The sequence below is a fragment of the Bacillus sp. Root131 genome (assembly GCF_001429475.1).
Classification (GTDB): domain Bacteria; phylum Bacillota; class Bacilli; order Bacillales; family Bacillaceae_G; genus Bacillus_A; species Bacillus_A thuringiensis_S.
This window is the reverse complement of the sequence record NZ_LMJQ01000014.1, coordinates 1-48,410: the sequence shown is the minus strand read 5'-3', so window position 1 is coordinate 48,410 and position 48,410 is coordinate 1. Positions and strand designations below refer to the sequence as shown.

Genomic DNA, 48,410 nt, shown 5'->3' with positions numbered 1-48,410 from the left:
CATACCGAACACGGAAGTTAAGCTCTCTAGCGCCGATGGTAGTTGGGACCTTGTCCCTGTGAGAGTAGGACGTCGCCAAGCAACTAAAACACGAGTCATTTGACTCGTGTTTTTTTGTATTGTTAAAAAGAATGGGAAAGAAGTAATTGTAATACAAACACGTTGCCCAAGAGTTAATCATATTATATAAGAGATGGGTGTATATTTTTCTGGAAATTGTTAAGGATTAGAAGTATAAAATAGGTTCACTTAAATAGGGAGGGAAGGTTATGAAATTACAAAGTGAAGTTTGTATTGTTTGTGAGACAAAAAGAAAAGAAGGTATATATGTTTATAATAATTTAATATGTTATGAATGTGAAAAGGATATGGTGAACACAGAGACAGATGATCCAAAATATATACATTATTTAAAGCAACTTCGAAAATTAGAAGTATCATATTTTTAAATAGGCATATGCCTATTATTTTTTTTGTTCTGTATAATAGATGGAGAATGAATTATAAGGAAGAGATGTAGATGAATCAAAATCATATGCCTTTATATGAGGCGTTAATAGAGTTTAAAGAAAGAGGGTCGTTATCTTTTCATGTTCCAGGTCATAAGAATGGTTTAAACTTCCCTCAGAAGGCAATAAGAGAGTTTAAAGATATTCTATCTATTGATGTAACTGAGTTAGCAGGACTGGATGATTTGCATAGTCCGTTTGAATGTATAGATGAGGCACAACAATTATTGACTGAAGTGTATGATACAAAGAGAAGTTATTTTTTAATTAATGGTTCAACAGTCGGGAACTTAGCAATGATTTTGTCTTGTTGCAGGGAACATGATATTGTTCTTGTACAAAGAAATTGTCATAAATCAATTATTAATGGTTTAAAACTAGCGGGAGCAAATCCCATTTTTTTAGATCCATGGATTGATGAAGCTTATAACGTACCAGTGGGAGTTCGTAATGAAATTATTAAGAAAGCAATTGGAAAATATCCAAATGCGAAAGCACTCATTTTAACGCATCCTAATTATTATGGTATGGGGATGGATTTAGAGGCAAGCATCGCTTTTGCACATGCACATAAAATCCCTGTTTTGGTAGATGAGGCACATGGGGCACATCTTTGTTTGGGAGAACCATTCCCAAAATCAGCGTTAACATATGGTGCAGATATTGTAGTTCATTCTGCACATAAAACATTACCCGCAATGACAATGGGTTCCTATTTACATATAAATAGTCACTTAGTAGACGAAGAGAAGGTTACTACTTATTTAAGTATGCTACAATCTAGTAGTCCATCGTATCCAATTATGGCTTCCTTGGATATAGCACGCTTTACAATGGCGCGTATAAAAGAAGAAGGACATGGTGAAATTGTTGAGTTTTTACGGAGATTTAAGGAACAGTTACGTTCTATTCCACAAATCGCCATTTTAGAATATCCGTTGCAAGACGAGCTAAAGGTTACCGTACAAACTCGTTGTCAGTTATCAGGGTACGAATTACAGTCCGTATTTGAAAATGTCGGTATATATACAGAGATGGCTGATCCGTACAATGTCCTATTTATTTTACCCCTGCAAGTAAATGAGGAGTATATGAAGGTTATAGAGATGATCCGAGTAGCATTGCAACATTATGACGTGAAAGACAAGAGGGAATCTATTCGTTATACTTATAAAGGTGAATTCTCTCCTTTGCCGTATACGTATAAACAACTAGAAGGATATGGAACAAAGATAGTATCTATAGAAGAGGCTGTTGGAATGATAGCGGCGGAAATGGTAATTCCGTATCCACCTGGAATTCCATTGGTTATGTATGGAGAGAGAATTACTTCAGAGCATAAAGAGCAAATTATGTATTTAGAGAGAGCAGGAGCTCGTTTTCAAGGTAATACGAAATATATGAAAGTGTATGATATAGAAAGTAGGTTTTAGGATGAAGGGATTATTTGTAACAATTGAGGGTCCAGAAGGTTCAGGTAAAACAACGTTAATTAAAAGCTTATTACCATATTTTGAACAAAAAGCACAAAAGGTAATGGCGACAAGGGAACCAGGTGGTATTGCAATTTCTGAGGACATTAGGACGATTTTACATAAACAAGAATATACGATGATGGAAGCACGTACAGAAGCGCTTCTTTATGCTGCTGCGCGCAGACAGCATTTAGTAGAAAAAGTTATGCCAGCACTTAATGAGAACTATCTCGTGCTATGTGATCGTTTTATAGATAGTTCTTTAGCATATCAAGGCTATGCAAGAGGGTTGGGTATGGATAAGGTATTTGAAATAAATCGTTTCGCAACAGAGGACTGTATGCCTAGTTTAACAATTTATCTAGACATTGAGCCTGAGGTTGGTTTGGCTCGAATTGAAAAAGATGCAGGACGTGAAGTAAATCGACTAGATATGGAAGATATCTCTTTCCATAAACGTGTGCGCGAAGGGTATTTACAAGTTGTAGAACGTTTCTCGGATCGTATTGTATTGGTAAATGCTGATCAGCCGATGGAAAAACTTATAGAAGAAGTTGTTCAGATTATAGAAGATAAATTGTTATAATAGAAGGAAAGAATGAAATAAGTGAGGTATGCATTATGATGAAGACGTGGGAGCAGCTTTCTGCTATACAACCCATCGGTGTAAAAATGTTGATGAATAGCATTGCAAAAGAGCGTATATCCCACGCTTACTTGTTAGAGGGAGGGAAAGGTACGGGAAAGTTTGCGACAGCAATTCAAATGGCAAAGAGTTTCCTCTGTTCTCAGCGGAATGGAGTAGAGCCCTGCCATGTATGCACAAATTGTAAGCGAATTGATTCAGGTAACCACCCTAACTTACATATTGTAAAACCAGACGGATTATCTATTAAGAAGCAGCAAATTCATGATTTACAAGAAGAGTTTTCAAAAACAGGATTAGAGGCAAATAAAAAATTATATATTATTGAGCACGCAGATCGTATGACAGCAAATGCGGCAAATACACTTTTGAAATTTTTAGAAGAACCAAGTAGTGATACAACCGCTATTTTACTTACTGAACAAAGTCATCAAATTTTAAATACGATTTTATCTCGCTGCCAAGTTGTTACGTTTAGACCGTTACCTACGGAATCTTTAATTAGAAGATTACAGGAAGAAGGTATTACAGCATCTTTATCGACACTTGCTGCTCAACTCACAAATAGTTTTGATGAAGCTTTAGCTTTATGTAGTGATGAATGGTTTGCACAAGCACGAGCTTTAGTGATAAAATTATGTGAAGCGCTCGAAAAAGATAAAACCTCTATTTTTTTTGTACAAGAAAAATGGGGAAAACACTTTGGAGAGAAAGAACAATTACAACAAGGTTTAGATATGTTACTCCTTATTTATAAGGATTTACTATATGTTCAACTTGGAGAAGAAGATCGTCTTGTTTTTCATGAGCAGAAAGAGATGTTTGAATCGTTTTCCTATGCTCAGAAGCGCATTGTATCAGCTCTCTTTAATATATTAGAGGCAAAAAATAGAATCAACGCTAATGTAAATGCGCAGCTTGTGTTCGAACAGTTAGTGTTGCGGTTGCAGGAGGGATGACCGTTTTGTATGATGTAGTAGGTGTTCGCTTTAAGAAGGCCGGAAAGGTATATTACTTTGATCCAAATCAGTTCGATATCTCTGAAAATGAGTTTGTCATTGTAGAAACGGTAAGAGGTATTGAATACGGAAAAGTAGTTATTACCAAAAAGCAAGTTGATGAAAACGACGTTGTATTACCGCTAAAAAAGGTTATTCGTATTGCAAATGAAAATGATCGTACCATTGTTGAAGAGAACAAACATGCTGCAAAAGAAGCATATCAAGTCTGTCAACAAAAGGTAGTAGAGCATAATCTTGATATGAAACTTGTAGATGTAGAGTATACATTCGATCGTAATAAGATTATTTTCTATTTTACTGCGGATGGTCGGATCGATTTCCGCGAACTAGTGAAGGACTTAGCGGCAATTTTTAGAACAAGAATTGAACTAAGACAAATTGGTGTTCGTGATGAAGCGAAGATGCTAGGTGGTATTGGTCCATGTGGTCGTATGCTTTGTTGTTCTACTTTTTTAGGAGATTTTGAACCTGTATCCATCAAAATGGCAAAGGATCAAAATTTATCATTAAATCCTGCAAAAATCTCTGGTTTATGTGGTCGCTTAATGTGTTGCTTAAAATATGAGAATGATGAATATGAGGCAGCAAAGGAACAACTTCCTGATTTAGATCAACGTATACAAACCCCGCATGGTACTGGCCGTGTTATCGGATTAAATATTTTAGAAAGATTAATTCAAGTGGAACTAGTAGACAAGGAACGGATAGTAGAATATACGTTAGATGAGTTAGTGAATAAAGGGGTCGTTTCGAGTCAAACCACAGATTAATGAGGTGGGTGCTTGTGGAGAAAAAAGATATTTTTGAATCGGTTTCTAGTATGGAAGAGCAAATTGGACATTTATACAAACAGTTGGGAGAGTTAAAACAGCATCTTGCAGAGTTGTTGGAAGAAAACCAGCATATAAAAATGGAAAATAACAATTTGCGACGCCGTTTTGAAGAAGTGCAGAATAAAGAAAAACAAAAACCTCAAAAACGTAAAGAAGTGAAGCCGAAAACAGATATTGGTGAGGGCTATGACAATTTAGCGAGACTGTATCAAGAAGGTTTTCATATTTGCAATCTACATTATGGAAGTGTACGTAAAGAGGGAGATTGTTTGTTCTGTCTGTCATTCTTAAATAAAAAGTGAAATTACCTTTCCAATTATAATTGGAAAGGTAATTTTTTATACATGAAATAGGGTAGGTTAAGGGTAAGAAAAGGAGCAGTATATGAATTTATATGAAGATGAACGTTTAGATTACTTATTAGCGCAAGACATGAAGATTATACAAAGCCCATCAGTATTTAATTTTTCTTTAGATGCGGTTTTACTTGCGGATTTCGCATGGGTACCAATTCAAAAGGGGAATTTACTTGATTTGTGTACAGGTAACGCGGTTGTCCCCCTTTTATTAAGTACAAGAACAAAAGGAAAGATTACTGGTGTGGAAATTCAAGAACGCTTATATGATATGGGAGTAAGAAGTGTTCAATATAATGGGCTGAAAGAAAGAATTCACCTCATACATGGAGATTTGAAAGATATGCCAGAGAAACTCGGGCGTCACCAATATGATGTTGTTACATGTAATCCACCATATTTTCAAACACCTCAAACTTCAGAGAAAAATATGAATGAACATTTAGCGATAGCTCGTCATGAAATTATGTGTACATTAGAAGATGTTGTATCTGCAAGTAGTCAGTTAGTAAAACAAGGCGGGAAAGTAGCATTTGTACATCGTCCAGGACGATTACTCGACATCGTCACATTAATGCGTAAATATAAAATTGAACCAAAGCGTGTGCGATTTGTTTATCCTAAGGTTGGAAAAGAAGCAAATACATTGTTAATTGAAGGAATTAAGGATGGGAATGCAGATTTGAAAATTTTACCACCCCTCGTTGTATACGAGAACAATAACGAATATACAAAGGAGATACGTTCAATTTTATATGGAGAAGAATAAGCATTTTTTTTATGTGGTAGAGTGCTCTGATGGAAGTTATTATGCTGGATATACAAACCATATCGAAAAACGAATTCAGACTCATAATAGCGGCAAAGGAGCTAGGTATACACGCGTCAGGCGTCCTGTCGTTTTAAAGTATGTAGAGACCCACGATGATAAGCGTACAGCTATGCAAGCGGAGTATTATTTTAAGCAATTAACGAGAAAACAAAAAGAGGCATATATGCAAAAAGGAGAACGCTATGTGGCAACAAAAAAGCTTTCAACAAAATGAAAAGGGAGTTTTATATTTAGTACCAACTCCTATTGGAAATCTAGAAGATATGACATTTCGTGCAATCCGAATTTTAAAAGAAGTTGATTTAATTGCTGCTGAAGATACGAGACAAACGAAAAAACTTTGTAATTATTTTGAAATTGAAACACCTGTCACGAGTTATCATGAGCACAATAAAGAAGTAAGTGGGAAGAAAATATTAGAGAAATTAGAGGATGGAAAGAATGTAGCACTTGTTAGTGACGCTGGTATGCCGTGTATTTCTGATCCAGGTTACGATATTGTTGTTGAGGCAGTAGCTGAGCAATATCATGTAATTCCGCTTCCTGGAGCAAATGCAGCCCTTACAGCATTAATTGCATCTGGTCTTGAAACAAAGCAGTTTTATTTCTATGGTTTCTTGCAGAGAAATAAAAAGGAACGAAAGATGGAGTTAGAAAAGCTTCGTTATGTACAAACTACAATGATGTTTTATGAAGCGCCTCATCGTTTAGATGATACTTTAATTTCGATGCAGGAAGTGTTGGGAAATAGAGAGATTGTATTATGTCGGGAGTTAACGAAAAAATTTGAGGAATTTATTCGAGGAACAGTCGAAGAAGCAATTGAGTGGACGAAGCAAAATGAGGTACGTGGTGAGTTTTGTATTTTAGTAGCTGGTTCGACAGAAGAACCTGCTCCAGAAGAACAATGGTGGGAATCTCTTTCAGTATATGATCATATTGAACACTATATAAATGAAAAAGGTATGAATTCAAAAGAAGCGATTAAAACAGTCGCTAAAGATCGAGATTTGTCGAAAAGAGATGTATATCAAATCTATCATGTCGATAAAAAATAAGCTTCTCATAATTGAGAAGCTTATTTTGCTGTTTCGATATAATCTTGAAGTTCGTTTAAGATTTGCTCAGCGCCTTCTTTGCTTAAGATGATTTTACCTTCAGCTAAAGAAAGGTTACCGTCAGATACTTCACCAGTTACTTGGCAAGTCATGTTTGGTTTATATTTTTTTAAGATGATTTTCTCGTCATCAACATAGATTTCAAGAGCATCCTTTTCTGCAATACCTAAAGTACGGCGTAATTCGATTGGAATTACTACACGACCTAATTCATCAACTTTACGAACAATACCAGTAGATTTCATAATTTTTTTCCTCCTAAATAAATAGTTTATAAGTTTCGAGTCTATTTTTAGATTCGTCATTTTTCGACAAAATACCCTATGGACATATGATACCAATCATTTACATTTCCGTCAATTCTTAAATTCTATATTTTTTAAAAAGATTTATAGATTTCTTATATATAATAGATTGAGAGGAAATTCCACAATTATTTACATTGTTTTCTGAAAAATTAACAAATTTTAAGTGGAGATTGTATATTTTTTTGGAATATGAGCAATAGATGATAAAGATATCGAGCATTAAGAACCCAAATTCAAAATTAGGTTGGGGTAAAGAAGATAAGTGAGATTCGGGCTGCTCGTAAAAGCCCGATTGATGTGGGCTAATAATCAGTGGGGATGAACAAAAACCCCGCTGATTAAAGTTTCACTTTATATATGAGTTTTTGATATACTGTTTATAAATACATATGAGGTTATTCGGGAGGTCCAAAACAATGACAGAGGAAAATAAGTCCTTTTATATTACTACCCCAATTTATTATCCAAGTGGAAAATTACACATTGGACATGCTTATACGACAGTAGCAGGAGATGCAATGGCACGATATAAGCGTATGCAAGGATACAATGTTCATTATTTAACAGGAACTGATGAGCATGGACAGAAAATCCAAAAAAAAGCAGAAGAATTAAATATTACACCACAAGCATATGTGGATAATATTGTTGCAGGAATTAAAGAACTTTGGGAGAAGATGGATATCTCTTATGATGATTTTATTCGTACAACTGAAGATCGTCATAAAGATGTTGTTGAAAAAATCTTTAAGCAACTAGTAGATCAAGGTGATATTTATCTTGATGAATATGAAGGTTGGTATTCTGTACAAGATGAGACATTCTATACGGAGCATCAATTAGTAGATCCAATTATGGAAGGTGACAAAGTAGTTGGAGGAAAAAGTCCAGATAGTGGTCATGATGTAGAACTTGTTCGTGAAGAATCATATTTCTTTAGAATGGGTAAATATGTCGACAGACTATTAAAATTCTATGAAGATAATCCACATTTCATTCAGCCAGAGTCTCGTAAGAATGAAATGATTAATAACTTCATTAAACCAGGCTTAGAAGATTTAGCAGTTTCTCGTACTTCATTTGACTGGGGAGTTCGTGTTCCAGGTAATCCGAAACACGTTATTTACGTATGGGTTGACGCATTATCTAACTACATTACAGCATTAGGTTATGGAACAGAAAATGAAGAGATGTATAAGAAATTCTGGCCGGCAGATGTGCATTTAGTTGGAAAAGAAATCGTTCGTTTCCATACAATTTATTGGCCAATCATTTTAATGGCATTAGATTTACCTCTTCCGAAAAAAGTCTTTGCTCATGGCTGGATTTTAATGAAGGATGGAAAGATGAGTAAGTCAAAAGGAAACGTAGTAGATCCAGTTACATTGATCGATCGTTACGGATTAGATGCATTACGTTATTACTTACTTCGTGAAGTTCCATTCGGATCTGACGGTGTATTCACACCAGAAGGATTTGTGGAGCGTATTAATTTCGATCTAGCAAATGACTTAGGTAACTTATTAAATCGTACAGTAGCTATGATTGATAAGTACTTTAACGGAGAAATCCCTGCATTTAAAGCGAATGTAACGGAATTTGATGAAACGTTAGTAACGTTTGCAAAAGATACATTGAAAAAAGTAGAAGAGGCAATGGAGAATATGGAGTTCTCTGTAGCGTTAGGATCTATTTGGCAATTGGTTAGTCGTACGAACAAATATATTGATGAAACACAACCATGGGTATTAGCGAAAGATGAGAATGATCGTGAAAAGTTAGCTTCTGTAATGGCTCATTTAGCAGAAGTACTTCGTCAAACAGGTATTATGCTTATGCCATTCTTAACAGTAGCACCAAGCAAGATGTTCGCTCAGCTTGGCCTTACTGATGAGGCTCATAAATCTTGGGAAAGTCTATCTACAATTGGCTGTATTCCAGCTGGAACAAAAGTAGAAAAAGGAAACCCAATTTTCCCTCGCTTAGAAATGGAAGTGGAAGTAGAGTACATTAAGGAACAAATGAAAAGCTCTGCTCCTAAAGTAGAAGAGAAAAAAGAAGAAGAACCGAAGGCAGAAGAAATTACAATTGATGATTTCTTTAAAGTAGAATTACGCGTAGCTGAAGTACTATCTGCTGAACCTGTGAAAAAAGCAGACAAGTTGTTAAAAATTCAACTAGACTTAGGCACAGAAAAGCGTCAAGTTGTTTCTGGAATTGCGAAATTCTATTCGCCAGAGGACCTAAAAGGTAAAAAGGTTATTTGTGTAACAAACTTAAAACCTGTAAAATTACGCGGTGAATTATCGCAAGGTATGATTTTAGCGGGTGAAGAGAATGGCGTATTGTCATTAGCATCAATTGATCAAAATCTACCAAATGGTACAAAAATCAAGTAATTAAGACAAGAAAAGAGATGTTTCACGTGTAACATGTGTGAAGCGTCTTTTTTCTTTTTACACTCTCTATTTTTGCATTAAGATTGTAGTATTGTTATCGTTAAGTTATTAAAGAACTTATTTTTGTAGAATAAACTTGATTTCAATATAAAAGGAGTTATGTATTATGTTGTTTGATACACATTCACATTTGAATGCAGAGCAATTCGAAGAAGATTTGCAAGAAGTTATTGCCCGAATGAAAGAAGCGGGAGTTACTTATACAGTTGTTGTTGGTTTTGATGAAGTAACGATAAAAAAGGCGATGGAATTAGCTGAAGCCTATGATTTTATTTACGCTGCGGTTGGATGGCATCCAGTTGATGCAATTGACATGACAGAAGAACATTTAGCTTGGTTAGAAGAACTTGCTTCTCATCCTAAAGTCGTTGCACTTGGAGAAATGGGTTTAGATTATCACTGGGATAAGTCTCCAAAAGAAATACAGAAAGAAGTATTCCGTAAACAAATTACATTAGCTAAAAAAGTGAAATTGCCGATTATTATACATAACCGCGATGCAACTCAAGATATTGTTGATATTCTAGAAGAAGAGAATGCAGCTGAAGTAGGAGGCATTATGCATTGCTTTAGCGGCAGCGTAGAAGTAGCAGAGCGATGTGTTGATATGAACTTTTTAATTTCGTTAGGCGGACCAGTTACATTTAAAAATGCTAAGAAGCCGAAAGAGGTTGCTACGGAGATTCCATTAGAGAAATTGTTAATAGAGACGGATTGTCCGTATCTAACGCCGCATCCATTTCGAGGGAAACGAAATGAACCGAGTTATGTAAAACTCGTAGCAGAAGAAATTGCGAATTTAAAAGGAATTTCTTATGAGGAAGTAGCAGAAATGACAACCAAAAATGCAAAATTTTTATTTGGTGTTGAATAAAAAAGAATGGGGAAACCTGTTCTTTTTTATTTTGAAAAAACACTAGTAGAAGTGATGAAGAAAATAAATGTGAATGATGAAGTGTTACAATAAGGACAGAGAACAAAGATTTTTCTATTCTATTTTTTAAAATATAAGAATGGGGAAAATAATAATGGAAAAGTCGTCATTTTTTTGTTTTACTAAGTAGAGACGAAACGAGTGTGGAGGCAAGCATGAAAATAAAAGAGATTATCGTTGTAGAAGGTAAAGATGATACAGTTGCGATTAAGCGTGCTGTTGATGCGGATACAATTGAAACGAACGGTTCAGCAATCGGTGATCATGTTATTGAGCAAGTTAAATTAGCGCAACAAAAAAGGGGCGTTATTATTTTCACGGATCCGGATTATCCTGGAGAGCGTATTCGAAAAATTATTTCTGACAAGGTTCCCGGCTGTAAGCATGCCTTTTTACCGAAGGAAGAAGCGCTTGCTAAAAGGAAAAAGGGAGTTGGGATCGAACATGCTTCTAATGAGTCGATCCGCCGTGCTCTAGAGAATATACATGAAGAAATGGAAGTTTATACAAGTGAAATTAGTTGGAGTGATTTAGTCGATGCAGGCTTAGTGGGCGGAGAAATGGCAAAGAGCCGCAGAGAAAAAATGGGTAAGCTATTAAAGATTGGTTATACAAATGCAAAACAGTTACATAAACGATTACAGATGTTTCAAGTTTCAAAGGAATCATTTGGAGAAGCTTATAAGCAAGTAATACAGGAGGAAAAAAAATGAAGGATATCGCAACGCCAAATCGTACAAAAGACATTGTTGAAAAGTATGGATTTTCATTCAAAAAAAGTTTAGGACAAAACTTTTTAATTGATACAAATGTATTAAATCGTATTGTCGATCATGCTGAAATTGGTTCAGAAAGTGGTGCAATTGAAATTGGACCAGGTATCGGTGCATTAACAGAGCAATTAGCGAAGCGTGCTAAAAAAGTAGTGGCTTTTGAAATTGATCAAAGACTATTACCAATTTTAGATGAGACGTTAGCACCATATGGTAACGTTACAGTTATTAATAAAGACGTACTAAAAGCGGATGTACATGAAGTATTTAATGAGCAATTTGAAGAAGGGCAAGATGTAATGGTAGTAGCTAACTTGCCATACTATATTACAACGCCAATTTTATTTAAATTGCTTGAAGAAAAGTTACCAGTTCGTGGATTTGTTGTTATGATGCAAAAAGAAGTTGGAGATCGTTTAGCTGCTAAACCTGGAACGAAAGAGTATGGTTCTTTATCGATTGCCATTCAGTATTATACAGAAGTTGAAACAGTTATGACTGTACCGCGTACAGTGTTTGTACCACAGCCAAATGTTGATTCTGCAATTATTCGCCTTCTAAAGCGTCCGAAACCGGTTGTAGAGGTGACAGATGAAACATTCTTCTTTGAAGTAGTACGAGCAAGTTTCGCACAGCGCCGTAAAACTTTAATGAATAATTTATCAAATAATTTAAATGGTTTCCCGAAAGATAAGGAATTATTGGATCGAATTTTAACAGAAGTAGGAATTGATCCAAAGCGAAGAGGCGAAACGCTATCTATTGAAGAGTTTGCAACATTAAGTAATGCATTGGTTCTTCATAAATTATCATAAGAATATGAAAGGGACAGTTCAACTTGAACTGTCCCTTTTGTCACCTTTCTCCCTCTAAATTCATATTTTAAAAACAGGTAAGATGGCCTAATGAGTTTGGAGGTAGGAGAATGGCTTTACATGTTGGAGAATTAGTGGAACGATATTCTCATAAGAGGGATATTCTTTTTCGTATTATAGAAATAAAAGGCGAGATAGCTATATTGTTTGGAGAGGAAATTAGACTGGTGGCGGATGCGCCACTTGAAGATTTAATTAGTATAGATCAACGAGAACATAAAAAAAGGGTGAAGCGTGAGAAAGAAACAATGGAGCGCACGTATCGTTTGTTTCAACAAGATTATGTGTTAATGAAACAAAGGCATGAACATACTTCAACTGGTGGATACACAAGTGAGGTGAATTATTTTCAAATGCCGGGACGTGTATTGCATATAGATGGAGACCCTTTATATTTGCGCAAGTGCTTAGACTTATATAACAAAATTGGCGTTCCTGTACAAGGTATTCATTGTAAAGAAACGGAGATGCATGAAAAAGTAGTAGACTTAATAGATCACTTTCGCCCAGACATTCTCGTTATTACGGGGCATGATGCATATACAAAATCGAAAGGAGTGAAGGGAGATTTAGCGGCATATAGGCATTCAAGGCATTTTGTACAGGCTGTTCGAGAAGTGCGAAAAAAATATCCATCATTGGATCAACTTGTTATTTTTGCTGGGGCATGTCAATCGCACTTTGAGGCACTAATTCGTGCAGGGGCCAATTTCGCTAGTTCACCATCTAGAATTAATATTCATGCACTAGATCCCGTATATGTAGTTGGTAAAATTAGTTTTACTTCATTTATGGAGAGAGTCAATGTATGGGATGTCGTACGTAATACAATTACTGGTGAAAAGGGACTAGGTGGAATTGAAACGAGAGGGATTTTACGAACGGGATTACCTTTTCAACATTACGAAGAGTAAGCAGGGTACATATGTATCTTGCTTTTTTGTATGGAAGGATTTAAATGAATTTGGATAAAAAGAGGCAAGAACGTACAGACTACGTAATGATACTTTTACAATATAGTATTTCTTCTATCTATTCAAACGCAAGATGATATTAGCTGTGAATCGCGGTTAATAATTAGGATAGATATATAGTGCTTTAAGTGTTCAATCTAAATTACAGCGAGGTGTAGCGAAGTATATGTCAAAACGTTTAGATGAAATTAAAAGCGAATTAGATCACCATCTTGGACAGCGACTTATGTTAAAAGCAAATAGTGGAAGAAGAAAAACTGTGGAGCAATCAGGTGTACTAGCAGAAACATACCGTTCTGTTTTTGTTGTACAATTGGATCAACAAGAAGATGCGTTGCAACGTGTATCTTATAGTTATGCAGATGTTTTAACAGAGACAGTAGAGTTAACATTTTATGGAGACCCTCATAATGAGGTCATTTTATAATCCATATATCATTACATATATTCCCATAAATGAAAAGCTATATTATTTTGCATACTAACTATACCGTAGCAAAATAAGGAGGGACTCTGCATTGAGTAGACGAAGAGGTGTCATGTCAAACCAATTTAAAGAAGAGCTAGCAAAAGAGCTTGGCTTTTATGATGTTGTTCAGAAAGAAGGATGGGGCGGAATTCGTGCGAAAGATGCTGGTAACATGGTGAAACGTGCTATAGAAATTGCAGAACAGCAATTAATGAAACGAAACCAGTAGTTGTAAGATACTTTCTATGCTACGGTAGCCGAGGAGACATTCCTCGGCTTTTTGTACTCTAAAAGGTGCCATCATTTTACATAAGTAGTTTCATTCTGAATGCTTTTCGTTATAATTAGGGAAGTGTCATCGTCTTACTATAAATTTATGGTAAAATAAACGATAAAAGATTGAGTACATAGAGTGGGTGAATAGATTGAAGCTACTAGTGAAAGCACCAGCAAAGATTAATCTGTCGTTAGATGTACTGGGAAAAAGACAAGACGGATATCATGAAGTGAAAATGATTATGACAACCATTGATTTAGCAGATCGTCTAGAACTAACGGAATTAGCAGAAGACCGTATTGAAATTTTATCCCATAATCGGTATGTCCCAGACGACCAACGAAATTTAGCTTATCAGGCAGCGAAATTATTAAAAGAGAAGTTTAATGTAAAAAAAGGTGTATCTATTACTATTGAAAAAACGATTCCAGTAGCAGCTGGATTAGCAGGTGGAAGTAGTGATGCAGCAGCGACATTACGTGGTCTTAATAAATTATGGAATTTAGGGCTTACAATTGATGAGTTAGCAGAGCTTGGCGCAGAAATTGGATCAGATGTATCGTTCTGTGTATACGGCGGCACAGCAATTGCCACTGGAAGAGGAGAGAAAATTGAGCATATAAAGACTCCGCCTTCTTGTTGGGTTATTTTAGCGAAACCACATATAGGTGTATCTACTGCTGATGTGTATGGAAATTTAAAGTTAAATCGAGTTACACATCCAAATGTAGATAAAATGGTTGATGTCATAAATTCTGGAGATTATAAAGGGATTTGTGATACTGTTGGTAACGTTTTAGAAGATGTAACATTTGGAATGCATCCTGAAGTTGCACGTATTAAATCACAGATGAAGCGATTCGGAGCGGATGCTGTATTGATGAGTGGAAGTGGTCCAACTGTATTTGGACTTGTACACCATGATTCTCGAATGCATCGCATTTATAACGGGTTAAAAGGATTTTGTGAACAGGTCTATGCGGTACGTTTATTAGGAGAGCGAGAAACGCTTGAATAAAGACGTATAATACGTTATGATTTGTTTAGAATATTCGTGATTTGAGGTGAGAGTATGAAAATTAGAAGAAGTACAAGATTAGTCGATATGACTTATTACTTGCTACAAAACCCTCGTCAGCTAGTATCTCTCACTTTTTTTGCTGAAAGGTATCAATCGGCTAAGTCTTCCATTAGTGAAGATTTAGTTATTATTAAGCAAACGTTTGAACAACAAGGGGTCGGCACATTGCAAACGATACCAGGAGCAGCAGGAGGAGTGAAATATATACCGTATATAAGTGAAGAAGAGGCAGATCTAATTATTGATGAGCTTTGTGGCTTATTTGAAAATCCAGATCGTATTTTGCCTGGCGGTTACTTATACATGACAGATTTATTGAGTAATCCTCGCCATATTAATGGCGCAGGTCGTTTGTTTGCTTCTGTTTTTGCTAGGCAATCAATTGATGCGGTTATGACGGTGGCAACGAAAGGGATTCCACTTGCTTATGCAGTGGCAAATTACTTAGATGTACCAGTTGTAATTGCAAGGAAAGATAATAAGGTAACAGAAGGTCCGACTGTTAGTATTAACTATGTGTCGGGTTCTTCTAAACGAATTCAAACAATGACATTAGCAAAACGCAGCCTTCCAGAAGGATCGAATGTTTTAATTATTGATGACTTCATGAAAGCTGGTGGAACGATTCAAGGTATGATGAGTATGTTAGAAGAGTTCAAGGCTAATGTTGTTGGTATTGGTGTATTAGTAGAATCCACAGATATTGAAGAACGACTAATTAATAATTTTGTATCATTAATTCGTCTATCGGAAGTTGATGTGAAAGAAAAAACGATTCAAGTGGAAAAAGGGAATTATTCTCTTGCACCATTTGATGAAGGGCTTGTAGAGGCTGAATAAAAGGTAGAGCAGATAGCTCTATCTTTTTTTATTTTATTTATAGATTATAAAATAGATGGACAAACTGCCTTTCGTACACTATTTTTAAAGAGTAAAATAAATAATAAAAGGGTTGAAAAGTATGAAAGTTGTTCAAACAAGCAAGGCACCACAAGCGATTGGACCTTACTCACAAGGGATTATTGTAAATAATATGTTTTATAGCTCAGGACAAATTCCATTAACGGAAAATGGGGAGCTTGTAACAGGAGATGTAACAGTACAAACAGAACAAGTATTTCAAAATTTACAAGCGGTATTAGAGGAAGCAGGTGCTTCATTTGATACAGTCGTAAAAACAACAGTATTTTTAAAGGACATGGATGATTTTAATGCAGTGAATGAAGTATATAGCTCTTATTTCTCTACTCATAAACCAGCTCGATCTTGTGTGCAAGTAGCAAAATTACCGAAAGATGTTTCCGTTGAAATTGAAGTAATCGCCCTAGTTAAGTAACCTTTTGTAAGCGATAACCTCCACTAATCTCTATATTCAACTACATTAAAAATTTTTATCTTAAAAATTTTTAAAAAATTAAAGGGAAAATAGAAAATTTGTGGAATTTATACAAATATATCGCTTATTTAGAAAAGGGTGGTGAACACAAGATGGAAGTGACTGACGTAAGATTACGCCGCGTAAACACAGAAGGCCGCATGAGAGCAATTGCCTCTATTACTTTGGACCATGAATTTGTTGTTCATGATATTCGTGTAATTGATGGTAATAATGGATTATTTGTAGCAATGCCAAGTAAACGTACTCCAGATGGAGAGTTCCGTGACATTGCACATCCGATTAATTCTGGTACACGCTCTAAAATTCAAGATGCGGTTTTAACAGAGTATCATCGTTTAGGCGAGTTAGAAGAGGTTGAGTTTGAAGAAGCAGGTGCTTCGTAAAATTCGAATGAAAAGGGCTTTGACGAAAAGCCTTATAATTTTGTAGCAAACTCCTGTAAGCATTTACAGGAGTTTGTTTTTTTTACTTTATATTTGTAAATTTCATAATTCATTAATATAAAAAGAAGAAACTACTAATTTTTTCAAAATCATTTTAAATAGTATAGCTTATTTCTTAAAAAAGATACTAAAGAGTAAAACATCTTATAAGAATTATGGTAAAATTTAATAGTTAAAATGTGTTTCTTGAAATATATGATGATTTAGGATAATATCTTTAATGGATAAATAGGTTGCGATGGAGGGTCTATATGTCAAACAGATTTGCAGTGATTCTAGCTGCAGGTAAAGGCACACGTATGAAGTCTAAGCTATACAAAGTGCTGCATCCTGTATGTGGAAAACCCATGGTACAACACGTAGTCGATCAAGTATCTCAATTAGGATTGCAGAAACTTGTAACGGTTGTTGGACATGGTGCTGAAATGGTACAAGAACAGCTAGGAAACGTAAGTGAGTTTGCATTACAAGCAGAACAACTTGGTACAGCACATGCTGTAGATCAAGCTGCAAGTGTACTTGCAAATGAAGAAGGAACAACTTTAGTTATTTGTGGTGATACGCCGCTAATAACTGCTGAAACGATGGAAGCATTACTTCAGCAACATAAAGAAGCAGGAGCAATGGCGACGGTGCTAACAGCGTACATAGAAGAACCTGCTGGATATGGCCGTATTGTTCGTAATGAGAATGGTCATGTTGAAAAGATTGTTGAGCATAAAGATGCAAATGAGAAAGAATTAGCTATTAAAGAAATCAATACAGGTACGTATTGTTTTGATAATAAGGCTTTATTTGCTTCACTTTCTAAAGTTTCAAATGATAACGTACAAGGTGAATATTACCTTCCAGATGTTATTGAGATTTTAAAAAATGAAGGTCATATCGTATCAGCTTATCAAACAGAGCAGTTCGATGAAACGTTAGGTGTTAACGACAGAGTCGCTCTATCGCAAGCGGAAATTATTATGAAAAACCGTATCAACCGAAAGAACATGGTAAATGGTGTTACAATTATTGATCCAAGTAACACTTATATTTCTGCTGATGCAATTATCGGTAGTGATACAGTTCTTCATCCAGGAACAATTATTGAGGGGAACACTGTAATTGGTTCTGATTGTGAAATTGGACCGCATACAGTAATTCGTGATAGTGAAATTGGAGATCGTACGACAATTCGTCAATCTACTGTACATGATAGTAAACTTGGTACAGAAGTATCGGTTGGTCCATTTGCACATATTCGCCCAGATTCAGTTATTGGAGACGAAGTACGCGTTGGAAACTTCGTGGAAATCAAAAAAACTGTCTTTGGTAATAGAAGTAAAGCTTCACACTTGAGTTATATCGGGGATGCACAAGTTGGAGAAGACGTGAATCTTGGTTGTGGTTCAATTACGGTGAACTATGACGGTAAGAATAAATTCAAAACTGTGATTGGTAATGGGGTATTTATTGGATGTAATTCAAACCTTGTTGCTCCAGTAACAGTTGAAGATGGTGCTTATGTGGCAGCAGGCTCTACAATTACAGAGAATGTTCCATCAAAAGCATTATCGGTAGCACGTGCACGTCAAGTTAACAAAGAAGACTATGTTGATCAATTGCTGAATAAGAAAAAATCATAATGTGGAGGGTTAATCTAGATGTCGACTCAATATCTAAATTCTAATTTGAAAGTATTCTCTTTAAACTCTAATAAGGAACTTGCTGAGCAGATTGCAAAGCATATTGGAGTAGGACTAGGAAAATGTTCTGTTGATCGTTTTAGTGATGGAGAAGTTCAAATTAACATTGAAGAAAGTATCCGTGGTTGCGATGTATTCATTATTCAATCTACAAGCTTCCCAGTAAACGAACATATCATGGAATTACTTATTATGATCGATGCATTAAAACGTGCATCTGCGAAAACAATTAATATTGTTATTCCTTATTATGGTTATGCGCGTCAAGACCGTAAAGCGCGTTCTCGTGAACCAATTACATCGAAACTTGTAGCAAACTTGCTTGAAACAGCAGGTGCAACTCGTGTAATCACTCTAGATTTACATGCTCCACAAATTCAAGGGTTCTTTGATATCCCAATCGACCACTTAATGGGTGTACCGATTCTTTCTGATTACTTTGAAACAAAAGGTCTTAAAGATATCGTAATCGTGTCTCCTGATCATGGTGGTGTAACTCGTGCAAGAAAAATGGCAGATCGTCTAAAAGCGCCAATCGCTATTATTGATAAGCGTCGCCCTCGCCCGAACGTATCAGAGGTAATGAACATTATCGGTAATATTGAAGGCAAAACAGCGATTTTAATTGATGACATCATTGATACAGCTGGTACAATTACATTAGCAGCAAACGCTCTTGTTGAGAACGGTGCTTCTGAAGTATATGCTTGCTGTACACACCCAGTATTATCTGGTCCAGCAATTGAACGTATTCAAAATTCAAATATTAAAGAGTTAGTTGTAACGAACTCTATCGTATTACCGGAAGAGAAGAAAATCGACAAAGTACATGAACTTTCAGTTGCTCCATTAATCGGAGAAGCAATCATTCGTGTATACGAAGAAGAATCTGTGAGTGTATTATTCAATTAATTGGATAGAATGAGACGTAACCAAAATTGGTTACGTCTTTTCGTATCGAAAAAAGAAAGTAGTGGTACAAGAATGAAATTGATAGTAGGACTTGGGAACCCAGGTAGAGAATATGAATTAACAAGGCATAATATTGGATTTATGGCCATTGATGAACTTGCGAAGCGTTGGAACATTTCTTTGAATGAACAAAAATTTAAAGGTGTATTTGGTGCAGGGTTTGTTAATGGAGAAAAGGTAATCTTATTAAAGCCGCTAACATATATGAATTTATCTGGAGAAAGTATTCGTCCACTCATGGATTATTATAAAATTGATGTTGAGGACTTCGTTGTTATGTACGACGATTTAGACATTCCTGTAGGTAAATTGCGTCTTCGCATGAAAGGTAGTGCTGGTGGACATAATGGTGTAAAGTCAACGATTTCACACCTAGGAACACAAGAATTTCAACGTATCCGTATGGGAATTGATCGCCCGAAAAATGGAATGAAGGTAGTCGATTATGTATTAGGACGCTTTACATCTGAAGAGATTCCGGATGTTAACCATTCTATTGAAAAAGCAGCGGATGCATGTGAAGAGTGGCTAAATAAGCCTTTTCTCCAAATCATGAATACTTTCAATAGTTAAAAATGAGATTAGGAATATTTCTTTTTTGTTTTACCCATACTAGTAGTAATTTAATTTTTAGGAGGCTAGTATGGAAGGGTATTATTATTGCAGACACTGCGGAGGTAATGTAGGCTCCATTAACGCAGAAAAAGTATATAGCGACGTTTTATTTCAACTAACAGAGCAAGAAGTAGTAGAGATGATTCATTTTCATGAGAATGGAAATATATATATAAAAACGATTTGTGAATCGTGTCAAGAAACGCTCGCATCTTATCCTGAGTATTATGAATATGAAAAATTTCTGCAATAAAATGTTGTCGCTTTGGCATGTCCAAAGCATTTTTCTGTTTTCCTTTTCCGAAATATTTGCATAAAATAGAATGGCTTGCTCTTTATGTTGAGAGGAGTTTTAAAAATGATAGGTTTATTAGAGCAATTTTATAAAAATAAAGAGATACAATCAGTTATTAATGGATTAGAAGATGGGTTAAAGGAACAACTTATATCAGGGATGGCAACGTCTTCTCGTTCATTATTAATGGCGGCTTTATATAAAAAAACAAAAAAATCACAATTAATCGTGACACATAACTTATACCAAGCGCAAAAAGTACATGAAGATTTAGTGGCGTTACTTGGTGAAAAAGATGTGTGGCTATATCCAGTGAATGAACTTATAGCATCGGAAATTGGGGTTGCAAGTCCAGAATTGAAGGCGCAACGTATAGAAGTGTTAAATCGCTTGGCTGCTGGAGAGAATGGAATCATTGTAGCTCCAGTGGCAGGATTGCGTAGATTTTTACCAATAAAAGAATTGTGGAAGCAAAAGCAAGTTGAAATCAATCTAGGGCAAGAGATTGATTTAGATGCGCTCTTGCATACTTTACATCATATTGGCTATGAACGTAAGTCGATGGTAGAAGCTCCAGGGGAGTTCAGTTTGCGCGGGGGAATATTAGATATTTATCCTTTAACTGAAGAACTACCATTTCGTATTGAATTCTTCGATACAGAAGTCGATTCTATTCGATTATTTGATGTGGATGAACAGCGTTCTCAAGGAAAAAAAGAAAGCGTTAAGTTTGGTCCGGCAACAGAGTTTTTATTTTCACAGGAAGAATTAAAATCAGGAATTCAGCATCTTGAAGAAGGTTTGACTAAGACGATGCAAAAACTTTCTGATGATAAACTAAAGACTACAGTACTTGAGACGGTAAGTCATGAAATTGAGATGTTGAAAAACGGGCAAAGTATAGAACAGATGTTTAAATACTTATCTATTTTCTATAAAGAACCTGCTAGTCTGATAGATTATTTACCAGAAGACGGTGTTGTAATTTTAGATGAGATTTCCCGTATTCAAGAAACAGCATCACATCTGGAAACAGAAGAGGCGGAATGGTATATATCACTTCTTGGTGAAGGAACAATTATTCAAGATTTATCTTTCTCTCACGCATTCGAGGGATTTCTTCATCATAAAAAAAGAAATTTTGTATATTTAACGTTATTCTTGCGTCATATTGCACACACACATCCGCAAAATATTGTGAATGTAACATGTAAAACAATGCAAGATTTCCATGGACAGATGAATTTGTTAAAAACAGAAATTGATAGATGGAATGAAGGGCATTTTACGACTGTTGTACTTGGAACAGATGATGAACGTGTGAAAAAATTACAACATATTTTAAGTGATTATGATATTGAGGCAGATATTGTGGAAGGTACAGATATCTTATTGCCTGGAAGGTTACAAATTGCTGTAGGTGATTTACATGCAGGATTTGAAATGCCGATGCAAAAGCTTGTTGTCATTACTGAAAAGGAGCTTTTTCATAAGAAAGTTAAAAAATCACAACGTAAACAAAAGTTATCGAATGCTGAACGTATTAAAAGTTATTCGGAATTAAAAGTTGGAGATTATGTAGTTCATGTAAATCATGGTATAGGTAAATTTTTAGGTATTGAGACATTAGAGATTAATGGTGTTCATAAAGATTATTTAAATATTAAATATCAAGGTAATGATAAGTTATACGTTCCAATTGAACAAATTGATCAAGTCCAAAAATATGTAGGGTCTGAAGGTAAGGATCCAAAAGTTTACAAATTAGGTGGTAATGATTGGAAGAAGGTTAAAACGAAAGTTGAAAAATCTGTACAAGACATTGCGGATGACCTAATTAAACTATATGCTGAACGCGAAGCTTCAAAAGGCTATGCATATACGCCAGATACAGCAGAACAACAAGAGTTCGAATCATCTTTCCCATATCAAGAGACAGAGGATCAGTTACGTTCTATTGACGAGATTAAAAAAGATATGGAACGCGGACGCCCGATGGATAGGCTCCTTTGTGGTGATGTAGGGTATGGAAAGACTGAAGTGGCTATTCGTGCGGCATTTAAAGCAATTATGGATGAAAAACAAGTTGCAATTTTAGTACCGACAACGATTCTTGCGCAGCAACACTATGAAACAATTCGAGAGCGTTTTCAAGATTATCCAATCAATATAGGATTATTAAGTAGATTCCGTACGAGAAAACAACAAAATGAAACGATTAAGGGTTTAAAGGATGGCACAATAGATATTGTAATCGGAACACATCGTATTTTATCTAAAGATGTTACTTATAAAGATTTAGGGCTTCTTATTATTGATGAAGAACAAAGATTTGGTGTGACGCATAAAGAGAAAATTAAACAATTGAAGGCGAATGTTGACGTATTAACATTAACGGCAACTCCGATTCCACGGACGCTTCATATGTCTATGCTTGGTGTGCGCGACTTATCTGTTATTGAGACACCGCCAGAAAATCGTTTCCCAGTCCAAACGTATGTAGTAGAGTATAATCCAGCATTAATGCGAGAGGCGATAGAGCGAGAGCTTGCAAGAGGCGGTCAAATTTACTTCCTATATAACCGTGTAGAGGATATTGAAAGAAAAGCAGATGAAATTTCGATGTTAGTTCCAGATGCCCGTGTAACATACGCACATGGGAAAATGAACGAAAGTGAATTAGAGTCTGTTATGCTATCATTTTTAGAAGGACAGCATGATGTTCTTGTAAGTACAACAATTATTGAGACGGGTGTAGATATTCCGAATGTAAATACGTTAATTGTATTTGATGCAGATCGTATGGGATTATCACAGTTGTATCAGCTTCGTGGGCGTGTTGGACGTTCTAATCGTGTTGCATATGCATACTTTGCCTATAAACGTGACAAAGTGCTGTCAGAGGTTGCAGAGAAGCGTCTGCAAGCAATTAAAGAGTTCACGGAACTTGGATCTGGTTTCAAAATTGCGATGAGAGATTTATCTATTCGTGGAGCAGGTAATTTGTTAGGGGCAGAGCAGCATGGATTTATTGATTCTGTCGGATTTGATCTATATTCTCAAATGTTAAAAGATGCAATTGAACAGCGTAGAGGAACAGATGGGGCTGAAAATACAGTTAATGTTGAAATTGACTTAGAGGTAGATGCATACTTACCAGATGCTTATATTTCAGATAGTAAGCAAAAAATTATGATGTATAAACAATTTAGAGGTGTTTCTGCAATTGAGGATATTGAAGAATTGCAGGAAGAAATGATCGATAGATTCGGTGATTATCCACAAGAAGTCGGTTATTTATTACAAATTGCAAATATCAAAGTGTTGGCAATGAAAGAACAAATTGAGTTAATTAAACAGAATAAATTTGAAGTAACATTCCTGTTTTCTGAACAAGCAAGTCAAAATATTGATGGTGGAAAATTATTCATGCTTGGAAATAGTTTTGGACGTATGATCGGTTTAGGAATGGAAGGATCACAATTGAAAATTGTTATGAAAACAAATGGTTTAGAGACATCGAAGTGGTTAACAATTGCTGAAAATTTATTAAAAGGCTTACCAGATGTAAAAAAAGAAGTAATAAATGCCTAAAATAAGATAAAAAAATACAATTCGACGTGCATAGAAGAACTAATGTGTAAAATACTATGTCTAACAGTTGGTGATTTTTACATGAACAGGTAAATTCACCACTTTGATCATCAGTAGAAAGTGAGGCAGCATTAGAATGAAAGCAACTGGAATCGTACGTCGAATTGATGATTTAGGCAGGGTAGTAATCCCGAAGGAAATTCGTAGAACTTTACGTATTCGAGAAGGAGACCCACTAGAAATATTTGTTGATCGCGATGGAGAGGTAATTTTAAAGAAGTATTCTCCAATTAGTGAACTAGGTGATTTTGCAAAAGAATATGCTGAGGCTTTATATGACAGCTTAGGACATAATGTGCTTGTCTGTGATCGAGATTCTATCATCGCAGTATCAGGCGTATCGAAAAAAGAATACTTAAATAAAAGTGTTGGCGATTTAATCGAAAAAACGATGGAAGAACGAAAGTCTGTTATTATGACGGACGAAAGTGATATTTCCATTATCGATGGTGTAACAGAAAAGGTTCATTCTTATACAGTTGGACCGATTGTTGCAAACGGAGACCCGATTGGAGCTGTCATTATTTTTTCGAAAGAAGCTATTATAAGCGAAATCGAGCATAAAGCGGTTAATACTGCTGCCAGTTTCTTAGCGAAACAAATGGAACAGTAAGGGTGTATAATTTTAGAAGTAGCAATTTTTCCTAATTATGATCTTTCTTTTTGAGAAATCAATTATTTGGAGATATATGTATATTGAATGAAGGTAGCGCTTTGCTACCTTTTTTCGTTGAGTATTTTTAACGGTGCAGGAACCTATTATTACCCGTGGTGGTAAGGCAGCTTGTTCATTTCTTTATGATATAATACGAGAGGTGAGAATAGAAAAAGGAGTTTTCTTGTATGGAAGCGAAGAAGTATCAAGCCTTTTGGCGCGGGGCTATTATATTAACGATTGCAAGTTTTGTTACAAAAGTATTAAGCGCTTTTTACCGTATTCCATATCAAAATATAGCGGGTGATATTGGTTTTTATATTTACCAACAAATTTACCCGTTTTATGGATTTTGTTTAATTTTAGCTACTTATGGGTTTCCTATTATCATTTCGAAAATGGTTGCAGAACGACTAGAGCGGGGAAAACAAAAAGAAGCAGAAGAAATTATTTGTGTATCTTTTTGGTTTTTATTGGGAATTGGTTTTATAGGCTTCTTTACATTGTTTTTTGGGGCCAAAACAATTGCGATAGCTATGGGCGATATATACTTAGATAAGTTACTACGTGTTATTTCATTTTCATTCTTATTGATGCCGTTTTTGTCTGTAGCAAGAGGGTATTTTCAAGGCTTCAATAATATGATGCCAACAGCTGTTTCGCAAGTAATAGAACAAACAATTCGAGTTTCTATTATTGTATTTTTATCGCTATTCCTAATTGCTCACGGATTTGATTTATATACAGTTGGTGCAGGGGCTATGTTAGGCTCAATTGCGGGTGGACTTATTGGGATTATTGTACTTATGTTGTATATGCGTCGAGATTTTCGTTCTATATTTTTCAAAAGTGTAGCGAGAATTAAGGGCAAAAGGAGGATAATTAAAATCCTTTTTTGGCAGGGGTTAGCGATTTGTGTTAGTAATTTAGTGCTTATTTTTATACAGATGGCAGATTCAATATCCTTGTACACCTTACTTATTGGTGCGGGAGAACAGGTTGAAAGTGCAAAGGTATTAAAGGGTGTTTATGATAGAAGTATTCCGCTAATGCAATTAGGTACTGTTGTGACGACTTCTTTCTCGTTGTCACTTATTCCAATTATTACAGCGGCGAAGGAAAGAGGAGATCTTTCCTTTATTCAAGAAAAGGTAAAGTTAGCAATGAAAATAACACTTGTTATTGGACTTGCAGCAGCTATTGGACTAACTTGTATTATTCAACCTACGAATATTATGTTGTTTGAAAATAGTGATGGATCAGATGTTTTATCTATTTTATCTTTATCTATTTTATTTAGTTCGTTGTCAATTACGACGGCTTCTATTTTACAAGGGTTGGGACAAACATTTAAGCCAGCATTATTTGTTGTATTTGGAGGTTGCTTAAAGTTAGCGTTAAATTATATATTTATGCCTTATTTTGGTGTGAAAGGGGCAGCCTTTGCGACTTTGTGTGCGTTAATTATAATTTCTGGGCTAAATAGTTTGTTGCTTATGAGAGCTGTATCAGGATCGCTTATCAATAAGCGAAATATGTTAGGTGTAGTGATTAGTGGTATCTGTATGGGATTTGTATTAATGATGTTCACACGTGTGTTGCAGGTGTCTGGATTAGTAATTGATACGGAACATAGAGGAATCGCGACGCTTGAAGCGTTGCTAGGTGTAGTTGTCGGCGGATTGACATATATGTTTTTAATTTTGAAATTACGTGTATTTACAAAAAAAGAATTAGGAACCGTTATGAAACAAGAGAAAAAAGAAGGTTCATTGAAGAAGAGTGGATAGAGGTGACAGATTGTGAGTGGAATCATTACTATTTTAGGTTTAGGTGCTGGTGAATTAGATCAGCTAACGATGGGTGTATATCGAAAGATAAAAGAAGCAGATCATCTGTTTGTTAGGACGAAGGAACATCCAGTTATAGAAGAATTGGAGAAAGAAGGCGTACAATATACGGCTTTTGATGATGTATATGAAGCGCATGATACGTTTGAAATTGTATATGAAACAATTGCGAATAAATTGCTAGAACAAGCTGAAGGTACAGAAATTATCTATGCTGTTCCAGGGCATCCGCTTGTAGCAGAAAGAACAGTTCAGCTACTGTTGGAAAAAGGTGAAGATTCAAATGTTGAAGTGCGAATTGAGGGTGGACAAAGTTTCCTTGATCCTATGTTTGCAAGCCTAAAGATTGATCCAATTGAAGGATTTCAATTACTTGACGCTACATCATTTAAAAGAGGACAATTAGAATTACGTCAACATCTAATCTTTTGCCAAGTATATGATGCATTCGTTGCATCTGATGTGAAATTAACATTAATGGAGATGTTGCCGGATGATTATGAAGTGTATATCGTAACAGCTGCAGGAACTTCATTTGAACAAGTAAAGAAGGTACCGTTGTATATGTTAGATCATGAAACGGAATTGAATAATTTAACGAGTGTGTATGTGCCGCCAGTTCAGGAGCGTGCATCCTTGTATCAACAGTTCGATGTACTTAGAGAAATTATTGCAGAACTTCGAGGCCCAAATGGTTGTCCGTGGGATAAAAAGCAAACACATCAATCATTAAAGAAATATTTAATTGAGGAAGCTTATGAAGTATTGGAAGCAATTGATGAAGAGGATGATGATCACTTAGTAGAAGAATTAGGTGATATATTATTACAAGTTATGCTTCATGCTCAAATTGGAGAAGATGAAGGTTGGTTTTCTATAGATGATATCATTCGAACTCTATCTGAGAAAATGGTTCGTCGCCATCCACATGTATTTGGAAATACGGATGTAAACAATGCTGATGAAGTGATTGCCAATTGGGAAGAAATTAAAAAACAAGAAAAAGGATTCGTGAAAGAATCTGTTTTAAATGGCGTTCCAAAAAGTTTGCCGCAGTTACTACGCGCCTATGAAATTCAGAAGAAATCCGGTAAGGTTGGATTTGATTGGGTTGATGTGCAGCCTATGATAGAGAAAGCTTTGGAAGAATGGCAAGAGTTCCAACAAGAAGTTACAAACATGGATGAGGAAAAGATGCTAGGTGAGTTTGGTGATTTACTATTTGCATTTGTTAATATAGCTCGTCATTATAAAATAGATCCAGAAGAGGCGTTACGTTCAACTAATGAGAAATTTACTGGTCGTTTTTTATACATGGAGGAAAAAGTAGCTGAAATGAATAAAGAGATGGAAGATTTATCATTAGAACAGTTAGATGTTTTATGGGAAGAAGCGAAACAAACAGAGCGTTAATAGGGGGATTTGAGATGCGTCTAGATAAGTTTTTAAAAGTGTCACGTTTAATTAAAAGAAGAACATTAGCGAAAGAAGTAGCTGATCAAGGAAGAATATCTATTAATGGTCAAGTGGCAAAAGCAAGTTCGGATGTGAAAGTAGCTGATGAATTAACAATTCGTTTTGGTCAAAAAATAGTGACTGTAAAAATAAATGAATTGAAAGAAACAACTAAAAAAGAAGATGCAGCAAATATGTATAGCTTAGTTCGCGAAGAAAAAGTGAAAGCGGAAGAAGGCTTGTTCTAAAATCATTTATCCCCTCATACATTACTATTAGCTAGTAAAAACCTATGGGGGGATTTACGTGAATAATGGTTACTCACCTACGTCTTCTAATCAACAAAATGTTTCTGTGGAGCATGATATTATTATGCGTGGAAGGCGTGTAATTGATATTACTGGTGTGAAGCAGGTAGAGAGTTTTGATAGCGAAGAGTTTTTACTCGAAACCGTAATGGGTTTTTTAACGATTCGTGGTCAAAATTTACAAATGAAAAATTTAGATGTAGAAAAAGGTATTGTGTCGATTAAAGGGAAAGTTCATGAGATGCTGTATATTGATGAAAATCAAGGAGAAAAAACTAAAGGTTTCTTTAGTAAGTTGTTTAAATGAGCTTAACAATTCAGTTGTATACAATGCTTTCAATGATTGGAATGGGTGCTTGGATTGGAGCATCTTTAGATACATATCAACGTTTTTTAAAGCGTCAAGAACGTAAACGTTGGCTTGTATTTATACATGATATACTATTTTGGATTGTCCAAGCATTATTTGTCTTTTATGTATTGCTTCTCGTAAATGAAGCTGAGTTACGTATATATGTGTTTTTGGCATTATTATGTGGTTTTGCGGCATATCAAAGCTTACTGAAAGCACTATACATGAAGCTGTTAAATTTTCTCATCTATATTTTTATGCAAACAACATATTTTTTTGTTCGAATTATACAGCTACTCATGATAAAACCTGTTATTATTATAGCGCAGCTATTTATTGCATTTATATTATTCTTATTTCGTATACTGCTTTCAATTGGACATGTGTTATGGAAAATGGTGATTTGGATATTACTTTTCATATGGAAAGTTTTTTTCTGGCCTGTTCGATTTATTGCTTCGCTCATATGGAAACTTCTCCCTAATCGTGTTAAACTTTTTATAGTGAAACATATAGGGTTCCTGCAATATATAGCAAAATTGAAGGGACATATCTTCCAAATATGGGAGCGTATAAAAAAGAAGTTAGGGGGACCTCGGAAATGAGGGAACTGAGACAAAGAACAATCGAAAAACAGAGTCCAAATCCTGTTAAAGAGCATATAATACAAACGGATGAGAACAGGAAGCGACTTTATCGCCGTTTAGCGGTTTTTCTTGTCTTTACTTTTACAATTATTGCGAGTATTAGTGTAACGTTTTATCAACAAAACAGTTCCATTAAAGCAAAAGAAGCAAAAGTTAAGGACATGAAAAAAGAACTGGATTCATTAACGAATAAAGAAAAAAGTCTAAAAGACGAAGTTCAAAAGTTAAATGATGAAGAGTACGTATTAAAGATTGCTAGAAGGGATTATTTCTTCTCTGGTAAAGGGGAGATAATTTTTCCTGTTTCGAAGTAGAGTATGTCTTATTGACACTATATTTTAGGATTATATATAATAAAGTAAAATTTGACTTTTTAACCACTAAGGAGGAGCATTTTTTTTATGTCAATCGAGGTAGGCAGCAAGTTACAGGGTAAAGTAACAGGTATTACAAATTTTGGGGCTTTTGTGGAGCTGCCAGAAGGCTTAACTGGTCTTGTTCATATTAGTGAAGTTGCTGATAACTATGTAAAAGATATTAACGATCACTTAAAAGTGGGCGACCAAGTAGAAGTAAAAGTTATTAATGTTGAAAAAGATGGAAAGATTGGTTTATCTATCAAAAAAGCGAAAGAACGTGAAAAAACAGAAGGAGATCGTCCACGCGGTGAATACCAACGCGGTGGTGATCAACAACGTTCTGGACGTCCACAACGTAATAATCGCTCTTTCAACAGAGATAAACGCGGTGGCGGTAACGACCGAGCTCCAAAAGAAACATTTGAGCAAAAGATGGCACGCTTCTTAAAGGATAGCGAAGATCGTTTAACTTCTTTAAAGCGTAACACAGAGTCTAAACGTGGTGGCCGTGGCGCACGTCGCGGATAATAAGACCGTTTAGTTTTTAACATATAGAGAGGTACCCAGAGTGATGGCTCAGGGTACTTTTTTATATGTGAAAATATATTTTAAAAAAGTTTTCAAGATATGTTGACTTTAAATAATATCTGATGTAAGATACTAATTGTCCGTTAAATACGACGACATGGCGGTGTAGCTCAGCTGGCTAGAGCGTACGGTTCATACCCGTGAGGTCGGGGGTTCGATCCCCTCCGCCGCTATATTTAATTTAACGGCCCGTTGGTCAAGTGGTTAAGACACCGCCCTTTCACGGCGGTAACACGGGTTCGAATCCCGTACGGGTCATCTAAAAAGATCATGCAAATTTGCATGATCTTTTTTGTTAAATGGATTAAGATATACAACACTTCTACAAAATCACCCTATATTTTCTGAATATTTAATTAAAAAATCGAAATAACTTACATACCGTGTATATCTGTAGAGTTATTTCGAATAAAAAGTCGAACGATTATAAAAGTGAAAACTGTTGTTTTGACAAAAATCCCAACAATCATCTTTTATAATGACAGTAATTAAACTATGCAGGTGGTGTTAAAAGTATGCCTAAAGCAGGAAGGAATACTATGAATACAAGTGCATTGGCAATGAATGAGAGTCAGCTTGGAGGAATAAAGTGGACGAGTAAGTTGCGAATGAAATTTGAACAAGTTTTCTTTAGATGGGGATTTATTATTGTTGTTATTGGTTTTCTTTTGGGAAGAGCATATATATTAACAAATATCTTACCGTTTGCACTACCATTTTTTGCTGCTGTTTATGTTATGAAGCGGGATAAGATGCCGCTAGCATTTTTAGCTCTAATGGGAGGAGCTCTTTCAGTCTCGATAGATAATTTGTTTTTTACTTTTGCATCTATCTTTACTTTCTTCATTTATAATATCTTCTTTAGTAGATTCACACGTAAAACCGTTGGACTTGTTCCATTTCAAGTATTTATCTCCGCATTAACCGCACACTTAGTTGTTGTATATTTTGCACAACAAACTGTCACCATGTACGATTTACTCGTTAGTACCATTGAGGCTGGGCTTAGTTTTGTATTAACTATGATATTTTTACAAAGTGTTCCGCTTTTAGTAGAAAGGAAAGGAAAACAACAGGCGTTAGAGACGGAAGAAATTGTTTGTTTGATTATATTACTAGCATCTGTTTTAACGGGTACAACAGATTGGTTTGTATATGATGCTTCTATTCAACATATTTTTACACGGTATTTAGTACTAGTATTTGCATTTATTGCGGGTGCTGCTACAGGATCTACAGTGGGGGTCGTAACAGGTTTGATATTAAGTTTAGCAAATGTATCTAGCTTGTCCCAGCTTAGCCTTCTTGCTTTTTCTGGATTGCTTGGTGGGTTGTTAAAAGAAGGGAAGCGTTTAGGTGTTAGTTTAGGTTTATTAATTGGGACAAGCTTAATTACATTATATGTAGACAAACAGACAAATATTGTAACGACTTTAATTGAGTCAGGCGTAGCGATTGCTATCTTCTTATTAACGCCAAAGCTTGTTTTAGATCGTATTGCTAAATTTATGCCAGGTACACAAGAGCATTCGCAAGATCAACAACAATATTTAAGAAGGATGCGCGATGTTACAGCGAACAAAATCAACCAATTTGCAAATGTATTTGCTGCTTTATCTAATAGCTTTTCTGTATATGGGTATGTAGAGGAAGAAGATAAAGAGACAGAAGCAGATTTGTTTTTGAGTACAATTACTGCGAAAACATGTCAAACATGCTTTAAAAAGGATCAATGCTGGGTAGTGAATTTCGATAAAACGTACGATTATATGAAACAAATAATGAGTGAAACGGAAGAAGGAACCCTGCAACATAATCGTAAATTAGTTCGTGAGTGGGACAAGCATTGTGTGAGAGGGAAAAAAGTGACGGATTTAGTAGCGGGTGAATTAGATCATTTCTATGAGGGACAAAAATTACGAAAACAAATGAAGGAAAATCGTAGAATAGTTGCGGAGCAACTATTAGGTGTATCAAAGGTTATGGAGGATTTTGCTAAGGAGATACAACGAGAGCGTGAAAATCATCAGGTGCAGGAAGAACAGATTATGCAAGCGTTCCGTGATTTTGGTGTCGAAGTAGAGCATGTTGATATTTATTGTTTAGATAGAGGAAGTATTGATATTGAAATGTTGATTCCCGTTGCATCTAATGAACATGGTGAATGTGAAAAGTTAGTTGCACCGATGCTTTCGGATATCCTTAAAGAAAATATTGTCGTTAAACATGAAGAAAAGTCTTCTTATCCGAATGGCCACAGTTTAATATCATTCGGTTCGGCGAAGACGTATTCTCTTGATACGGGATTGGCCACAGCCGCAAAGGGCGGTGGATTTGTTTCGGGTGACTCTTATGCGATGATGGATTTAAGTGTTGGCAAATATGCACTTGCGATTAGTGATGGTATGGGGAATGGGCAAAGAGCTCATATGGAAAGTAAGGAAACGGTGAAATTATTACAAAAAATACTCCAATCCGGTATTGACGAAGAAATAGCGATTAAGTCTATTAATTCAATTCTTTCTTTGAGAACGACGGAAGAGATGTTTACGACATTAGACTTAGCTATGGTAGATTTGCGAGATGCGAGTGCAAGGTTTTTAAAGATCGGATCAACGCCGAGTTTTGTTAAACGCGCGAATAATATTTTGAAAATTGAAGCAAGTAATTTGCCGATGGGAATCATCGAAGATGTTGAAGTTGATGTGGTGGGTGAACAATTAAAAACGGGCGATATCCTTATTATGATGAGCGATGGGATTTTTGAGGGAGCGCAGCATGTAGAGAATCATGAATTGTGGATGAAACGAAAAATTAAAGAATTGCAAACCGAAGACCCGCAAGAAATTGCTGATATCATTATGGAAGAAGTGATTCGTTCTTGTGATGGTTATATAAATGATGATATGACTATTGTAGTGGCAAAAGTGAAGAAAAATATGCCGAAGTGGGCTACGATTCCGATTGTAGGCATGCAGGCGCAGTAAAATGTAAGTGGAATGTTTATCTAAAATTTGATTTTAAAAACCTAGGCGAATACCTAGGTTTTTTTGTGGGAAAAGGTAATGCTATTGATTTTGTGAATACAGACGGAGGATGTAAGATAAAAATGTAATTTTTGTATATCTTTTTTTTGCACAATGTTTGTAAAAGTTGTACCATTATAGACAAGGCGACTAATGTTGCTGTTCTTGTTTAATGAAAGGTGATTGCGAAGTTGAAAGATACATTTGTTGAAAAAGTAGATGACTTTGTAAAGCAGCATGATGTATTAAAGAATGATTCAACAATTGTTGTGGGAGTTTCTGGTGGTCCTGACTCGTTAGCCCTTTTATATTATTTATTAGAAAAAAGAGCGGAAAAACAGTTGGAAATTGTAGTAGCTCATGTGGATCATATGTTTAGAGGTGATGAATCTCATGAGGATTTACAGTTTGTGCAGGACCTTTGTGAAGAACTGGGAATTATTTGTGAAACGATAAGAATTAATGTATCACAATATCAACAGCAATACGGGATGAATGCACAGGTTGCTGCTAGGGAATGCAGATATGCATTTTTGGAAAGAATAATGAAGAAATATGATGCAAGATATGTTGCTCTTGGACATCATGGAGATGATCAAGTAGAGACGATTTTAATGCGTCTTGTAAGAGGGAGTACTCCGAAGGGATATGCAGGAATTGCAGTGAAGCGTCCTTTTCATAATGGATATTTAATTAGGCCGTTACTTGGGGTAACGAAGGAAGAAATTGTTGATTACTGTAATAAGCTAAATTTAATTCCACGTATAGATCCGAGTAATAAAAAGGAAGTATATACAAGGAATCGATTACGTAAATATGTCCTTCCTCACTTAAAAGAAGAAAATCCACAAATGCATGAGAAATTCCAAAAATTTAGCGTGCAGATGCAAGAGGATGAGGCTTATTTGCAGGAATTAGCTTTTGAGAAAATGAATAAAGTAATTACAAAAAAAAGTGATAAACAAATTAGCTTATCAATTCCTGCCTTTGAATCCATGTCTATGCCTTTACAAAGAAGAGGGATTCAACTAATATTAAACTATCTTTATGAATATAAGATTCCATCTTCTCTTTCTTCTATACATATTGACAAGGTGATTGAGTTTTTTAAGCGGACACAACCTTCAGGTTCACTTGATTTTCCAGGTGATTTGAAAATTGTTCGTACATACGAGGAGTGTAGCTTTAGATTTAAACAAGAAATTGTCTCTCCTTTTTTGCAAGATTTATCAGTACCCGGGATCATTACGCTATTGAACGGGGATGAATTTGTAACAGAGGTGAGCGAAGATATACCAAGTAACATGAATGAAACAGTATTTGTTGCTAAGTATAATGATATATCATATCCACTTCGTATTCGTTCTAGGGAAAATGGAGATCGCATGTCAATACAAGGTATGGATGGCACGAAAAAGATAAAAGCTATTTTTATCGAAGCGAAAGTACCAAAAGAAAAAAGGGAAGAATGGCCGGTCGTTTGTGATGCAAGTGGGAACATTATTTGGGTACCCTTGTTGAAGCGATCTGCATTTGCAATTTCGAAAGAGATGGCAAAGAAGGGTAAATATATGATTATTCACTACAAAAGCAAGGAGTCTTCCGGGAGGATAATGAAATGATGAATCAAGATATCGAAAAAGTATTAATTTCTGAAGAACAAATACAAGAAAAGGTGCGCGAACTAGGTGCAGTTATTGCAGAGGATTATAAAAACACAGTACCCCTTGCAATTGGTGTATTAAAAGGCGCAATGCCATTTATGGCAGATTTATTAAAGAGAACAGATACATATCTTGAAATGGATTTTATGGCTGTATCTAGTTATGGTCACTCTACAGTTTCAACAGGCGAAGTGAAAATTTTAAAAGATCTTGATACTTCTGTAGAAGGTCGTGATATTTTAATCGTCGAAGATATTATTGATAGTGGTCTTACACTAAGCTACTTAGTAGACTTATTCAAATATCGTAAAGCGAAGTCTGTAAAAATTGTTACATTATTAGATAAGCCAACAGGCCGTAAGGTTGATCTGAAAGCGGATTATGTTGGATTTACTGTTCCACATGAATTTGTAGTAGGATATGGATTAGATTATAAAGAGCAGTACCGTAATCTTCCTTATGTAGGCGTATTAAAACCAAGCGTTTACTCAAATTAATTAAATACAGGCTTTACAATTGTATAGGAAAGTTTTTCTATGTTACGATTTACTATAGTGTTTATGCCGTGAGAGGAGGTTAGGAATGAATCGTATCTTCCGTAATACCATCTTTTATTTACTGATATTCTTAGTAGTAATTGGAATCGTGAGCTATTTTAATGGTTCGACACAAAAAACGACATCAGTTAGCTACGACAAATTCATTACTAAACTAGAAAGCGGTGAAGTGCGTAATGTGCAACTTCAACCGAAAAATGGTGTATTTGAGGTAAAAGGACAATTCAATAACTCTAGCCAAGGAGAACAATTTGTTACTTATGCACCAAATACTGAGGAATTACAAAAGAAAATCAATGATAAAGCGAAAGGTGCCGAAGTTAAGTATCAACCAGCAGAAGAAACAAGTGCTTGGGTAACATTCTTTACTTCAATCATTCCGTTTGTCATCATCTTCATTTTATTCTTCTTCTTATTAAACCAAGCTCAAGGCGGCGGTAGCCGTGTTATGAACTTCGGGAAAAGTAAGGCGAAGTTATATAATGATGAAAAGAAAAAAGTTCGTTTCAGAGATGTTGCTGGGGCGGATGAAGAGAAACAAGAACTTGTTGAGGTAGTTGAATTCTTAAAAGACCCTCGTAAGTTTTCTGAAGTTGGTGCCCGTATTCCAAAGGGTGTCCTATTAGTTGGACCTCCAGGTACAGGTAAAACTTTATTAGCACGTGCTGTTGCAGGTGAGGCTGGCGTTCCATTCTTCTCTATCAGTGGTTCTGACTTTGTAGAGATGTTTGTCGGTGTCGGTGCATCACGTGTACGTGATTTATTTGAAAATGCAAAGAAAAATGCTCCTTGTATCATTTTCATTGATGAAATTGATGCAGTAGGTCGTCAACGTGGCGCAGGTCTTGGTGGTGGTCATGATGAGCGTGAGCAAACATTGAATCAGTTACTTGTTGAAATGGATGGATTCGGTGCAAACGAAGGTATTATTATCATTGCTGCGACAAACCGTCCAGACATTCTTGACCCAGCGTTATTACGTCCAGGTCGTTTTGACCGTCAAATTACAGTAGATCGTCCAGATGTAAATGGCCGTGAAGCTGTACTGAAAGTACATGCGCGTAATAAACCGCTTGATGAGCATATTAATTTAAGAGCAATTGCGACTCGTACACCAGGATTCTCTGGTGCGGATCTTGAAAACTTATTAAACGAAGCTGCTTTAGTAGCTGCACGTCGAGATAAGAAGAAAATTGATATGAGTGATATCGATGAAGCAACGGATCGTGTTATTGCAGGTCCAGCTAAGAAAAGTCGTGTTATCTCTGAAAAAGAACGTAATATCGTTGCTTTCCATGAAGCAGGCCACACTGTAATTGGTGTTGTTCTTGATGAGGCTGATGTCGTTCATAAAGTAACAATTGTCCCTCGTGGTCAAGCTGGTGGATATGCGGTAATGCTTCCGAAGGAAGATCGTTACTTCATGACAAAGCCAGAGTTACTTGATAAAATCACTGGTTTACTTGGTGGTCGAGTAGCTGAGGAGATTGTATTTGGTGAAGCAAGTACAGGTGCTCACAACGACTTCCAACGTGCGACTGGTATTGCAAGACGTATGGTTACGGAATTCGGTATGAGTGATAAGCTTGGGCCGATGCAATTTGGTAGCTCACAAGGTGGTCAGGTATTCTTAGGAAGAGACTTCCATTCAGAACAAAACTACAGTGATGCAATTGCGCATGAAATTGATGTGGAAATGCAAACGATTATTAAAGACTGTTATGCTCGTGCGAAACAAATTCTTACTGAAAAACGAGATAAGCTTGATATTATCGCAAAAACGTTACTTGAAGTAGAAACATTAGATGCAGAGCAAATTAATCATTTATATGATTATGGCAGATTACCTGAGCGTCCAACATCTTCAGATGATGTGAAAGTAAACATCAATATGAAGAAAGACGATGAAGATAAAGAAGATAAGTAAGAAATGAAGGAGTGACTATCGTCACTCCTTTTTTATTTGTTAAGATTTTTGCTAATTACTATTGAGGGCTTAGTGGATAAAGTAATTTAAGTAAAACTAGTATTAAAAATTGAAATAGAGAGCAATCTTTTTGTAAAATGATGAGGATAGGAAAGCTGATTATATAAGTATGTGTGATATGATGTTTTTATAAGTTTTATACATACTACACAAATATAGATTAAATAAGATAAGTGGTGAGAATATGATTTTTGTATTGGATGTAGGGAACACAAATGCTGTACTAGGCGTGTTTGAAGAGGGGGAACTTCGTCAGCATTGGCGCATGGAAACAGATCGTCATAAGACAGAAGATGAATATGGAATGCTTGTAAAACAGTTACTTGATCATGAGGGTCTCTCGTTTGAAGATGTGAAAGGTATTATTGTGTCTTCAGTCGTACCACCAATTATGTTCGCTTTAGAACGTATGTGTGAAAAGTATTTTAAAATTAAACCGCTTGTAGTAGGACCTGGAATAAAAACGGGGCTAAATATTAAATATGAAAATCCACGTGAAGTAGGCGCAGATCGAATTGTAAATGCAGTAGCAGGAATCCAATTGTATGGAAGTCCACTTATTATTGTTGATTTTGGTACGGCTACTACATATTGTTATATTAATGAAGAAAAGCATTATATGGGTGGAGTTATTACGCCAGGAATTATGATTTCAGCAGAGGCTTTATATAGTAGGGCGGCAAAACTTCCTCGTATTGAAATTACAAAACCGAGCAGTGTTGTTGGGAAGAATACAGTAAGTGCGATGCAATCAGGTATTCTTTATGGTTATGTAGGACAAGTGGAAGGTATTGTTAAGCGTATGAAAGAGGAAGCTAAACAAGAACCGAAAGTTATTGCAACAGGTGGATTGGCGAAATTAATTTCAGAGGAATCGAATGTAATTGATATTGTAGATCCATTTTTAACGTTAAAAGGCTTGTATATGTTATATGAGCGTAATGCAAATTTACAGCAGGAGAAAGGTGAATAAATAAGTATGAAAGATTATTTAGTAAAAGCGTTAGCGTTTGATGGAGAAGTACGTGCGTATAGTGTACGTACAACAAATACAGTAAGTGAGGCACAAAGACGTCATGATACATGGAGGACAGCTTCGGCGGCACTTGGTCGTTCTTTAACTGCAGGTACAATGATGGGTGCGATGTTAAAAGGTGATCAAAAGTTAACGATTAAGGTAGAAGGTAATGGTCCGATTGGCCCTATCTTAGTGGATGCTCATGCAAATGGAGAAGTACGTGGCTACGTAACGAATCCACATGTTGATTTTGAAGGAACGGAACAAGGGAAATTACGTGTATATCAAGCGGTAGGTACAGAAGGTTTTGTAACAGTAATTAAAGATATTGGTATGCGTGAGCCGTTTATCGGTCAATCCCCAATCGTTTCGGGAGAACTAGGGGAAGATTTCACGTATTATTTCGCAGTTTCTGAGCAGACGCCTTCTTCTGTTGGTGTCGGTGTCCTTGTAAATGGAGATGACAGCGTATTAGCGGCGGGTGGATTTATCCTTCAAATTATGCCGGGCGCACAGGAAGAAACAATTTCATTCATTGAAGATCGTTTGCAAAAAATCCCGCCTGTATCAACATTGATTGAACGAGGCCTTTCTCCAGAAGAGCTACTATATGCAGTCCTTGGAGAAGATAAAGTAAAAGTATTAGAAACAATGGATGTTCAATTTAATTGTACGTGTTCACGTGAGCGTATTGAGAGTGTGTTAATTAGTTTAGGTAAAACAGAGTTAGAGCAAATTCGTGAAGAAGAAGAAGAGACAGAAGTTCATTGCCATTTCTGTAATGAACGTTACAAGTTCTCTAAAGAAGATATTACAAATTTAATTGAGAATTTGTAATAAGGGGATTAACCCTCCGAATAGATTGACAAACAGGGAATTTTCTGACAAAATCTAAATATAGATAAAACCAATAAAAATACTCGGTGTTAGGAGTGACAGGAATGCGAGTGGCACAATCAGTTTCAGAATTAATCGGGAAAACGCCGATCGTTAAGTTGAACCGCATCGTAGAATCAGACAGCGCAGATATATACTTAAAACTAGAATTTATGAATCCGGGGAGTAGCGTTAAAGATCGTATTGCACTAGCTATGATTGAAGATGCTGAAAAAAAGGGATTGTTAAAAGAGGGCGATACAATCATTGAACCAACAAGTGGTAACACAGGTATTGGTTTAGCGATGGTAGCGGCTGCTAAAGGATATAATGCAATTTTAGTAATGCCAGAAACAATGAGTATTGAGCGTCGTAATTTATTACGTGCTTACGGTGCTGAATTAGTATTGACTCCAGGTCCTGAAGGGATGGGTGGAGCAATTCGTAAAGCAACTGAATTAGCAAAAGAGCATGGTTACTTTATACCGCAACAGTTCCAAAATCAATCGAATCCACAAATTCACCGTTTAACAACAGGTCCAGAAATTGTTGAACAAATGGGTGATCAATTAGATGCGTTTATTGCAGGTATTGGTACAGGTGGAACAATTACTGGTGCTGGTGAAGTGCTGAAGGAAGCATATGAAGGTATTAAAATTTATGCAGTAGAACCTGCGGATTCACCAGTGTTATCTGGTGGGAAACCAGGTCCACATAAAATCCAAGGAATTGGGGCGGGATTTGTCCCAGAGACATTGGATGTACAAGTATATGATGAAATTATTCAAGTGAAAACAGAGCAAGCATTTGAATATGCGAGAAGAGTGGCTAAAGAAGAAGGTATTTTAGTTGGTATCTCTTCAGGAGCAGTTATTTATGCAGCAACAGAAGTTGCGAAAAAGTTAGGCAAAGGGAAAAAGGTACTCGTTATTATTCCAAGTAACGGTGAACGTTATTTAAGTACACCACTTTATCAATTTGAATCATAATTAAATGCGATTGAAAAAGCATCCTTGAAAAAGGATGCTTTTTCTTTTTGGATTGGAAATAGGAAAAGAGTGAATGACTAGAAAACTTCATGTAAAATAAGAGGTAGTATAATTAAATTATTTTCACTAGCCTTCCAGTATAATCAATCTCTATATAAATAACTTATGTAGTTTGAGGTGGTTCATCTAAGAGGGTGGGATAAAAGAAGACGGGGTGTTGATATGCAACGAAGAAAATCTTTAGCGCTTTCTATTCCATATCAGTTAGATTTCTTTAAGCAATATAAATTTCTTTCTCAGGATAAGCCGCAACATATTTTGCTAGAAAGTGGACGTGGCGGTCGTTATAACATAGTGGGTTTAAACCCGGTAGCGGTAATCCAAGGAAAGGGTGTAAAGTTACATATAAGTGAAAGTGGTAAGGAAACAATAAAAAAAGGGAATCCATTAGATTTAATGCAAGAATATATGGAGAAATGGAAAACAGACTACAATCCAGAGTACCCACCTTTTCAAGGTGGTGCAATGGGCTACTTTAGTTATGATTGTATCCGTTATATTGAAAAACTCCCTTCTCTTGCAGAGGATGATCTGAATATACCCGATATATACTTTTTATTATTTGATGATGTGTTTGTCTATGATCAAAAAGAAAAGGTATTGTGGATTATTACACATTATGTAGATAAGCATGCAGAAGCGGAAGAACGTTTAAATGAATGGAAGGATCTTTGGACGGCAGAAGTGCCTGAAGTGACTATGCCGTTTGAACGTCCTAAAAAGAAAAATGAAGCGGTTGCCTTTACAGAAGCAGGCTTTATGAAGGCTGTTGAATGTATTCAAGAGTATATTGGAAATGGTGATGTGTTTCAAGTAAACTTGTCGACAAGACAGGAAAGAACTTTACAAACGCATCCACTAGAAATTTATACAAGTCTTCGTAAAATTAATCCATCTCCATATATGGGTTACTTAGAGCTTGGGGATTTTCAAATTGTTAGTGCTTCGCCTGAATTGCTGATTAAAAAACAAGGGCAAGAAGTAAGTACACGACCAATTGCAGGTACAAGATCCCGAGGTGCAAATGAACAAGAGGATCAAGACTTAGCAAGGGAATTAATTGAGAACGAAAAGGAACGAGCAGAGCATGTGATGCTTGTAGATTTAGAGCGAAATGATTTAGGACGTGTTTGTAAATATGGTACTGTAGAAGTCGATGAATTTATGGTAATTGAAAAGTACTCACATGTTATGCATATCGTTTCCAATGTGCGTGGTGAGGTGGAAGAAGATAAGGATGCTTTCGATTTAGTGAAAGCTGTATTTCCTGGTGGAACAATTACTGGTGCACCGAAAATACGTACGATGGAGATTATAGAAGAATTAGAGCCTGTTCGTCGAGGGATTTATACAGGTTCAATTGGTTGGATTGGTTATTCTGGAGATACGGAATTAAATATTGTCATTAGAACGCTTCTTGCGAAAGATGGGCAAGCACATGTGCAAGCTGGAGCGGGAATTGTAATTGATTCAAATCCGAAAAATGAATATAAAGAGTCGTTAAAAAAGGCAATTGCTTTATGGCGTGCAAAAGAAAGTAGCGAAGAAACGGTTAGGTGAGAGAAATGATATTAATGATTGATAATTATGATTCTTTTACATTTAATTTAGTACAGTTTCTTGGAGAACTTGGACAAGAGCTTGTTGTTAAGCGTAATGATGAAGTGAGTATTGCAGATATTGAGAATATGAAACCAGATTTCTTAATGATTTCGCCAGGTCCATGTAGTCCTAATGAAGCGGGGATTAGTATGGAAGTTATTAAATACTTTGCTGGGAAGATTCCGATTTTTGGAGTTTGTCTTGGGCATCAATCGATTGCACAAGTATTTGGTGGAGAAGTTGTTCGTGCAGAGCGATTAATGCATGGAAAAACGTCACTTATGCATCATGATGGGAAAACGATTTTCTTAGATATTCCTAATCCATTTACTGCAACGCGTTATCATTCCCTGATTGTTAAGAAAGAGTCATTGCCAGATTGTTTAGAGGTAACATCTTGGACAGAGGAAGGGGAAATTATGGCGATTCGTCATAAGACACTGCCGATAGAGGGTGTGCAATTCCACCCAGAATCTATTATGACTTCTCATGGGAAAGAGTTACTACAGAACTTCATTCGTAAATATAGTCCAAGTGTGACATCATGTTAATTTACGTAAATGGCGAGTATGTAGAAGCGAATGAAGCGAAAATCTCCCCTTATGACCATGGTTATTTATATGGGCTGGGAGTTTTTGAGACATTTCGTATTTATAATGGTCATCCTTTTTTGTTAGATGATCATTATAACCGTTTAATAGGTGCGCTAGATGCATTGCAAATTAAATGGACAATGACAAAAGATGACGTGATGCTTATTTTGAAAAATCTACTCGCTAAGAATGAATTGGAACATGCGTATGTACGTTTTAATGTATCAGCAGGTGTAGATGAAATAGGATTACAAACGGAAATGTATGAAGACCCTTCGGTTATTGTTTTTATAAAACCTTTAACAGCTCCAGGAGATGTAGTAGAAAAAGAAGGGGTTATTTTAAAACAAGTGCGAAATACACCAGAAGGAGCATTTCGTCTGAAGTCTCATCATTATCTAAATAATATTTTAGGGAAGCGTGAAATTGGAAATGTAGTGAGCAAGGAAGGTATTTTCCTTACTGAAGCAGGTTATGTTGCAGAGGGGATTGTTTCGAATCTCTTTTTTGTGAAAGGTGATGTTTTATATACACCTTCGTTAAAAACAGGGATTTTAAATGGTATCACTCGTGCGTTTATTATAAAAAGTGCTGAAGAATTGAATATAGAAGTAAAGGAAGGTTTCTTTACAAAAGATGAATTACTTTCAGCAGATGAAGTCTTTGTAACAAACTCAATTCAAGAAATTGTTCCGCTTTATCGTATAGAAGCGCAGGATTTCCCGGGTAAAGTAGGAGTAGTTACAAAAAGTTTAATGTACCTTTATGGAATGCAGAGAGAGAAATTATGGAGCAGAAATGAATTACGAAGAGGAGATGTGTAGTTTGAAGTGGGATTATGATTTACGCTGCGGCGAATATACATTGAATTTAAATGAAAAGACATTAATTATGGGGATTTTAAATGTAACACCAGATTCGTTTTCTGATGGTGGGAGTTACAACGAGGTAGATGCTGCGGTACGTCATGCAAAAGAAATGCAAGGTGAAGGTGCTCATATTATTGATATTGGTGGCGAATCTACTCGCCCGGGTTTTGCTAAAGTATCAGTAGAAGAAGAAATAAAGCGAGTTGTCCCGATGATTCAAGCGGTTTCAAAAGAAGTGAAATTGCCTATATCTATCGATACATATAAAGCTGAAGTTGCAAAGCAAGCAATTGAGGCTGGTGCTCATATTATTAATGATATTTGGGGAGCGAAGGCGGAGCCAATAATTGCTGAAGTCGCAGCTCATTATGATGTACCTATCATTTTAATGCATAACCGCGATAATATGAATTATCGTAATTTAATGGCGGATATGATTGCTGATTTGTATGATAGTATCAAAATTGCTAAAAATGCTGGTGTGCGAGATGAGAATATTATTTTAGATCCAGGTATCGGTTTTGCTAAAACACCTAAGCAAAACTTAGAGGTGATGCGTAATTTAGAACAGTTAAATGTGCTAGGTTATCCGGTTCTCTTAGGTACATCGAGAAAGTCCTTTATTGGGCACGTATTAGATTTGCCAGTAGAGGAACGCCTTGAGGGAACGGGAGCTACTGTTTGTCTTGGTATTGAAAAGGGTTGTGAGTTTGTTCGTGTCCATGATGTGAAAGAAATGGCGCGTATGGCTAAAATGATGGATGCAATGATTGGTAAGGGGGTAAAGTAATTGGATAAAATTTATATCCATGATATGGAGTTTTACGGTTATCATGGTGTGTTCCCGGAGGAAAATAAATTAGGTCAGAGATTTAAAGTTGACTTAACGGTGGAGTTGGATTTAAAGCGTGCAGGGGAAAGTGATGAATTAGAGCATTCGGTCAATTATGGAGAGCTTTTCGAATTATGTAGAAAAGTTGTTGAAGATAGAAAGTATAAGCTTGTGGAGAGTATCGCTGAAAATATTGCTGCAGATATATTAAAACAATATGAAAGTATTTCACGATGTACAATTAAGGTAATTAAGCCGGATCCACCGATACCAGGTCATTATCGTGCTGTAGCAGTAGAAATTACGAGAGAACGTCCATGAATAATATAGCATACATTGCATTAGGGTCAAATATTGGAGAGCGTTATACGTATCTAACCGAAGCGATTCAGTTCTTAAATAAAAATCCTTATATTCAGGTTGATGATATTTCATCTGTATATGAAACTGAGCCAGTTGGCTATACTGACCAAAGTTGCTTTTTAAATTTAGTTATAAAAATTTCTACCAATTTATCACCACAAGAATTATTGAAAGTAACACAAAAAGTAGAAAATGACCTAGGAAGAAAAAGGGAAATTAGGTGGGGGCCGAGGACTATCGACCTTGACATTTTACTTTATAATCAAGAGAATATTGAAGCAGAGAATCTTATTGTTCCGCATCCGCGGATGTTTGAAAGAGCTTTTGTTATCGTTCCGTTGTTAGAGATTAATCAAGACATAAAACAAAACATTTCACGTTCACAAGTAGAAGAAATGAAAAGGCGAGAGGGAGTAACGGTATGGAAGCAGAAAAATGGGGAAGACGCATTCGTGCTTTTCGAAAGCTAAAAGGCTACACGCAAGAAGGTTTTGCTAAAGAATTAGGGGTATCTGTATCTGTTTTAGGTGAAGTTGAGAGAGGGAATCGATCACCTTCTCAAGATTTTGTAGTAGAAGTTGCTAAGGCATTAAATGTTTCGATAGATGAATTAATGCCAAAGTGACTGTGCAGGAAGGAGTAGGTTGATTGTTAAAGATTGCAAATATTGAGATGAAAAATCCGGTTGTATTAGCACCGATGGCGGGAGTGTGTAATTCTGCATTCCGTTTAACAGTGAAAGAATTTGGTGCAGGTCTAGTTTGTGCTGAAATGGTAAGTGATAAGGCAATATTACTGAATAACAAAAGAACATTAGATATGTTATATATCGATGAGAGAGAAAAACCATTAAGTTTACAAATTTTTGGTGGAGAGAAAGAAACTCTTGTAGATGCTGCGAAATACGTAGATAAATATACGACAGCAGATATTATTGATATCAATATGGGTTGCCCAGTACCGAAAATCGTAAAATGTGATGCGGGGGCAAGGTGGCTTTTAGATCCCAATAAAATATATGAAATGGTAGCAGCAGTTGTAGATGCCGTTGAAAAGCCGGTTACAGTTAAAATGCGTATCGGTTGGGATGAAGAACATATTTTCGCAATAGAAAATGCTAGAGCTATTGAGCGTGCTGGTGGACAAGCTGTGGCGGTTCACGGACGTACGCGAGTGCAAATGTATGAAGGTAAAGCGGATTGGGATATCATTAAACAAGTAAAGCAAGCTGTGAATATCCCGGTTATCGGAAATGGTGATGTCGAAACACCGCAAGATGCGAAGCGCATGCTTGATGAGATTGGTGTAGATGGTGTTATGATTGGCCGTGCGGCTCTTGGGGATCCATGGATGATTTATCGTACAGTAAAGTATTTAGAGACAGGTGAATTAATGCCGGAACCAACAGTGCGCGAGAAAATTGATGTATGTATGTTGCATCTAGATCGTCTTATCGACTTAAAGAACGAAAGTGTCGCTGTAAGAGAGATGAGAAAACATGCAGCTTGGTATTTAAAAGGTGTTCGTGGTAATGCGAGTGTACGTAATGGTATTAATGCTTGTAACACACGTGAAGACCTTGCGAATGTGTTAGGTGCATTTGTAGAAAAAGTAGAAGCGAAACAACAAACAATTTACGTTGGTTAATAAGGAACATAGGAGATTGACATTCTTCTATACACTTCCTATAATTACGTGAAAGAAAGAAGAACTGCCAGTTAGTTGCTGGCAGTTTTTCTAGTTGAGTAGAAAATGCTATACTGTATATATTGTAAAAATTAATAGAGCTGGAGTGATATCAATATCATGGATAACATGAACCACGAAGAATTAAACGACCAATTGCTTGTTCGTCGTGAAAAGCTACATAATTTACGTGAGCAAGGAATCGATCCGTTCGGTAAACGATTTGAACGCACAAATTCAACGACCGACTTAGTAAGTTTATATGGAGAATTCTCTAAAGAAGAATTAGAAGAGAAAGAAATCACTGTTTCTATCGCTGGTCGTATTATGACAAAACGCGGTAAAGGAAAAGCTGGATTCGCGCACATTCAAGATTTACACGGACAAGTTCAAATTTACGTTCGTAAAGATACTGTTGGAGATGAAGAGTACGAGTTATTTACGACAGCAGATTTAGGTGACTTAGTAGGTATTGAAGGTAAAGTGTTCAAAACAAACGTTGGAGAACTTTCAGTAAAAGCAACGGGATTTACGCTTTTAACGAAATCTCTCCGTCCGTTACCGGATAAATATCATGGATTAAAAGATGTTGAACAACGATACCGTCAACGTTACTTAGACTTAATTACAAGTATGGAAAGTCGTGAAACATTTGTTACTCGCAGTAAAATTATTCGTGAAATGAGAAGATATTTAGATGACAACGGTTATCTTGAAGTAGAAACGCCTATGATGCACGCGATTGCAGGTGGAGCATCTGCTCGTCCTTTCACTACGCATCATAATGCGTTAGATATGGAATTATATATGCGCATCGCAATTGAACTTCATTTAAAACGTCTTATTGTGGGCGGATTAGAAAAAGTTTATGAGATTGGCCGTGTATTCCGTAATGAGGGTGTATCAACTCGTCATAACCCTGAGTTTACGATGATTGAATTATATGAAGCGTACGCTGATTATAATGATATTATGAAACTAACAGAAAATATGGTTGCTCATATTGCGAAAAAAGTATTGGGTACAACAACAATCCAATATGGTGATTATGAAATTAATCTAGAACCAGAATGGACACGTCTTCATATGGTAGATGCAATTAAGCAACACTCTGGAGCGGATTTCTGGAATCCGATGAGTGTAGAAGAAGCGCGTGAGCTTGCGAAAGAACATAATGTAGAAATTAAGGATACAATGGAAGTTGGTCATATTATTAATGAGTTCTTCGAGCAAAAAGTAGAAGATAAATTAATCCAACCAACATTTATTTACGGTCATCCGGTAGAAATTTCGCCACTTGCGAAAAAGAATGATGAAGATCCACGATTCACAGATCGTTTCGAATTATTTATCGTTGCACGTGAACATGCAAATGCATTTACTGAGTTAAATGATCCGATCGATCAAAAAGAACGTTTTGAAGCGCAATTAAAAGAGCGTGAACAAGGTAATGACGAAGCACATATGATGGATGACGATTATATTGAAGCTCTTGAGTACGGTATGCCTCCTACGGGTGGATTAGGAATTGGTATTGATCGTCTAGTTATGTTATTAACAAATGCACCATCTATTCGTGATGTATTATTATTCCCTGCTATGCGCCATAAACAAGACTAAGCTTTGGAGATTTCTCCAAAGCTTTTTTTATTTGAGTATGAGTTGCGTGGGTATAATAGATCTTGATGGTGCGAGAAATTATACTTATATAGAAGAAATGTGCTGTTTTTATACTTTTTTACTAAGTTAAAAATTTTATTAGAAAAACTATTGCATTTTAATAATCAAACTGGTATATTTATATTCGTTGCCACGAAAGGTAACAAGCAAAACAAACGAAAAACAACTTATTGAAAAAAGTTGTTGACGAGAATGTAACGAAATGTTATATTGATAAAGTCGCTTCTGAGCGACCAAGTAGTTCTTTGAAAACTGAACGAAACAAACAACGTGAAACGTCAATTTTTATTTTTAGATGCTAGACAAACTAACTTTATTGGAGAGTTTGATCCTGGCTCAGGATGAACGCTGGCGGCGTGCCTAATACATGCAAGTCGAGCGAAT

Annotated in this window: 50 protein-coding genes, 2 tRNA genes and 1 rRNA gene; 52 read left to right on the top strand and 1 reads right to left on the bottom strand. The window is 36.0% G+C overall.

Annotation, left to right across the window (positions count from 1 at the left end; genetic code table 11):
- Positions 1–269: 269 nt before the first annotated feature.
- The 9 genes from ASE54_RS23485 to rsmI all read left to right on the top strand — a co-directional run bounded on the left by ASE54_RS23485 (position 270) and on the right by rsmI (position 6,731).
- Entirely contained in the window at positions 270–449 is a 180-nt protein-coding gene (locus tag ASE54_RS23485) for a sigma factor G inhibitor Gin (RefSeq protein ID WP_000776279.1), read from the top strand.
- 71 nt (positions 450–520) lie between these two features.
- Entirely contained in the window at positions 521–1,942 is a 1,422-nt protein-coding gene (locus tag ASE54_RS23480) for an aminotransferase class I/II-fold pyridoxal phosphate-dependent enzyme (protein ID WP_001073008.1), read from the top strand.
- Between the two features lies 1 nt (position 1,943).
- Positions 1,944–2,570: a dTMP kinase gene (gene tmk / locus ASE54_RS23475; RefSeq protein WP_000677218.1), complete on the top strand. Its 627-nt coding sequence runs from the start codon at positions 1,944–1,946 to the stop codon at positions 2,568–2,570.
- 35 nt (positions 2,571–2,605) lie between these two features.
- On the top strand, positions 2,606–3,589 hold the full coding sequence (holB, locus tag ASE54_RS23470; protein WP_000978578.1) for a DNA polymerase III subunit delta': 984 nt from the start codon (positions 2,606–2,608) through the stop codon (positions 3,587–3,589).
- A gap of 5 nt (positions 3,590–3,594) precedes the next feature.
- A complete protein-coding gene (locus tag ASE54_RS23465) occupies positions 3,595–4,422 on the top strand; it encodes a stage 0 sporulation family protein (protein ID WP_000272429.1) in 828 nt (275 codons plus the stop codon).
- Between the two features lie 14 nt (positions 4,423–4,436).
- On the top strand, positions 4,437–4,787 hold the full coding sequence (yabA, locus tag ASE54_RS23460) for a DNA replication initiation control protein YabA (RefSeq protein WP_000412064.1): 351 nt from the start codon (positions 4,437–4,439) through the stop codon (positions 4,785–4,787).
- 82 nt (positions 4,788–4,869) lie between these two features.
- Positions 4,870–5,610 carry a tRNA1(Val) (adenine(37)-N6)-methyltransferase gene (locus ASE54_RS23455; RefSeq protein ID WP_001055358.1) on the top strand — a complete coding sequence of 247 codons (741 nt, stop codon included), beginning with the start codon at positions 4,870–4,872 and terminating at the stop codon, positions 5,608–5,610.
- On the top strand, positions 5,597–5,887 hold the full coding sequence (locus ASE54_RS23450; RefSeq protein ID WP_000414353.1) for a GIY-YIG nuclease family protein: 291 nt from the start codon (positions 5,597–5,599) through the stop codon (positions 5,885–5,887). The genes ASE54_RS23455 and ASE54_RS23450 overlap by 14 nt, the downstream gene beginning before the upstream one ends.
- A complete protein-coding gene (gene rsmI / locus ASE54_RS23445) occupies positions 5,856–6,731 on the top strand; it encodes a 16S rRNA (cytidine(1402)-2'-O)-methyltransferase (protein WP_000267816.1) in 876 nt (291 codons plus the stop codon). The genes ASE54_RS23450 and rsmI overlap by 32 nt, the downstream gene beginning before the upstream one ends.
- A 20-nt stretch (positions 6,732–6,751) precedes the next feature.
- Here rsmI and ASE54_RS23440 read toward each other — a convergent pair whose 3' ends face one another.
- Positions 6,752–7,036: an AbrB/MazE/SpoVT family DNA-binding domain-containing protein gene (locus ASE54_RS23440; protein ID WP_000843036.1), complete on the bottom strand. Its 285-nt coding sequence runs from the start codon at positions 7,034–7,036 to the stop codon at positions 6,752–6,754.
- Between the two features lie 452 nt (positions 7,037–7,488).
- Between ASE54_RS23440 and metG the strand changes: the two genes are divergently transcribed.
- From metG to ASE54_RS23225, 43 genes are all read left to right on the top strand, one after another.
- The gene (gene metG, locus ASE54_RS23435; protein WP_003255999.1) at positions 7,489–9,498 is read left to right on the top strand and encodes a methionine--tRNA ligase; all 2,010 of its coding nucleotides are present in this window, start codon (positions 7,489–7,491) and stop codon (positions 9,496–9,498) included.
- A 166-nt stretch (positions 9,499–9,664) separates the two neighbouring features.
- Positions 9,665–10,432 carry a TatD family hydrolase gene (locus ASE54_RS23430; protein ID WP_000895845.1) on the top strand — a complete coding sequence of 256 codons (768 nt, stop codon included), beginning with the start codon at positions 9,665–9,667 and terminating at the stop codon, positions 10,430–10,432.
- Between the two features lie 215 nt (positions 10,433–10,647).
- Positions 10,648–11,205 (top strand): ribonuclease M5, encoded by a 558-nt coding sequence (rnmV, locus tag ASE54_RS23425; RefSeq protein WP_000692840.1) that lies wholly within the window; start codon positions 10,648–10,650, stop codon positions 11,203–11,205.
- Positions 11,202–12,080 (top strand): 16S rRNA (adenine(1518)-N(6)/adenine(1519)-N(6))-dimethyltransferase RsmA, encoded by an 879-nt coding sequence (rsmA, locus tag ASE54_RS23420; RefSeq protein ID WP_000651548.1) that lies wholly within the window; start codon positions 11,202–11,204, stop codon positions 12,078–12,080. Before rnmV ends, rsmA begins: the two co-directional genes overlap by 4 nt.
- 110 nt (positions 12,081–12,190) lie before the next feature.
- Positions 12,191–13,054 (top strand): sporulation peptidase YabG, encoded by an 864-nt coding sequence (yabG, locus tag ASE54_RS23415; protein WP_001173734.1) that lies wholly within the window; start codon positions 12,191–12,193, stop codon positions 13,052–13,054.
- 226 nt (positions 13,055–13,280) lie between these two features.
- A complete protein-coding gene (locus ASE54_RS23410; RefSeq protein WP_000044347.1) occupies positions 13,281–13,541 on the top strand; it encodes a Veg family protein in 261 nt (86 codons plus the stop codon).
- Positions 13,542–13,653: 112 nt separating this feature from the next.
- A complete protein-coding gene (locus tag ASE54_RS23405; RefSeq protein ID WP_000070633.1) occupies positions 13,654–13,812 on the top strand; it encodes a small, acid-soluble spore protein, alpha/beta type in 159 nt (52 codons plus the stop codon).
- Between the two features lie 196 nt (positions 13,813–14,008).
- Complete coding sequence (gene ispE, locus ASE54_RS23400; protein WP_000772104.1) at positions 14,009–14,878, top strand: 4-(cytidine 5'-diphospho)-2-C-methyl-D-erythritol kinase; 870 nt, start codon at positions 14,009–14,011, stop codon at positions 14,876–14,878.
- Positions 14,879–14,932: 54 nt separating this feature from the next.
- A complete protein-coding gene (gene purR, locus ASE54_RS23395; RefSeq protein WP_000702467.1) occupies positions 14,933–15,781 on the top strand; it encodes a pur operon repressor in 849 nt (282 codons plus the stop codon).
- 121 nt (positions 15,782–15,902) lie between these two features.
- Complete coding sequence (locus ASE54_RS23390) at positions 15,903–16,277, top strand: RidA family protein (protein WP_000869823.1); 375 nt, start codon at positions 15,903–15,905, stop codon at positions 16,275–16,277.
- Between the two features lie 152 nt (positions 16,278–16,429).
- Positions 16,430–16,723 carry a septation regulator SpoVG gene (spoVG, locus tag ASE54_RS23385; protein ID WP_000454041.1) on the top strand — a complete coding sequence of 98 codons (294 nt, stop codon included), beginning with the start codon at positions 16,430–16,432 and terminating at the stop codon, positions 16,721–16,723.
- 311 nt (positions 16,724–17,034) lie between these two features.
- Positions 17,035–18,414: a bifunctional UDP-N-acetylglucosamine diphosphorylase/glucosamine-1-phosphate N-acetyltransferase GlmU gene (gene glmU, locus ASE54_RS23380; RefSeq protein WP_000071039.1), complete on the top strand. Its 1,380-nt coding sequence runs from the start codon at positions 17,035–17,037 to the stop codon at positions 18,412–18,414.
- Between the two features lie 18 nt (positions 18,415–18,432).
- Entirely contained in the window at positions 18,433–19,386 is a 954-nt protein-coding gene (locus ASE54_RS23375) for a ribose-phosphate diphosphokinase (protein WP_000107420.1), read from the top strand.
- A gap of 72 nt (positions 19,387–19,458) precedes the next feature.
- Positions 19,459–20,019: an aminoacyl-tRNA hydrolase gene (gene pth / locus ASE54_RS23370; RefSeq protein WP_000767702.1), complete on the top strand. Its 561-nt coding sequence runs from the start codon at positions 19,459–19,461 to the stop codon at positions 20,017–20,019.
- A 70-nt stretch (positions 20,020–20,089) separates the two neighbouring features.
- Positions 20,090–20,314, top strand: coding sequence for an anti-sigma-F factor Fin family protein (locus tag ASE54_RS23365; protein WP_000399438.1), 225 nt, complete (start codon positions 20,090–20,092; stop codon positions 20,312–20,314).
- A 105-nt stretch (positions 20,315–20,419) separates the two neighbouring features.
- On the top strand, positions 20,420–23,950 hold the full coding sequence (mfd, locus tag ASE54_RS23360) for a transcription-repair coupling factor (protein ID WP_000579721.1): 3,531 nt from the start codon (positions 20,420–20,422) through the stop codon (positions 23,948–23,950).
- Positions 23,951–24,086: 136 nt separating this feature from the next.
- Complete coding sequence (spoVT, locus tag ASE54_RS23355) at positions 24,087–24,623, top strand: stage V sporulation protein T (RefSeq protein WP_000648306.1); 537 nt, start codon at positions 24,087–24,089, stop codon at positions 24,621–24,623.
- Between the two features lie 230 nt (positions 24,624–24,853).
- Complete coding sequence (locus tag ASE54_RS23350) at positions 24,854–26,455, top strand: oligosaccharide flippase family protein (protein WP_000387575.1); 1,602 nt, start codon at positions 24,854–24,856, stop codon at positions 26,453–26,455.
- Between the two features lie 12 nt (positions 26,456–26,467).
- Complete coding sequence (mazG, locus tag ASE54_RS23345) at positions 26,468–27,928, top strand: nucleoside triphosphate pyrophosphohydrolase (protein ID WP_000014234.1); 1,461 nt, start codon at positions 26,468–26,470, stop codon at positions 27,926–27,928.
- A 14-nt stretch (positions 27,929–27,942) separates the two neighbouring features.
- Positions 27,943–28,218 carry an RNA-binding S4 domain-containing protein gene (locus ASE54_RS23340; RefSeq protein WP_001234876.1) on the top strand — a complete coding sequence of 92 codons (276 nt, stop codon included), beginning with the start codon at positions 27,943–27,945 and terminating at the stop codon, positions 28,216–28,218.
- 58 nt (positions 28,219–28,276) lie between these two features.
- Positions 28,277–28,585 (top strand): sporulation protein YabP, encoded by a 309-nt coding sequence (yabP, locus tag ASE54_RS23335; RefSeq protein WP_001059105.1) that lies wholly within the window; start codon positions 28,277–28,279, stop codon positions 28,583–28,585.
- Positions 28,582–29,235 carry a spore cortex biosynthesis protein YabQ gene (yabQ, locus tag ASE54_RS23330; RefSeq protein ID WP_000059770.1) on the top strand — a complete coding sequence of 218 codons (654 nt, stop codon included), beginning with the start codon at positions 28,582–28,584 and terminating at the stop codon, positions 29,233–29,235. The genes yabP and yabQ overlap by 4 nt, the downstream gene beginning before the upstream one ends.
- Positions 29,232–29,591 carry a cell division protein DivIC gene (gene divIC, locus ASE54_RS23325; protein WP_001208739.1) on the top strand — a complete coding sequence of 120 codons (360 nt, stop codon included), beginning with the start codon at positions 29,232–29,234 and terminating at the stop codon, positions 29,589–29,591. Before yabQ ends, divIC begins: the two co-directional genes overlap by 4 nt.
- Positions 29,592–29,678: 87 nt before the next feature.
- On the top strand, positions 29,679–30,164 hold the full coding sequence (locus tag ASE54_RS23320; protein ID WP_000021450.1) for a S1 domain-containing RNA-binding protein: 486 nt from the start codon (positions 29,679–29,681) through the stop codon (positions 30,162–30,164).
- A gap of 159 nt (positions 30,165–30,323) precedes the next feature.
- Positions 30,324–30,397: transfer RNA gene (locus ASE54_RS23315), tRNA-Met, on the top strand.
- A gap of 13 nt (positions 30,398–30,410) precedes the next feature.
- Positions 30,411–30,482: transfer RNA gene (locus tag ASE54_RS23310), tRNA-Glu, on the top strand.
- A gap of 257 nt (positions 30,483–30,739) precedes the next feature.
- Complete coding sequence (gene spoIIE / locus ASE54_RS23305) at positions 30,740–33,211, top strand: stage II sporulation protein E (protein ID WP_001123551.1); 2,472 nt, start codon at positions 30,740–30,742, stop codon at positions 33,209–33,211.
- A gap of 230 nt (positions 33,212–33,441) precedes the next feature.
- Complete coding sequence (gene tilS / locus ASE54_RS23300; protein ID WP_000655456.1) at positions 33,442–34,872, top strand: tRNA lysidine(34) synthetase TilS; 1,431 nt, start codon at positions 33,442–33,444, stop codon at positions 34,870–34,872.
- The gene (hpt, locus tag ASE54_RS23295) at positions 34,869–35,411 is read left to right on the top strand and encodes a hypoxanthine phosphoribosyltransferase (protein ID WP_000981846.1); all 543 of its coding nucleotides are present in this window, start codon (positions 34,869–34,871) and stop codon (positions 35,409–35,411) included. Before tilS ends, hpt begins: the two co-directional genes overlap by 4 nt.
- An 85-nt stretch (positions 35,412–35,496) precedes the next feature.
- Complete coding sequence (gene ftsH, locus ASE54_RS23290) at positions 35,497–37,398, top strand: ATP-dependent zinc metalloprotease FtsH (RefSeq protein WP_001079668.1); 1,902 nt, start codon at positions 35,497–35,499, stop codon at positions 37,396–37,398.
- A gap of 244 nt (positions 37,399–37,642) precedes the next feature.
- A complete protein-coding gene (locus ASE54_RS23285; RefSeq protein ID WP_000578366.1) occupies positions 37,643–38,431 on the top strand; it encodes a type III pantothenate kinase in 789 nt (262 codons plus the stop codon).
- A gap of 6 nt (positions 38,432–38,437) precedes the next feature.
- A complete protein-coding gene (gene hslO, locus ASE54_RS23280; protein ID WP_000656371.1) occupies positions 38,438–39,313 on the top strand; it encodes a redox-regulated molecular chaperone HslO in 876 nt (291 codons plus the stop codon).
- Positions 39,314–39,417: 104 nt separating this feature from the next.
- Positions 39,418–40,341 carry a cysteine synthase A gene (gene cysK, locus ASE54_RS23275; protein ID WP_001261717.1) on the top strand — a complete coding sequence of 308 codons (924 nt, stop codon included), beginning with the start codon at positions 39,418–39,420 and terminating at the stop codon, positions 40,339–40,341.
- A gap of 222 nt (positions 40,342–40,563) precedes the next feature.
- Positions 40,564–41,961: an aminodeoxychorismate synthase, component I gene (gene pabB / locus ASE54_RS23270; protein ID WP_001189711.1), complete on the top strand. Its 1,398-nt coding sequence runs from the start codon at positions 40,564–40,566 to the stop codon at positions 41,959–41,961.
- A gap of 5 nt (positions 41,962–41,966) precedes the next feature.
- Positions 41,967–42,554: an aminodeoxychorismate/anthranilate synthase component II gene (gene pabA / locus ASE54_RS23265; protein ID WP_000602284.1), complete on the top strand. Its 588-nt coding sequence runs from the start codon at positions 41,967–41,969 to the stop codon at positions 42,552–42,554.
- A complete protein-coding gene (gene pabC / locus ASE54_RS23260) occupies positions 42,548–43,420 on the top strand; it encodes an aminodeoxychorismate lyase (RefSeq protein ID WP_000909860.1) in 873 nt (290 codons plus the stop codon). The genes pabA and pabC overlap by 7 nt, the downstream gene beginning before the upstream one ends.
- Positions 43,395–44,255: a dihydropteroate synthase gene (gene folP, locus ASE54_RS23255; protein ID WP_002084136.1), complete on the top strand. Its 861-nt coding sequence runs from the start codon at positions 43,395–43,397 to the stop codon at positions 44,253–44,255. The genes pabC and folP overlap by 26 nt, the downstream gene beginning before the upstream one ends.
- Positions 44,256–44,618, top strand: a complete 363-nt coding sequence (gene folB / locus ASE54_RS23250) for a dihydroneopterin aldolase (protein WP_000358066.1) — start codon at positions 44,256–44,258, stop codon at positions 44,616–44,618.
- On the top strand, positions 44,615–45,130 hold the full coding sequence (gene folK / locus ASE54_RS23245; RefSeq protein ID WP_001059450.1) for a 2-amino-4-hydroxy-6-hydroxymethyldihydropteridine diphosphokinase: 516 nt from the start codon (positions 44,615–44,617) through the stop codon (positions 45,128–45,130). Before folB ends, folK begins: the two co-directional genes overlap by 4 nt.
- Positions 45,082–45,285: a helix-turn-helix transcriptional regulator gene (locus ASE54_RS23240; RefSeq protein ID WP_000387030.1), complete on the top strand. Its 204-nt coding sequence runs from the start codon at positions 45,082–45,084 to the stop codon at positions 45,283–45,285. Before folK ends, ASE54_RS23240 begins: the two co-directional genes overlap by 49 nt.
- 23 nt (positions 45,286–45,308) lie before the next feature.
- Positions 45,309–46,307, top strand: coding sequence for a tRNA dihydrouridine synthase DusB (dusB, locus tag ASE54_RS23235; RefSeq protein ID WP_000912246.1), 999 nt, complete (start codon positions 45,309–45,311; stop codon positions 46,305–46,307).
- 159 nt (positions 46,308–46,466) lie between these two features.
- Positions 46,467–47,966: a lysine--tRNA ligase gene (gene lysS / locus ASE54_RS23230; RefSeq protein WP_000369685.1), complete on the top strand. Its 1,500-nt coding sequence runs from the start codon at positions 46,467–46,469 to the stop codon at positions 47,964–47,966.
- A gap of 373 nt (positions 47,967–48,339) precedes the next feature.
- Positions 48,340–48,410: ribosomal RNA gene (locus ASE54_RS23225) — 16S ribosomal RNA — on the top strand; the annotation flags it as partial.

Coding starts and splice junctions, on each gene's coding strand:
- ASE54_RS23485 (WP_000776279.1), top strand. CDS start 270: ATGAAATTACAAAGTGAAGTTTGTATTGTTTGTGAGACAAAAAGAAAA.
- ASE54_RS23480 (WP_001073008.1), top strand. CDS start 521: ATGAATCAAAATCATATGCCTTTATATGAGGCGTTAATAGAGTTTAAA.
- tmk (WP_000677218.1), top strand. CDS start 1,944: ATGAAGGGATTATTTGTAACAATTGAGGGTCCAGAAGGTTCAGGTAAA.
- holB (WP_000978578.1), top strand. CDS start 2,606: ATGATGAAGACGTGGGAGCAGCTTTCTGCTATACAACCCATCGGTGTA.
- ASE54_RS23455 (WP_001055358.1), top strand. CDS start 4,870: ATGAATTTATATGAAGATGAACGTTTAGATTACTTATTAGCGCAAGAC.
- ASE54_RS23450 (WP_000414353.1), top strand. CDS start 5,597: ATGGAGAAGAATAAGCATTTTTTTTATGTGGTAGAGTGCTCTGATGGA.
- rsmI (WP_000267816.1), top strand. CDS start 5,856: ATGTGGCAACAAAAAAGCTTTCAACAAAATGAAAAGGGAGTTTTATAT.
- ASE54_RS23440 (WP_000843036.1), bottom strand. CDS start 7,036: ATGAAATCTACTGGTATTGTTCGTAAAGTTGATGAATTAGGTCGTGTA.
- metG (WP_003255999.1), top strand. CDS start 7,489: ATGAGGTTATTCGGGAGGTCCAAAACAATGACAGAGGAAAATAAGTCC.
- ASE54_RS23430 (WP_000895845.1), top strand. CDS start 9,665: ATGTTGTTTGATACACATTCACATTTGAATGCAGAGCAATTCGAAGAA.
- rnmV (WP_000692840.1), top strand. CDS start 10,648: ATGAAAATAAAAGAGATTATCGTTGTAGAAGGTAAAGATGATACAGTT.
- rsmA (WP_000651548.1), top strand. CDS start 11,202: ATGAAGGATATCGCAACGCCAAATCGTACAAAAGACATTGTTGAAAAG.
- yabG (WP_001173734.1), top strand. CDS start 12,191: ATGGCTTTACATGTTGGAGAATTAGTGGAACGATATTCTCATAAGAGG.
- ASE54_RS23410 (WP_000044347.1), top strand. CDS start 13,281: ATGTCAAAACGTTTAGATGAAATTAAAAGCGAATTAGATCACCATCTT.
- ASE54_RS23405 (WP_000070633.1), top strand. CDS start 13,654: ATGTCAAACCAATTTAAAGAAGAGCTAGCAAAAGAGCTTGGCTTTTAT.
- purR (WP_000702467.1), top strand. CDS start 14,933: ATGAAAATTAGAAGAAGTACAAGATTAGTCGATATGACTTATTACTTG.
- ASE54_RS23390 (WP_000869823.1), top strand. CDS start 15,903: ATGAAAGTTGTTCAAACAAGCAAGGCACCACAAGCGATTGGACCTTAC.
- spoVG (WP_000454041.1), top strand. CDS start 16,430: ATGGAAGTGACTGACGTAAGATTACGCCGCGTAAACACAGAAGGCCGC.
- glmU (WP_000071039.1), top strand. CDS start 17,035: ATGTCAAACAGATTTGCAGTGATTCTAGCTGCAGGTAAAGGCACACGT.
- ASE54_RS23375 (WP_000107420.1), top strand. CDS start 18,433: ATGTCGACTCAATATCTAAATTCTAATTTGAAAGTATTCTCTTTAAAC.
- pth (WP_000767702.1), top strand. CDS start 19,459: ATGAAATTGATAGTAGGACTTGGGAACCCAGGTAGAGAATATGAATTA.
- ASE54_RS23365 (WP_000399438.1), top strand. CDS start 20,090: ATGGAAGGGTATTATTATTGCAGACACTGCGGAGGTAATGTAGGCTCC.
- mfd (WP_000579721.1), top strand. CDS start 20,420: ATGATAGGTTTATTAGAGCAATTTTATAAAAATAAAGAGATACAATCA.
- spoVT (WP_000648306.1), top strand. CDS start 24,087: ATGAAAGCAACTGGAATCGTACGTCGAATTGATGATTTAGGCAGGGTA.
- ASE54_RS23350 (WP_000387575.1), top strand. CDS start 24,854: ATGGAAGCGAAGAAGTATCAAGCCTTTTGGCGCGGGGCTATTATATTA.
- ASE54_RS23340 (WP_001234876.1), top strand. CDS start 27,943: ATGCGTCTAGATAAGTTTTTAAAAGTGTCACGTTTAATTAAAAGAAGA.
- yabQ (WP_000059770.1), top strand. CDS start 28,582: ATGAGCTTAACAATTCAGTTGTATACAATGCTTTCAATGATTGGAATG.
- divIC (WP_001208739.1), top strand. CDS start 29,232: ATGAGGGAACTGAGACAAAGAACAATCGAAAAACAGAGTCCAAATCCT.
- ASE54_RS23320 (WP_000021450.1), top strand. CDS start 29,679: ATGTCAATCGAGGTAGGCAGCAAGTTACAGGGTAAAGTAACAGGTATT.
- spoIIE (WP_001123551.1), top strand. CDS start 30,740: ATGCCTAAAGCAGGAAGGAATACTATGAATACAAGTGCATTGGCAATG.
- hpt (WP_000981846.1), top strand. CDS start 34,869: ATGATGAATCAAGATATCGAAAAAGTATTAATTTCTGAAGAACAAATA.
- ftsH (WP_001079668.1), top strand. CDS start 35,497: ATGAATCGTATCTTCCGTAATACCATCTTTTATTTACTGATATTCTTA.
- ASE54_RS23285 (WP_000578366.1), top strand. CDS start 37,643: ATGATTTTTGTATTGGATGTAGGGAACACAAATGCTGTACTAGGCGTG.
- hslO (WP_000656371.1), top strand. CDS start 38,438: ATGAAAGATTATTTAGTAAAAGCGTTAGCGTTTGATGGAGAAGTACGT.
- cysK (WP_001261717.1), top strand. CDS start 39,418: ATGCGAGTGGCACAATCAGTTTCAGAATTAATCGGGAAAACGCCGATC.
- pabB (WP_001189711.1), top strand. CDS start 40,564: ATGCAACGAAGAAAATCTTTAGCGCTTTCTATTCCATATCAGTTAGAT.
- pabA (WP_000602284.1), top strand. CDS start 41,967: ATGATATTAATGATTGATAATTATGATTCTTTTACATTTAATTTAGTA.
- pabC (WP_000909860.1), top strand. CDS start 42,548: ATGTTAATTTACGTAAATGGCGAGTATGTAGAAGCGAATGAAGCGAAA.
- folP (WP_002084136.1), top strand. CDS start 43,395: ATGAATTACGAAGAGGAGATGTGTAGTTTGAAGTGGGATTATGATTTA.
- folK (WP_001059450.1), top strand. CDS start 44,615: ATGAATAATATAGCATACATTGCATTAGGGTCAAATATTGGAGAGCGT.
- ASE54_RS23240 (WP_000387030.1), top strand. CDS start 45,082: ATGGAAGCAGAAAAATGGGGAAGACGCATTCGTGCTTTTCGAAAGCTA.
- lysS (WP_000369685.1), top strand. CDS start 46,467: ATGGATAACATGAACCACGAAGAATTAAACGACCAATTGCTTGTTCGT.